The organism is Corynebacterium sp. HMSC064E10, from assembly GCF_001812505.1.
Lineage (GTDB): Bacteria > Actinomycetota > Actinomycetes > Mycobacteriales > Mycobacteriaceae > Corynebacterium > Corynebacterium amycolatum.
Genome location: NZ_KV809173.1, coordinates 256858 through 314528 on the forward strand (window position 1 = coordinate 256858; position 57671 = coordinate 314528).

49 protein-coding genes and 2 tRNA genes (1 of these 51 running past the window's edge) are annotated in these 57671 nt (G+C 56.6%); 29 read left to right on the forward strand and 22 right to left on the reverse strand.

Translation table 11 applies throughout. The annotated features are described in order from the left end of the window. The first annotated feature begins 93 nt into the window (after positions 1-93). Positions 94-168, forward strand: a tRNA-Val gene (locus tag HMPREF2860_RS02930). 27 nt (positions 169-195) lie between these two features. Then, a tRNA-Gly gene (locus tag HMPREF2860_RS02935) sits at positions 196-268 on the forward strand. 318 nt (positions 269-586) lie between these two features. Here the strand turns inward: HMPREF2860_RS02935 and HMPREF2860_RS02940 are convergent. After that, positions 587-1084: a ferritin gene (locus HMPREF2860_RS02940; protein WP_016422668.1), complete on the reverse strand. Its 498-nt coding sequence runs from the start codon at positions 1082-1084 to the stop codon at positions 587-589. A gap of 103 nt (positions 1085-1187) precedes the next feature. Here HMPREF2860_RS02940 and HMPREF2860_RS02945 point away from each other — a divergent pair, with 103 nt between their 5' ends. From HMPREF2860_RS02945 to msrB, 3 genes are read left to right on the forward strand one after another with little or no spacing between them, the layout of a single operon-like run. Continuing rightward, entirely contained in the window at positions 1188-2000 is an 813-nt protein-coding gene (locus HMPREF2860_RS02945) for a dihydrofolate reductase family protein (protein WP_038628857.1), read from the forward strand. An 11-nt stretch (positions 2001-2011) separates the two neighbouring features. Beyond that, positions 2012-3400: a glycosyltransferase family 87 protein gene (locus HMPREF2860_RS02950; protein ID WP_224792280.1), complete on the forward strand. Its 1389-nt coding sequence runs from the start codon at positions 2012-2014 to the stop codon at positions 3398-3400. After that, on the forward strand, positions 3393-3818 hold the full coding sequence (gene msrB, locus HMPREF2860_RS02955; protein ID WP_016422665.1) for a peptide-methionine (R)-S-oxide reductase MsrB: 426 nt from the start codon (positions 3393-3395) through the stop codon (positions 3816-3818). The genes HMPREF2860_RS02950 and msrB overlap by 8 nt, the downstream gene beginning before the upstream one ends. A gap of 91 nt (positions 3819-3909) precedes the next feature. Here msrB and hemQ read toward each other — a convergent pair whose 3' ends face one another. From hemQ to hemE, 3 genes are all read right to left on the reverse strand, one after another. Then, a complete protein-coding gene (hemQ, locus tag HMPREF2860_RS02960) occupies positions 3910-4608 on the reverse strand; it encodes a hydrogen peroxide-dependent heme synthase (protein ID WP_016422664.1) in 699 nt (232 codons plus the stop codon). 86 nt (positions 4609-4694) lie between these two features. Then, complete coding sequence (gene hemG, locus HMPREF2860_RS02965; RefSeq protein WP_052155607.1) at positions 4695-6173, reverse strand: protoporphyrinogen oxidase; 1479 nt, start codon at positions 6171-6173, stop codon at positions 4695-4697. A gap of 105 nt (positions 6174-6278) precedes the next feature. Further along, complete coding sequence (gene hemE / locus HMPREF2860_RS02970; protein ID WP_070560342.1) at positions 6279-7388, reverse strand: uroporphyrinogen decarboxylase; 1110 nt, start codon at positions 7386-7388, stop codon at positions 6279-6281. Between the two features lie 134 nt (positions 7389-7522). Here hemE and HMPREF2860_RS02975 point away from each other — a divergent pair, with 134 nt between their 5' ends. Together HMPREF2860_RS02975 and HMPREF2860_RS02980 are read left to right on the forward strand one after the other, a co-directional pair. After that, complete coding sequence (locus HMPREF2860_RS02975) at positions 7523-8113, forward strand: DUF3000 domain-containing protein (RefSeq protein ID WP_038628853.1); 591 nt, start codon at positions 7523-7525, stop codon at positions 8111-8113. Between the two features lie 40 nt (positions 8114-8153). Next, a complete protein-coding gene (locus tag HMPREF2860_RS02980) occupies positions 8154-9455 on the forward strand; it encodes an HRDC domain-containing protein (protein ID WP_049181522.1) in 1302 nt (433 codons plus the stop codon). On the opposite strand, the gene HMPREF2860_RS02985 is transcribed toward HMPREF2860_RS02980, so the two are convergent. The 3 genes from HMPREF2860_RS02985 to dut all read right to left on the reverse strand — a co-directional run bounded on the left by HMPREF2860_RS02985 (position 9456) and on the right by dut (position 12206). Then, entirely contained in the window at positions 9456-10721 is a 1266-nt protein-coding gene (locus HMPREF2860_RS02985; RefSeq protein ID WP_038628851.1) for a class I SAM-dependent RNA methyltransferase, read from the reverse strand. 134 nt (positions 10722-10855) lie between these two features. Next, positions 10856-11635, reverse strand: coding sequence for a DUF3710 domain-containing protein (locus HMPREF2860_RS02990; RefSeq protein WP_038628848.1), 780 nt, complete (start codon positions 11633-11635; stop codon positions 10856-10858). A gap of 118 nt (positions 11636-11753) precedes the next feature. Further along, the gene (dut, locus tag HMPREF2860_RS02995) at positions 11754-12206 is read right to left on the reverse strand and encodes a dUTP diphosphatase (protein WP_038628845.1); all 453 of its coding nucleotides are present in this window, start codon (positions 12204-12206) and stop codon (positions 11754-11756) included. 166 nt (positions 12207-12372) lie between these two features. Between dut and HMPREF2860_RS03000 the strand changes: the two genes are divergently transcribed. Further along, positions 12373-12849 (forward strand): DUF3093 domain-containing protein, encoded by a 477-nt coding sequence (locus HMPREF2860_RS03000; RefSeq protein WP_038629599.1) that lies wholly within the window; start codon positions 12373-12375, stop codon positions 12847-12849. 109 nt (positions 12850-12958) lie between these two features. On the opposite strand, the gene HMPREF2860_RS03005 is transcribed toward HMPREF2860_RS03000, so the two are convergent. After that, complete coding sequence (locus HMPREF2860_RS03005) at positions 12959-13255, reverse strand: DUF4193 family protein (RefSeq protein ID WP_038628842.1); 297 nt, start codon at positions 13253-13255, stop codon at positions 12959-12961. Between the two features lie 203 nt (positions 13256-13458). Here HMPREF2860_RS03005 and HMPREF2860_RS10845 point away from each other — a divergent pair, with 203 nt between their 5' ends. Next, on the forward strand, positions 13459-14067 hold the full coding sequence (locus HMPREF2860_RS10845) for a LytR C-terminal domain-containing protein (RefSeq protein WP_158407486.1): 609 nt from the start codon (positions 13459-13461) through the stop codon (positions 14065-14067). A gap of 10 nt (positions 14068-14077) precedes the next feature. Here HMPREF2860_RS10845 and HMPREF2860_RS03015 read toward each other — a convergent pair whose 3' ends face one another. Beyond that, positions 14078-15055 (reverse strand): inositol monophosphatase family protein, encoded by a 978-nt coding sequence (locus HMPREF2860_RS03015; RefSeq protein ID WP_083309499.1) that lies wholly within the window; start codon positions 15053-15055, stop codon positions 14078-14080. Positions 15056-15089: 34 nt separating this feature from the next. Between HMPREF2860_RS03015 and ppgK the strand changes: the two genes are divergently transcribed. Both ppgK and HMPREF2860_RS03030 read left to right on the forward strand, forming a co-directional pair. After that, entirely contained in the window at positions 15090-15845 is a 756-nt protein-coding gene (gene ppgK / locus HMPREF2860_RS03020) for a polyphosphate--glucose phosphotransferase (RefSeq protein WP_070560345.1), read from the forward strand. Between the two features lie 396 nt (positions 15846-16241). Beyond that, positions 16242-17828 (forward strand): RNA polymerase sigma factor, encoded by a 1587-nt coding sequence (locus HMPREF2860_RS03030; RefSeq protein ID WP_070560347.1) that lies wholly within the window; start codon positions 16242-16244, stop codon positions 17826-17828. A gap of 412 nt (positions 17829-18240) precedes the next feature. Here HMPREF2860_RS03030 and HMPREF2860_RS03035 read toward each other — a convergent pair whose 3' ends face one another. The 4 genes from HMPREF2860_RS03035 to HMPREF2860_RS03050 form a co-directional block, all read right to left on the reverse strand. Next, positions 18241-19848 carry an SLC13 family permease gene (locus tag HMPREF2860_RS03035; RefSeq protein ID WP_049181532.1) on the reverse strand — a complete coding sequence of 536 codons (1608 nt, stop codon included), beginning with the start codon at positions 19846-19848 and terminating at the stop codon, positions 18241-18243. A gap of 282 nt (positions 19849-20130) precedes the next feature. Beyond that, positions 20131-20571: a hypothetical protein gene (locus tag HMPREF2860_RS03040; RefSeq protein ID WP_049181533.1), complete on the reverse strand. Its 441-nt coding sequence runs from the start codon at positions 20569-20571 to the stop codon at positions 20131-20133. Positions 20572-20610: 39 nt separating this feature from the next. Continuing rightward, the gene (locus tag HMPREF2860_RS03045) at positions 20611-22356 is read right to left on the reverse strand and encodes a DEAD/DEAH box helicase (protein ID WP_038628822.1); all 1746 of its coding nucleotides are present in this window, start codon (positions 22354-22356) and stop codon (positions 20611-20613) included. Beyond that, positions 22353-22601 (reverse strand): DUF3039 domain-containing protein, encoded by a 249-nt coding sequence (locus tag HMPREF2860_RS03050; RefSeq protein ID WP_005509477.1) that lies wholly within the window; start codon positions 22599-22601, stop codon positions 22353-22355. Before HMPREF2860_RS03050 ends, HMPREF2860_RS03045 begins: the two co-directional genes overlap by 4 nt. Before the next feature lie 175 nt (positions 22602-22776). Here HMPREF2860_RS03050 and HMPREF2860_RS03055 point away from each other — a divergent pair, with 175 nt between their 5' ends. The 6 genes from HMPREF2860_RS03055 (at position 22777) to galE (ending at position 28446) form a co-directional block, all read left to right on the forward strand. Then, positions 22777-23316 carry a DUF3099 domain-containing protein gene (locus HMPREF2860_RS03055; RefSeq protein ID WP_049181535.1) on the forward strand — a complete coding sequence of 180 codons (540 nt, stop codon included), beginning with the start codon at positions 22777-22779 and terminating at the stop codon, positions 23314-23316. A 38-nt stretch (positions 23317-23354) separates the two neighbouring features. Beyond that, the gene (locus tag HMPREF2860_RS03060) at positions 23355-24920 is read left to right on the forward strand and encodes a DUF7782 domain-containing protein (protein ID WP_038628818.1); all 1566 of its coding nucleotides are present in this window, start codon (positions 23355-23357) and stop codon (positions 24918-24920) included. Further along, positions 24921-25355, forward strand: coding sequence for a D-aminoacyl-tRNA deacylase (dtd, locus tag HMPREF2860_RS03065; protein WP_038628816.1), 435 nt, complete (start codon positions 24921-24923; stop codon positions 25353-25355). 136 nt (positions 25356-25491) lie between these two features. Then, positions 25492-26481, forward strand: coding sequence for a sigma-70 family RNA polymerase sigma factor (locus HMPREF2860_RS03070; protein ID WP_038628815.1), 990 nt, complete (start codon positions 25492-25494; stop codon positions 26479-26481). A 304-nt stretch (positions 26482-26785) separates the two neighbouring features. After that, positions 26786-27466, forward strand: a complete 681-nt coding sequence (locus HMPREF2860_RS03075) for an iron-dependent transcriptional repressor DtxR (protein WP_038628813.1) — start codon at positions 26786-26788, stop codon at positions 27464-27466. Further along, positions 27463-28446, forward strand: coding sequence for a UDP-glucose 4-epimerase GalE (gene galE / locus HMPREF2860_RS03080; RefSeq protein ID WP_038628810.1), 984 nt, complete (start codon positions 27463-27465; stop codon positions 28444-28446). The genes HMPREF2860_RS03075 and galE overlap by 4 nt, the downstream gene beginning before the upstream one ends. A gap of 26 nt (positions 28447-28472) precedes the next feature. On the opposite strand, the gene HMPREF2860_RS03085 is transcribed toward galE, so the two are convergent. Continuing rightward, positions 28473-29585: a DUF4192 domain-containing protein gene (locus tag HMPREF2860_RS03085; RefSeq protein ID WP_224792282.1), complete on the reverse strand. Its 1113-nt coding sequence runs from the start codon at positions 29583-29585 to the stop codon at positions 28473-28475. Between the two features lie 229 nt (positions 29586-29814). Here HMPREF2860_RS03085 and HMPREF2860_RS03090 point away from each other — a divergent pair, with 229 nt between their 5' ends. Both HMPREF2860_RS03090 and HMPREF2860_RS03095 read left to right on the forward strand, forming a co-directional pair. Continuing rightward, positions 29815-31032 (forward strand): PAC2 family protein, encoded by a 1218-nt coding sequence (locus HMPREF2860_RS03090; protein WP_038628806.1) that lies wholly within the window; start codon positions 29815-29817, stop codon positions 31030-31032. Positions 31033-31074: 42 nt separating this feature from the next. Then, entirely contained in the window at positions 31075-33594 is a 2520-nt protein-coding gene (locus HMPREF2860_RS03095) for a DEAD/DEAH box helicase (RefSeq protein ID WP_141745471.1), read from the forward strand. A gap of 75 nt (positions 33595-33669) precedes the next feature. On the opposite strand, the gene HMPREF2860_RS03100 is transcribed toward HMPREF2860_RS03095, so the two are convergent. Next, positions 33670-34602: a hydrogen peroxide-inducible genes activator gene (locus HMPREF2860_RS03100; RefSeq protein ID WP_038628799.1), complete on the reverse strand. Its 933-nt coding sequence runs from the start codon at positions 34600-34602 to the stop codon at positions 33670-33672. Positions 34603-34707: 105 nt separating this feature from the next. Here HMPREF2860_RS03100 and HMPREF2860_RS03105 point away from each other — a divergent pair, with 105 nt between their 5' ends. Further along, complete coding sequence (locus tag HMPREF2860_RS03105) at positions 34708-35304, forward strand: peroxiredoxin (protein ID WP_016422637.1); 597 nt, start codon at positions 34708-34710, stop codon at positions 35302-35304. Positions 35305-35309: 5 nt separating this feature from the next. Beyond that, on the forward strand, positions 35310-35834 hold the full coding sequence (locus HMPREF2860_RS03110; RefSeq protein WP_038628796.1) for an alkylhydroperoxidase, AhpD family: 525 nt from the start codon (positions 35310-35312) through the stop codon (positions 35832-35834). A gap of 125 nt (positions 35835-35959) precedes the next feature. Here HMPREF2860_RS03110 and HMPREF2860_RS03115 read toward each other — a convergent pair whose 3' ends face one another. After that, entirely contained in the window at positions 35960-37177 is a 1218-nt protein-coding gene (locus HMPREF2860_RS03115) for an MFS transporter (protein WP_038628793.1), read from the reverse strand. Between the two features lie 143 nt (positions 37178-37320). Beyond that, positions 37321-39423, reverse strand: coding sequence for a neutral/alkaline non-lysosomal ceramidase N-terminal domain-containing protein (locus tag HMPREF2860_RS03120; protein ID WP_038628790.1), 2103 nt, complete (start codon positions 39421-39423; stop codon positions 37321-37323). 215 nt (positions 39424-39638) lie between these two features. Between HMPREF2860_RS03120 and HMPREF2860_RS03125 the strand changes: the two genes are divergently transcribed. The 3 genes from HMPREF2860_RS03125 to hrpA all read left to right on the forward strand — a co-directional run bounded on the left by HMPREF2860_RS03125 (position 39639) and on the right by hrpA (position 46284). Continuing rightward, the gene (locus HMPREF2860_RS03125) at positions 39639-41141 is read left to right on the forward strand and encodes a DUF1846 domain-containing protein (protein ID WP_038628787.1); all 1503 of its coding nucleotides are present in this window, start codon (positions 39639-39641) and stop codon (positions 41139-41141) included. Positions 41142-41202: 61 nt separating this feature from the next. Further along, positions 41203-42135: an oxygen-dependent tRNA uridine(34) hydroxylase TrhO gene (locus HMPREF2860_RS03130; RefSeq protein WP_038628784.1), complete on the forward strand. Its 933-nt coding sequence runs from the start codon at positions 41203-41205 to the stop codon at positions 42133-42135. A gap of 93 nt (positions 42136-42228) precedes the next feature. Further along, positions 42229-46284: an ATP-dependent RNA helicase HrpA gene (gene hrpA / locus HMPREF2860_RS03135; RefSeq protein WP_038628782.1), complete on the forward strand. Its 4056-nt coding sequence runs from the start codon at positions 42229-42231 to the stop codon at positions 46282-46284. Here the strand turns inward: hrpA and nrdR are convergent. Beyond that, complete coding sequence (gene nrdR / locus HMPREF2860_RS03140) at positions 46281-46763, reverse strand: transcriptional regulator NrdR (RefSeq protein WP_038628780.1); 483 nt, start codon at positions 46761-46763, stop codon at positions 46281-46283. The two genes, hrpA and nrdR, sit on opposite strands and share 4 nt — an antisense overlap. An 865-nt stretch (positions 46764-47628) precedes the next feature. On the opposite strand from nrdR, the gene lexA reads away from it, so the two are divergent. The 5 genes from lexA to HMPREF2860_RS03165 all read left to right on the forward strand — a co-directional run bounded on the left by lexA (position 47629) and on the right by HMPREF2860_RS03165 (position 52779). Further along, positions 47629-48330 carry a transcriptional repressor LexA gene (gene lexA, locus HMPREF2860_RS03145; RefSeq protein WP_038628778.1) on the forward strand — a complete coding sequence of 234 codons (702 nt, stop codon included), beginning with the start codon at positions 47629-47631 and terminating at the stop codon, positions 48328-48330. Between the two features lie 93 nt (positions 48331-48423). Next, a complete protein-coding gene (locus HMPREF2860_RS03150) occupies positions 48424-49203 on the forward strand; it encodes a DeoR/GlpR family DNA-binding transcription regulator (protein ID WP_016422628.1) in 780 nt (259 codons plus the stop codon). After that, a complete protein-coding gene (locus HMPREF2860_RS03155; protein ID WP_038628776.1) occupies positions 49200-50171 on the forward strand; it encodes a 1-phosphofructokinase family hexose kinase in 972 nt (323 codons plus the stop codon). Before HMPREF2860_RS03150 ends, HMPREF2860_RS03155 begins: the two co-directional genes overlap by 4 nt. Positions 50172-50206: 35 nt before the next feature. After that, entirely contained in the window at positions 50207-52366 is a 2160-nt protein-coding gene (locus HMPREF2860_RS03160) for a PTS fructose transporter subunit IIABC (RefSeq protein WP_052155605.1), read from the forward strand. A 140-nt stretch (positions 52367-52506) separates the two neighbouring features. Then, positions 52507-52779 (forward strand): HPr family phosphocarrier protein, encoded by a 273-nt coding sequence (locus tag HMPREF2860_RS03165; RefSeq protein ID WP_038628774.1) that lies wholly within the window; start codon positions 52507-52509, stop codon positions 52777-52779. 91 nt (positions 52780-52870) lie between these two features. Here the strand turns inward: HMPREF2860_RS03165 and HMPREF2860_RS03170 are convergent, their stop codons facing one another. From HMPREF2860_RS03170 to feoB, 4 genes are all read right to left on the reverse strand, one after another. Further along, the gene (locus HMPREF2860_RS03170; RefSeq protein WP_080972883.1) at positions 52871-54214 is read right to left on the reverse strand and encodes a uracil-xanthine permease family protein; all 1344 of its coding nucleotides are present in this window, start codon (positions 54212-54214) and stop codon (positions 52871-52873) included. 36 nt (positions 54215-54250) lie between these two features. Further along, entirely contained in the window at positions 54251-55804 is a 1554-nt protein-coding gene (hflX, locus tag HMPREF2860_RS03175; protein WP_224786652.1) for a GTPase HflX, read from the reverse strand. Between the two features lie 75 nt (positions 55805-55879). Beyond that, positions 55880-56197, reverse strand: coding sequence for a hypothetical protein (locus tag HMPREF2860_RS11015; RefSeq protein WP_141737497.1), 318 nt, complete (start codon positions 56195-56197; stop codon positions 55880-55882). Between the two features lie 102 nt (positions 56198-56299). Next, positions 56300-57671, reverse strand: partial view of a ferrous iron transport protein B gene (feoB, locus tag HMPREF2860_RS03180; protein WP_038628772.1) — the 3' portion only. Its footprint extends 614 nt past the window's final position; only the last 1372 of its 1986 coding nucleotides appear in the window; its start codon lies beyond the right edge, outside the window; its stop codon occupies positions 56300-56302.

Genomic DNA, 57671 nt, shown 5'->3' on the forward strand with positions numbered 1-57671 from the left:
TCGCGGGTTCGAGTCCCGTCATCCGCTCAGTGCAAAGCCCCCTTCTCTCAGAAGGGGGTTGCGCATGAAAGCTTTTATATAGCTTTTAACCCAGCGCGATTAGCTCAGTGGGAGAGCGCTTCCCTGACACGGAAGAGGTCACTAGTTCAATCCTAGTATCGCGCACCACGTAAGCCCTTATGGGCGAACGTATTTGCGGATGTAGCGCAGCTGGTAGCGCATAACCTTGCCAAGGTTAGGGTCGCGGGTTCGAGTCCCGTCATCCGCTCAGACTAACTCCCTCCCGGGTATCCGGGAGGGAGTTTTCGTTTAACCTCAGTCAAGCAACCAATTTTATTGAGCCTTACCCCCCCGTGTTAAGTAGCAAGACATGTCTTTCACCGGGCGTCTCGGCTGCCAAGTTTTCCAATTCGGCGGGCTTTGCTGAGCAGCTCACTCGCTTAGGACTATGAATGATCAGCCCATGGCAGCTCCACGAATTTAGGTTTGACTCATCGATTGAGGCTCCAGCTGAATAGAAATGACCGCCCCAGGCACTTAGCCCTGAAGCGGTCTTTTCTATCAAATTTGTGAACTGAACTCGAGGTTACGCTGCGTCGCGAGCGCCGAGCTCCTTGTCCAGGCGCAGCAGGCCAGCGCCATCGTCACCCAGAATCTCCAGGCGACCGATGATGCCGCGGACGGTGTCCTCTTCCTCAATCTGCTCAACTACGAAGCTATCCAGCAGCGGACGAGAGTCGATGTCACCTTCGCTGTCAGCAAGGTTGCGCAGGTTACGGATAGATGCCGAAACCTTCTCCTCGTGCTCGAGCGCAATGCGGAATGCATCGATAGCGGATGTGACCTTCACCTCCGGCGCCTCGACGGCGCCGATCTGCGGGCGATTGTCGCGAGCGTCAAGGTGGTTAATGAACTGGTTGGCGTGATCGATTTCTTCCTCCGCCTGTGCACGCATCCACTCTGCCATACCAGAAAGGTCCAGCAGGTCCAGCTCGATAGCGAGCTGACGGTAGACGTGCGAAGCGGTGAGCTCCATAGTGATCTGGTCGTTGAATGCCTTTTCAAGGGTATCTGTGAGTCGCATACCTCCACTATAGGCAAAACCCTCGTAAACAACAACGATTATGGCGCTGCCCTTATAAGCCAGGCCTTGCCTACTTTGCAATCGTGAGCTTAACCTCAGCGGTATGGCTACACTCACATCCGCAAACCCATCTACCGATGAACTTCTTCACTTTCTTTCCCGACCAGCACAAACGACACCTGCTTCAGCGCCGGAGCTCCCCGCCACTCCCACAGTCACCGCCATCGCCGTCACCAGTATGGACGGACGTGGCGCCATCGAAGGCACCTCAGGACAGCTTGGCAATGACACCGACGCCACAATTTTCAACACGCTTCGTGCGCTTGCCGACGTCGTTTTCGTCGGCACGGGCACCATTGTCGCAGAAGACTACGGCCCAGTTGAGATACCGGAGCACCTAGAGGCCGTTCGTCAAAAGCTTGGTCGCTCTGAGCATGTGGCAATGTCCACGCTCTCGCGTTCCTTGGACTTGGACGTAGAGTCCGACTTTTTTACAAACGCAGAAGCGAATCCTCCGATAATCTTCACCCCTACTGAGGACACTTTTAATAGCGAAGAGGAAACAGCCGCGCACGAGAACAAAGTTAAAAAGATAGAGTCAGCCGGGGCGCTCGTCGTTAAGCTCCCTAACCCCTCAGTAGGTGCGGCGATAACGTGGCTGGCCGAGCACGGCTACCGCGACATTGTCGTAGAGGGTGGTCCGACGATGTATCGAGAGGCGTTGCAGCAAGGGTGCGTTGACGAAGTGTTCCTGACGTTGTCGCCGACGTGGGTGGGTAACGGTCCCCTGACTTTCGGCGAGAACGACCCTGAAGAGGAATCGAACTCGACGAACCCGCAGGCTTTTGAAGTGCGGGGTATCCTACGTTCCGACTCACACATCTTCCTACGCTATTCCCGCAGCTTCACCCAGTAGGGTGGAGTATTGTGAGTAAACCAAAAATCGACGTGAGCGCAAGCGCAACGGCATTAACGCAAACGTCCAAGGACACGCCAGGAACACCTTCGGTGGCTCCACGCCCTCTGTCTCGGCAGGTGTCGCGAGGACTCAGCGCTTTCTTGTGGCCTATCGCAGCTGTGGTAATTTTTCACCGCACCTGGGTTTTGCCGAAAGACGTGTCTGGCACAGATGACTTTACGACGGTCTGGTCAGCAATTAATCGATTCGTGTCGCAGGTACCCGTTTATTCGGAAGACTACGTAACAGCCGATCCGCACTATCTGTATTCCCCAGGCGCTACCCTACTTTTAGCCCCGATTGATTTGTTCGGCTCGCTTGAATCGGGCCGAATCTGGTTTGCGGTATTTCAGTCAGCTGCAATCATTGCGGCAATTGTGTTGCTACTCAGGTGGCTTGGTATTGCGCGCTCTGGCCCCATCATTCCAGCGTCGATAGCACTGCTTTACCTCACGGAACCCGTTACCAACACGCTTGATTTTACGAACGTCAACGGTTCACTGTTCCTTGCATTAGTGCTGTTTTTTATTGCACTGACCGAGCGACGCAATATCCTGGCCGGCCTGATTATCGGTATCGCAATCACTATCAAGCCCGTATTCTTGCCAATGCTGTTCCTACCGTTCATGCGCAGGCAGTTCTCTACGATACTGACCAGTATCGGGGTGGTAATTGCAGCCAATGCCGTTGCGTGGCCGCTCATGGTCCAACCACGTGACTACCTAGATATCACTATCCCCTACCTGGGAGTTGTCCGTGACTTTGCGAATGCTTCACTGACTGGGCAGCTTGTTTGGCTGGGTGCCCACCCGACATTGATCTTGCTGTGGCAAATCTTTTTCGGCATTTTTGTCTTGGTATCTGTCGTTCTCCTTCTTCGCTGGCTCGAAAGGGATGAGAAATTCTGGATTGCTACAACTTCCGGAGTTCTCTTCACCGGCGCGTTCTTCCTTTCCAGCCTAGGACAGCAGTACTACTCGATGACGCTCTTGCCAATGGTTCTCACCGTGCTTCGCCCATTGGTTTTGGATTGCGACAATGAAGGAAATATTGGTTCGACTGTCATGTTGAATTGGGGCGCAGGACTCGGAGTCGTACTCTGTTTCTTCTACGCCAATTGGTGGATTGATGAGGATGACCTATTTTTCCCGTGGTTCACGGTTGCAATCGGCGGTATTGGATGGGCCGTTCTTATTCTCTCCATCACGGCAGCACTGATTCGAATGACGATTGTGGATGCCGTCAATGGGCGTAGCTTTGCATCCGGCTTCAGCTGGCTGGGTGACTGGAAGATCGCAGGCGGGAAGTTTAATCAGGAATCTGATCTCAAGTCTGAGGAGGCTATTCAGAATGGATAATTCGCATAGCGAAGACTGGAATCTAAGCGAAGAAGAATGGCGCGAACTCCTCAGTGTCGCAGAGTACCAGGTTTTGCGTCAGGCAGGTACTGAACGCGCCTTCACCGGTGAGTACACCGATACTAAAACTCAAGGTGTATACCGCTGCCGGGCTTGTGGTTACGAGCTGTTTCGCTCGAACGAGAAGTTCGACTCTCACTGCGGTTGGCCATCTTTCTTCTCTCCACTAGCAGGAGACCGCATTATTGAGCGACGAGATACGAGCCTCGGTATGGTCCGCACCGAAGTGCTGTGCAGTCGTTGCAAGTCTCACCTCGGCCACGTCTTTGAGGGAGAGGGATACAATACTCCAACCGACCTGCGTTATTGCATCAATTCAATTTCACTCACGCTGGAACCGGACAAGACGGCTGAATAACCGGATAAAGAAACAGCGCCGCTGGTCACAATCCCGTCAGTTAACGGGGCTTGACCAGCGGCGCTGCTGATTTTCTCGTAGATTGCACGGGCTACGGCAGAACGTTGATAATCTCCGCGATGTCATCGACGCGACGGCCCGTGTGGAACGGAATCTCTTCGCGGACGTGCAGACGAGCCTCGGTGTAACGCATCTTCCACATCAAGTCCACAATGCGGTCGAGCTCCGGCCCCTCGAATGCAAGGATCCACTCGTAGTCGCCGAGTGCGAACGCCGGGACAGTATTGGCGCGCACATCCGGGTAGTCACGACCGGCCATACCGTGTTCAGCAAGGATGCGGCGACGCTCGGTTGGCTCCAGCAGGTACCAGTCGTAGGAACGGACGAATGGGTAAACCGCAATCCATCGTCCTGGCTCTTCACCCATGATGAACGACGGCAGGTGCGACTTATTGAACTCAGCTGGACGGTGCAGCGCAGCGTTCGACCAGTGCGGGGTGGATGCCTGGCCCAGCGGAGTCTCGCGCAGGAAAGCGTTGTAGAACGCCTGCAGATCTTCCAGTTTCTCTGCGTGAATCCAGAACATGAAGTCAGCTTCAGCACGCATGGCCGAAACGTCGTAGAAACCACGGATGATCAGATCGGTGTCTTCGTAACGAGCCAGGAATTCCTTGGTCTTAGCCACTGCCTCTTCGCGGTTTTCTCCGAGTGCGCCCGGGGTCACCTTGAAGGTAGACCACATGGTGTAGCGGATGGTGTCGTTGAGCTTCTTGTAATCGAGCTTGGTCATCAGTTCTCTCCTAGTTCGGTTGAAAAGTCTGTTCAAAAATTCAATGGTTCGGCGCCAGTTTCGTACTCAGCACCAATCTCGCAGCTTTATCCCAGCTCCGCAGCAATCTTGTTAGCCGCAGCCTTGGCGTTGGAAATACACTCCGGAATGCCCGGGCCACTGAGCCATGCCCCTGTTGCTGCAAGCTTAGGCACCTCGTCCAACTCGTGGCGAGCAAAATCCATCAAACCTCCATGCCCCATATCGAAGCGTGGAATCCCTGCCCACCAACGCTGGACGAAAACCGCTGTCGGTTCAGCATCAAAGCCAGTCGCCTTAGCCAAATCCGCCTTTGCCCTGGCGATGAGGTCTTCGTCGCTGCGATGCACGTGCGAGTCATCATCAAAACGGCCGAAACTTGCCCTCACAACGGCACCGTAGCGCTCACCAATATGTGGCCACTTTCGGGACGACACTGTGAAAGCTTTCGCGGACAGGTCCGCACCAATCTCACACAACACGCCGTTGATCTCCGGCAGTCCGTCCGATGTGTCGAAACACATACCGACCACCGCCGAGTTCGACGTGTCTACCCCACCGATAAGCTCTGCCGCCTCTGGAGCAAGGCTGCTCAACAGCTCTGATGTGGTTGCAGAAGGTGCCGCCAGGACAACACCGTCGACGTCGATCGTGTTAACGCTCGTGCCGCTTTCCGACGGCGCTTCCACTGTCACCTCAAAGCCATTGTCATGCTGCCGCAAGCCAGCAGCCTTCGTCGACAAGAGGAGTTCGGCTCCCGATTCGTCGGCAAGCGTGTTGTAGAGGACCTCGAAGCCATCTCGGAACGTTTGGAAGACTACCGGTTGCTTCGTCTTCGCAGAGTCTGTCGCAGCCTCACTGCTCAGACGCGCCTGCTGCGCCTGCTTACGTGCTTCCAGAACGCGCTGGACAGCGCCGGTGAGGCTGACATGATCACCGACACTGGCAATTTCATCAAGCGCTGCCGCCAGCTGTGGGATGGTCGCACGCAGGCCCAGATTGTATGCGGTGGTTGAGTAGACGCCCCCGAGCAGCGGGGAGACGATGCGGTCAACCACTTCTTCACCGAGACGCGCCGCGACCAGCTGGCCGACATTCATGTCGTCGCCCAGTACCCAGTGCAAGGCTGGAGTGAGCTCGGGGTTCGACTCAGCATCAATCTTGGCGAGGGTGGCCTCGCTGAGGAGATAGCCCAACCCCTCTGAGCTTCCTGGAATACCGGTGACCGTATTGCGCGGAAGGTCCTTGAGCTCACCGCCAATGTAGAGCTTGGAAGGCAACCCCGAAGGGGCGACTAGCTGATCCGCCAAACCGAGTTCCTTGAAAAACTCGGTGGCATCGTGACGGAATGCCAGGTACGCCTCAGCGCCCGCTTCAAGAGGGCCGTTAGCTCCTGGTCGAGTCTTCAGCTTGCCGCCGACCTGTGCACTGGACTCGATGACAATAATTCTTGCGGCGGGTCCGAGCTTTTTACGCAACTCATACGCTGCGGTCAGGCCGGAGATACCGCCACCTACGACGGCAATGGTAGAAGGTTGTGCAACCACGGTATTTCGTACGCTTTCTCTATGCCCGCCCCTCGAGCGGGCACGGTCGATAAGACTTGTAGAAAATTAGCTAGTGCGTGTTTTACACGCCTGTTGCGTCGGCTATTACGTTGCGTGAATGATTTCAACGGCGCGCGTAATCGCGTCGGCATCGGTATTCGGTAGCACCCCGTGACCCAAGTTGAAGATATGTCCACGGGCATCACCACGCTTAATTGCACGGTCCGCTTCAGAACAGATGCGCTGGATCTCTTGGGTCATTGCAGCTTCACCGGCAAAGAGAATCGCCGGGTCAAGGTTACCCTGCAATGCAAGGCTGTTTTGCGCCGGGTCTGCGCCTCGGTGAACGTCGGAAAGCGTGGCACGAATGCGGTTGGCAGCAACGTCCAGTGGCACGCGCCAGTCGACACCCATGACTTCTGGGCTGGCTTCAGCCATCGCACCGAGAAGCTCGCCGGTCCCCACACCGAAGTGGATGCGCGGAATGCCGACGTCGGCGAAGGCCTGGAAGATTTGCTTCGAGTACGGCAACACAAAGCGGCGGTAATCACGCTCGGTAAGATAGCCAGCCCAGGAGTCGAAGAGCTGAATAGCGTCCACGCCAGCGCCAATCTGCGCGCGCAGGAAAGCAATCACCATCGGAGTGATTTTCTGCATCAGGTGACCCCACAATTCAGGGTCCGAGTGCATCAGCGCCTTAGTGCGCTCGTGATTGCGGGATGGACCGCCTTCAATCAGGTACGATGCCAAGGTGAATGGTGCACCGGCGAAACCAATGAGTGCCTGGGTATCAGTCAGCTCTTGCAGAATGAGGCCGATACCCTCGGCCACCGGAGCGAGTTGCTCTTCTGTGACTTCCGGTAGCGCCTTGATGTCTGATTCTGAGCGCACCGGAGTATCCAATACTGGACCGCGACCAGGAACAATATCCAGGTTGACACCCGCGGCCTTCAGCGGCACGACAATATCGGAAAAAAGAATCGCAGCATCAACGTCGTGCCTACGTACCGGCTGCATAGTAATCTCAGCGAGCAGTTCCGGACGGAAGCAGGAGTCCAACATACCGATGTCCTTGCGCACCTCACGGTACTCAGGCAGTGAACGACCGGCTTGCCGCATAAACCACACCGGGCGGCGCGAAGGAGTTCGACCGTAAGCTGCATCAAGAATCGGGGCATCAGTCAAAGTGCGACGATTGTTCATACCGACAATCATGCCCCACTTACCTTAGAAATTAATGTGTGGGGTACTAAGAACAGGGAAATCGCTCGCCCTGCTGTGCGTTTTCGGCGAAGCGTTTGGTCGCTTTCCGCTCTGTTCGGCGCGCCTCCCACTAACGCAAGCGTCATATGGCTAAGTTCAGGCACGTGAATGGAACCGATTCAACGCCACAGAACTTCCGCGCCGCGGTCGAGTCAATGCACTCTGCTGAACTGCGACCTGAGATTGCTCTGGGCACCGTTCGGCCACCGCAGAAGCTGGCACCGTTTAGCCACGCTGTCTCGCTTGAGGTCACGCAGCCCGAAGCTGATATTGTCCCCGAGTCCTCGGACGATGATGCCTTTGGTCGTTTAATTTTGCTCCATGACCCCCGCAGTGAGGAAACCTGGGACGGTGACATGCGCTTGGTTGCATACATCCAGGCAGATATGGATGCCTCCCTCGCGGAAGATCCGCTGCTTCCCCAGGTTGCCTGGCAATGGCTCACCGAGGCTCTGGCTGAGAACAACGCCGAACTGTCGAACTTGGGTGGCACGGTGACAACTACGAACTCTGTCCGCTACGGCGAGATTGGTGGCAAGCCACAGGCCTTTCAATTAGAAATGCGCGCATCGTGGACTGCTCGTGGTACCGACCTGCGCACTCACGTTGAATCCTTCGCTCAGGTACTAGCGAACGTCGCCGGTCTGCCACCCGTCGGCGTATCCCTGCTGGGCTGATACTGGCAACTGCTGATACCGACGACCGAAGAGGCGAGCGATGAGCTCCGACGTGGAAACTAGTCCCGACGTAGAGGTAAGACTTGCCCCCGCCGAGGGAACTCCACGCGTGCTTTCCGACATCGACGAAATTATTGACGCCGGTGAGCAGCTAGCCAAAGGACACGGTTGGCTCGCAGTCGATACTGAACGAGCTTCGGCATATCGCTACGATGACCGCGCCTTCCTGCTTCAATTTCGCCGCCGTGGAGCGGGCACCTTTCTCATCGATCCCGAAGACGGGCGCAAGGCGATGGCCGTTTTCGGTTCCTCAGTCAACGACCTGACCTGGATTATTCACGCAGCTCATTCTGACCTTCCCTGCCTCGCAGCCCTGGGCCTCTACCCCACCAAAGTCATTGACACTGAGCTGGCCGGTCGCCTTCTCGGACTCGAGCGAGTCAACTTAGCAGCTCTGACAGAACGACTCCTCGGAGTTGGACTTGCCAAGGGGCACGGTCGAGAGGATTGGTCTACTCGTCCACTGCCAGCGGATTGGCTGGACTACGCAGCCCTGGATGTCGAGCTGCTTATCGAACTCGCCGAGGTTCTTTGTCAGGCGCTAGCTGAGCTCGACCGTTTGGAATGGCTAGAGCAGGAATGCGAACGCGAACTCGCTACCAACCGTAAATACCTCGATGGTCTACACGTCGGACACTCGTGGCAAGGACTCAAAGGCATTGGGAAGCTGCGCACTTCCGAACAACTCCACGTCGCCCGTGCACTGTGGACTGAGCGTGACGAAATCGCGCAGCAACGTGATGTCTCCCCAACACACATCATGGGGCACAGCGTTCTACGTACAATCGCAGAACAACTCCCAGGTACGCAGCGTGAGCTGACTGCAATCCGTGGATTTCCACGTCGCCGTCGCGGTGCTGCGGATGCTTGGTTGAAGATCGTTAATGAAGCCCGTCAGGAACCCAGGTCATCATGGCCGAAGCCTCAAAAGCCGCCTCGCAACGAGATGCCACACTTTCGGCGTTGGGCTGAACATGCCCCACAAGCCGCCGAGATTTTCGAAACCACGCGAGACTGCATCGACAACGTCTGTGCCCAAATACACCTGCGCAAAGACACACTCATCACTTCCGCGCAGACACGTGAACTTGTTTGGTGGATTCACAGCCGCGCAGTCGGCTCATTCGTATTCCGCCACCACGACAACTACGCTGGCGGCCTGCCAGCCGTTACAGAAATCTCCGCCCACCTCAGCGAACAGGGTTTCCGCCCATGGCAGGCACATTTGCTTGCCGACGTAATCGGCGCCAACGTCCTTGCGCCCATGCGGCACCCACTCTAGCTACAGCTGCTCTAGCACCGCGATGGTTTCAAAGTGATGTGTTAGGCCAAATGCGTCTACGACCTCGAGGTGTTTGAACGCGTAGCCGTGGTCAGCCCAGTACCGGGCATCGCGCGCAAAAGTCGCCGGATCGCAACCGAAATGTACAACCGTGCGTGGCTTGGCCTCAGCAATAGCGGCAATGGCATCCTTACCGGCACCGGAGCGCGGAGGGTCGAGAACGACGACATCCGGATTTGGTGTTTTCTCATTAGCAACTTCGCGGCGCACAACCTTGGTGACATCCCCAGTAACGAACCGAACTGGTGCCGCAGGTGTCGCATTCCCACTGTGATCAGCTGCAGTGAAGGCCCTGCGCCCCGCCGTCGCTGCCGCGGCAAACCCCTCGACAGAGAGAATTGATCCCTCAGCGTCTACTAGCTTGCGCAGCGCCGCCGCCAGAACGCCTGCGCCGCCGTAGAGATCCCAAGCACAGGAGAAGGACTGACCGGCCAACAGGCTAATGATGCGCGAGCCATAGAACTCAGGAGCATAGCGATGAGCTTGCCAAAAACCGGTAGTCGGCACATCGAAAGTAATGCCGTGAACAGTGTGCTGTGTGGTTGGCTCGCCTTCAATCACTGTTTGCTTGCGATTCCGGCCACTGCCGGAGACGTACACAGCGCTTCGGTTACCCTCGGCATCCATTGCCACATGGAGTTCTCCCAGCTTCGGCTTCTTGCGACCTCGACCGCTAGCGGGCTTAGCAACGGGGATGGTTCCGGCCGTCGAAAAGCCAGCGATGAGATTGGGAACTGTTTGGACGCACTCGGAGCCGATGACGAGCTCGTGGGAACGGGAACGACGTAACCCCGCTCGTCCCTGGGAATCCACGCCCAGCCGCACGCGCGTGCGCCAACGGGAGGTGGGAGCCAGTGGAAGGACATCGATAGCTGGCAGTTCGTCGGCGGTGAAACGTCCAAGCCGGCGCAGGCAATCGGTCAGGACATCAACCTTGAGACGCGCCGCGTGCTCAGGATCAATAAAACCCCAGTCGCAACAACCCGCGCCCTGCCGAGCTGCTTCGCAACGCTGTGAAATTCGATGCTCTGAGGCATCCAGAACCTCAACGACATTGCCGCGCCACAGCTTGGCATCAGGTTTGGCAATTTCGACAACAACGCGTTCGCCGGGGATGCCGCCGGTGACGAAACCGATACGTCCGTCATAGCTGGCAATGAATTCTCCGCCGGCAGCGGGACGGTCAATAGTCACTTCGATGTTCACGCAGTGTGATACTACCCGCTGACAAGAGAAAAGCCGCCGTCGGGTGACGGCGGCGGGCAGCGCACAGTGGCGCCTGCAAATCCTTTTCTAACTGGACAAGCAGCTAGCTTCTCTGTGCTGGCGGGTTGACCAAACTAATTGGTGGAACCATCCGGGTTGATACCAGTAGCGCCTGGCACCTGCCCTGGTTCACCTTCAGCTTGAGCAGCCTGGGTCTGCTGCTGGTATGCCTGACGAATCTGCTCCGCCATCTGGGACGGCAGCGTAACCGGAAGCGGCTGACCTGCCGGCATCGGGTTCTCACCGCGAGAGACGAAGCTACGGGCAAGGAGACCGCGGGCGAGGTCCGCAAGTTCCTCCGCCCGATCAGCCGGACCGGAGGCCGTCATGCGAAGCATCCAACGCGGGCCGTCGGCGCCAATGATTCGCATCTCCATATCGGAGGTGCGGCCAACGACCTCAGAACCCCACGGCCCCTGCTCAACGTGGACATCGAGGCCATCGGACTCAAGACCGTCCTTGATTTCCTGAGCGGACTCCTCCCAGAGGCCACCCGACGTCGGAGCAGCGAATGCTACAGGAGTTACGCGACCATGCTCAGTGGCGACGTGCAGCATGGTTGGACCTGTCGGCCCCATCTCCACCTGAATATCACCAACGTGAGGAATAGGCAGCAGCATCGAACCGAGGTTCAGGCTGGCCTTAGCGAAGTCTGAAAAATCAAACTGCGTCGGGCTAGCGCTGCTGATATCGAAGGGGCCGTTTGCTGGTGCGTTCTCCGCGGCGGTTTCCGACGCGTCGTCATGCAGGGTTGCGGTAGCTTCCTCAGAAGCTGGCGCCGCAGAGTCGGTGGTAACGGCCTCTGCCTCAGCAGCTGGTTCTTCTGGCTGGTTCTTCTTTCCAAATGGCCACATGGTGGTTTATTGACACCTCGCTAAAAAGAAATTTTTGTATACACCTTTGTAAACGCTTTATTGAGCTCTTCACGCATTGAACCACACTTGGTGGGGTCCCCGCGCTGTCAGAGACGTTTTAAAGCGTCGTGGACACTCCGGTTGACCCGTGACCGCCCGCACCGCGTTCAGTTTCATCGAGTTCATCGACCTCCACCATCGGACTGAGCTCGACCTTCTGCACAACCAACTGTGCGATTCGATCACCTTTGGTGATCTCCACCGCATTGGTCGGATCCAAGTTGATCAGGCAGACTTTAAGCTCACCACGGTAACCGGCATCAATCGTGCCGGGAGCGTTGACGATGGATAGCCCCTTTTTGAAAGCCAATCCGGAGCGTGGATGAACCAATCCCACTGTGCCCGCCGGCAAGGCAATGGCAATTCCGGTTCCGACGAGTGCCCGTTGCCCTGGTGCTAGGACGACATCCTCCGCTGAGCTCAAATCCACACCGGCATCATCAGCATGCGCACGCTGGGGGATCACTGCGTCTTTAGTGAGCTTTTTCACTTGCACCGGAGCATAAGTCATCTCTTCGTATATCCTTCGCTGTCGCGTCTTTTAAGAACCGCACTTCGGCCTTGTCAGTACCGAGCATAGCCGTGCCCTAGAATGGATAACCGTGAGTGGAAAAGATAACCTGCAGCCTCGTCGCGACGACAGCTCAGCATCCGTCTCTGAAGGTGCGGCAATAACAATCAGCTCGAGCGGAGATTCATCGATTGTCTATTCCGAAAAGCTCTGGGTTCCCTGGTGGTTCTGGGTACTCGGCGGTGTTGCCGTTTTCGTATGCACGGCTCAGATTGGCTTTAACCGTTCACCGATTTGGCTTGTCATCGGCGGCATTATTTGTCTAGCCGTAGGCGTGTGGGTGCTGTTGACTATGTCGAAGACCACGGTGTCCGTGGAAGTGGACAGCACTGGTGAACGCTGGCTTCACGCTGGCACGGCAGTTTTGCCAGCATCGGTCGTTGCCAAATCCCTGGTGGTCCCGAAGTCCGCGCAGCGCAATGCGTTGGGCCGTCAGCTCGATCCAGCAGCATTCCTGGTTACGCACACGTGGATTCCCACGATGGTGCTGCTAGTCCTCGACGATCCAGACGACCCAACCCCCTATTGGCTGGTCTCCACCCGCCGCCCCGAGGCACTACTTGACAGTCTCTTCGACCGCTAGGTCACAATCTCTCACCGCCGCTACACGCTTGCCGACGACCCCAGCGCCGCCATAACCGTGGTAGTGGCGGTTTTCCTTTTCCTAGGAAGTTATCCCAGTTGTGCGGGGATTAGGCACAGTCCTGGCAGATGGGGAAACCATCGCCGTTATCGATTGCAATCATCGAGCGGTGCATGACCATGAAGCAGGAGCCACAGGTGAATTCATCGTCTCCCTTCGGGGCGACATCCATATCGAATTCTTCACCCGCGATGTCGGCGACCGGCAACTCGAACGGCTCGACAATTTCGCCGTCGTCGGTGTCGTCGATTTCCTTCTCAGCAGATGCAGCCTGAAGGCCCTCGAGGGAATCGGTCTCCAGCTCTTCGGTTTCACGAGTACGCGGGGCATCGTAGTTTACAGCCATGTCCCAAACCTTCTTTCTGGACCTTTGCTAGACATTGTGAACTGACTTTTTCTCGGAGAATACAACGCGTTGAGACGATTGACACCCTGTACTCTCCAGTGCCTTTCTCAGCGGATATTAAGGCAATTCACGCTATCTGTCATCTCTGCAGGTCAGAACAGATTTCTATGCCCATTAGTCGAGGAGAGGATAACATGATGGTCATGAGTTCAGGCCCCGCGAGCACTTCGAGCGCATCACATCGACGAAAAATTGTTCCCTACGTGGTGGTTTCCGTCGTAGCTGTAGTGATTGCCGCTACGTCGTGGGTATTGGCATTCCGCAGCCAACCGGCCAGTTATCCGGTCCCCTGTTCCCTCCCCGCAGCTGGCACCCCTGTTTCCTCCACCACGCTAATCGGAGAACACGTCGTTCCACCGTCGGATGTTCATGTGCGCGTCTATAACGCCAACGGCAAAGTCGGCCAGGCTACAACCGTCGCCGAACAATTGCGGCAACTCGATTTTGTTCTCGATGAGCAGGTTCCCTACGGCAACGACCCTATTGTGGAAAACCAAGACCTCGGCTGCTTCGGCCAGCTGCGTTATGGCGAGCAGTTCAATGGCCACGCCGCAGCGCTTCACGCTCTTTTCCCCTGTTTTGAGCTCATCCACGATGGTCGGCCGGATGCAACCGTCGATGTGTCGTTGGGTAAGGGGTTTAAGGACCTCGAAGTAGTCAGCCAGGTTGAGGAAACGTTGTCCGCATTGAACCGTGGAGAACAAGCCGATCTAGAGGGGTTAAGCTCATTAAGCTCGAGCACCTGTTCCTAGACAGACGCCCCTAATTCCTAGCCTTCGCGGTCGCACCATCCAATGCTTCGAAGAACGCATCGGCAACTTCAGGATTCGCCGCACCGACACCGAAGTCGAGCGGGTCTCCCTCCGGCCGGCCAGCAGCGTTGGCACACTGCGTGAATTCCGGGACCCTAATTCTTGCGCCTGCTTCAGCCGCAATCAGAGCACCTGCTGCATAGTCCCAAATCTTGATGTCGTGTTCGTAATACGCATCAACACGGCCGTGCGCCACCATGCACAAATCGAGCGCCGCCGATCCCATGCGCCGAATATCTCGACACTCCCCCAACAACTGCGACGCTATCCGCCCCTGCACCTGCCGGAGATTAGCGGAATAGCTGAATCCTGTTGCCACAAGTGTCTTTTCCAGCTCGGCCGTTGGGGAACAACTAAGCGTCTGCACAGTGCCGTCCCGCCGAGAAACCTGAGCGCCCTCTCCCTTTGCTGCACTGTAAATCTCTCCCGAGGACACATTTGCCACTGCACCCGCCACGACCTCATCGCCTACGGCGCAGGCGATACTCACAGCAAAGTTGGGCAATCCGTAAAGGAAATTCACTGTGCCATCGATGGGGTCTACGATCCAGGTCACCGCTTCGGCCGCGTCAGTAGCTTGCGCTTGAGAGCCCGGGCCGTCGTCAAGCCCGCCTTCTTCGCCCAAAATACGGTCGGAGCTGCTAAACGCCTTGATGAGCGAACGAATGAGCTCCTCAGATTCACGGTCGACGACGGTGACCGGGTCAACAGCTGAGGACTTCGTTTCGGAGCTTGCTAAAACGCCATCGGAGCCGAGTTCGACCCGACGACTGGCGATGTGCGCCGCGGCTGCGCGGGCAATAAATACCGCGCGATCGCGCAATTCCCTGACGCTGAGTCGCACAGATCCGGGGCTATTCGGTGCACTAAACCCCCTATTATCTGCCCTGCTAGCGAGTTGTTCGGTGCCACGCGAGTTAATGCTCATGCCCCCATTGTGTCTGTTTCGTACAATTTGAGCTATGGGACAACGAATTGGATTTGGCATCGACGTCGGAGGCTCTGGAATCAAGGGTGGCCGCGTGGACCTTGATACTGGGCAGCTTATTGGCGACCGCATTAAGATTTTCACGCCACAGCCGGCAACCCCGGAGGCGGTTGCGAAGACCATTGCGGAAATTGTGGACATTGCGCAGTGGGATTCCGATGTCGGCATCACGATTCCGTCCGTCGTACAGAATCAGATTGCCTTGCTGGCCGCCAATATTGACGGTTCTTGGGTTAATACGAACTGCCAAGAGCTCTTCGCTAAACATCTGCCCAACAACAAAGCGCACGTGCTTAACGACGCTGACGCTGCCGGCCTCGCTGAAGTCCAGTTTGGCGATCCGGGCAATAAAACTGGCGCCGTGTTGTTGCTAACTTTTGGTACCGGCATCGGCTCCGCGCTTATTCATGACGGATTGCTCTACCCCAATTCGGAGTTAGGCCATCTCGTCATCGATGGCACGGAGGCCGAACACTTTGCATCCGCGAGAATTAAAGATGTGGAGGGGCTCGGCTTCGAAGAGTGGGCTGAGCGCGTGAGCAAGGTGCTTAGGACCTACGAGGCGCTGTTTTGGCCGTCACGGATTATCGTCGGCGGCGGAATCAGCCGCGAACACGAAAAGTGGATTCCGCTGTTGACATGTAAGACTCCAGTTGTCCCGGCAAGTTTGGATAATAATGCGGGTATTGCTGGCGCCGCATTTGCAGCTGACCAGGGGCTTTACCCTTAAACAGTTTCATTTCTTGGGTGGGGATTGGTAGCTACGCGTCGGGCGTGACACGTGGTTGAAGCCATGCCCCGTGGCGGCGATTTTCAGAATTGGTTTACAATAAGAAGTTGACTCACGGCAAGGTTGAATAATCAACAGGCTCGAGGAGGATTGGGAAAATCGAATTCAAGCGCACTGCTTCGATGAGGATTTTCACCGATTGCTTCTTCGCTAGGAGCCAGAAAAGCAACACTGATGACCGTGGCACGAAAAGGTCAGCGCTGAATGTTCTCCATTCAGCTAGCTGGCTGCAGACGAAGTAAAGGCGCACCACTGGCGCGTTGAGCTTCTCTCTGACCGAGAGAAGCTGGCGGCGGCTTTGGCGGCGCACACAACGTACATCGTGAAAGGGCGTTCGTGGCAGGCAACGAACTGGGGCAAGCTCAGGACCAATCCACCGGGAGTGGCACCGGTTCAGCTACTCCTGCAAAGAAGGCTGTAAAGAAGGCCATCAAGAAAGCAGTGAAGAAGACCGTGGCAAAGAAGACTGCCGCGAAGAAAACTGCCGCCAAGAAGACGGCTGCCAAAAAGACAGCTGCTACCGAGACTGCGGCGAAAAAGGCGACCGCTAAGAAGGCAACGGCCAAGAAGACCGTGAAGAAGGCGGCTAAGAAGTCGGTCGCTAAGAAGACCACACGTAAGGCCGCCGCCAAGAAGGCAACTAAGCGGACAACGGCTGCGAAGGCCACTGCGGCCAAGGCTGCTGCAGCGAAGGCTGCTGCAGCGAAGGCGAAGGACGCGCAGGCTCTCGACGCAACTGAGAACGAAGAGCTCGAGGACGAGGAACTCGATCACGACTTGGAGCAGGAGCGGGACTACGACCCAGATCTGGATGATGATCTCGAAGACGATGATTTTCACGACGATCTGGATGATGACGACCTCGAAGATGATGAAGAAGAGGACGACGAGGACGACGAGGACGAAGACGAAGACGAGGATGAAGAGGACGAGGGCGACGAGGTCTGGAACGAGGACGAGTCCGCTCGTCTGCGTCAGGCCCGCAAGGATGCTGCCCTCACCGCCTCCGCTGACTCTGTCCGCGCCTACCTCAAGCAGATTGGTAAGGTCGCGCTGCTGACTGCCGAGGAAGAAGTCAGTCTGGCAAAGCGCATCGAGGCTGGTCTGTATGCGCAGTACAAGATTGACGAGGCCAAGGAAGCCGGCGAGCGCATCGCTTACGCTCAGAAGCGCGACTTGCGCGAGATTTCTCGCGACGGTCAGCGCGCCAAGAACCACCTGCTCGAGGCCAACCTCCGTCTCGTGGTATCCCTGGCAAAGCGCTACACCGGCCGTGGCATGGCTTTCCTCGACTTGATTCAGGAGGGCAACCTCGGCCTGATTCGCGCCGTCGAGAAGTTCGACTACACCAAGGGCTACAAGTTCTCCACGTACGCAACGTGGTGGATTCGCCAGGCCATTACTCGTGCAATGGCCGACCAGGCTCGAACCATTCGTATTCCGGTTCACATGGTCGAGGTCATTAATAAGCTCGGCCGTATCCAGCGTGAGCTGCTCCAGGATCTCGGCCGCGAGCCCACTCCGGAAGAGCTCGCTAAGGAAATGGATATCACCGAGGAAAAGGTTCTCGAGATTCAGCAGTACGCTCGTGAACCCATTTCGCTAGACCAGACCATCGGTGACGAGGGCGACTCCCAGCTCGGTGACTTCATTGAGGACTCCGAGGCAGTCATCGCCGTGGACGCCGTGAGCTTCACGCTCCTCCAAGATCAGCTTGGCGACGTTCTGGAGACTCTCTCCGAACGTGAAGCCGGTGTCGTCCGTCTGCGCTTCGGCCTTACCGACGGCATGCCACGTACTCTTGACGAGATTGGCCAGGTCTACGGTGTGACACGCGAGCGCATCCGTCAGATTGAGTCCAAAACGATGTCCAAGCTACGTCACCCATCGCGTTCGCAGGTTCTGCGTGACTACTTGGAGTAAAGCTTTAACCTGGAGTCGTAATTGGGCTAACTGCTAAGCCCAGAAAATTGGGCTTGGATAAGGTTGCGCCCCTTATTCGAGCCCGATTTTTTTCTTCGGGAGCTGGGCTAGCGAGTTAGCGACTGCGTTTATGACAAAATGGCCCACAAAAATGGCCTGAAAGTGTCATAAACTCCGACAGTTTCACATTTGCAGCGCGTAATATCTACGGTTGTCAATTTTGGGACTAGCTGCCATGTGCACAAATCTACTGCCGGACTGAACGGCGTAGGGCCAGCTGGAGGCAAAAGCAAAACCCCGAACCACCAAGGTGGAACGGGGCGAAGGAGCATCTAAACAACGCTAGGCGAAGCAGTCCGCTGGCGGTCCAGCAAACTGGACCACCATCCAATACCGGCTACTACATACCCAGCTAGTACACGACGCCGAATACCCACTGCAGCAGCGTCAGCGAAGCCACAGAAATCACAATCAGCGCAACGATGTTCAGCCAAACACCGGTCTTGACCATGTTGTCCATGCTGACGTAGCCGGAGCCGTAGGCGATGGCGTTCGGCGGTGTTGCAACCGGCATCATGAACGCCGAAGTAGCCGCCAGTGCAACTGGAACAGCGAAGATCATCTGGTCGTGGCCCAAGCCGATTGCCATCGCACCAACCAGCGGCAGGAAGGTCGCGGCCGTCGCGGTGTTAGACGTGAACTCGGTCAGGAACAGCACAACGGCGCCGACGACAACCACGAGTGCAGCCACTGGCATCCAGCCGAGGGTAGACAGCTGCTCGCCAATCCAGTCCGACAGCCCAGAGGCACCGAACTGCGAGGACAGCGCCAGGCCACCACCGAACAGCAGCAGCACACCCCACGGCAGCTCCAACGCATTTTCCCAGCGCATGAGCTTCACGCCATCAGGGCCACCCGGAATCAGGAACAGTGCAATACCTACCGTCATCGCGATTACCGCATCGGCAATCTTGGTGTCTGGCAGCAGCACCGGAACAAAGACCCACGCCAGCGCAGCCGCGATAAACACCATGAGCACGCGACGCTCACCCGCCGACATACGGCCGAGACGCTTCAGCTCGTCACGCATGAGTTCGCGTCCGCCTGGAATATGCGCAATCTCCGGCTTAAACAGAACACTTGTCAGCAGGAACCATGCACAGAGCATGAGCACAACCGCCACCGGGACACCCAGCAGCATCCACTGGCCAAACCCAATGTTGACACCCTGCTCCGCCATGTAGGCCGCCAGCATCGCGTTCGGCGGAGTACCAATAATCGTGCCCAACGAACCAATCGATGCCGCGTAAGCGATACCCAGCATCAGCGCGATACCGAAGTTCGACTTTGGCATCGGGTCGTAACTTGACGACGACTCCTCCGCCTCCTCCAGCGCATCCCCACCAGGGGTTTCGGCGACCGATTCACTCGCAGATCCCGCATCCTCTGCAGCAACTTTCTCATCGTGCAGCATTCGGACAATCAGGCTCAGCACGGACACACCGATTGGCAGCATCATCACGGCCGTGGCCGTGTTGGATACCCACATCGACAGGAAGCCAGTAGCCACCATGAAGCCTAGAATCAGCATCTTTGGTGACGACCCCATGAGCACCAGGACCCACAATGCGACACGCTTGTGTAGGTTCCAACGCTGCATCGCCAGTGCCAACAGGAAGCCGCCCATAAAGAGGAAGATGGTCGGGTCTGTGTACTTGCCCGAGAAATCCTTAATCTCCGCGAGGTTGAGAATCGGGAATAGCGCCAGCGGCAGCAGAGCCGTAACGGCAATCGGGATAGCCTCGGACATCCACCACACGGCCATAAGCACTGCTACACCTGCGGTTGCACGCAGGTTGTGATCGAGCTCAGCCGGCATAAAGAAGTACACGAGCAAGGACAGGATGATACCGAGTCCTAGACCGGTGCGCTTACGGAAAAGCTCCCGGCTGAGGTAACCACGGTCTTGTTGGCCAGGTGACAGTTCCGGGGAGTTGTCGCGCGTAGATGTCGCTGCCACGATTCACGCTCCTATTTAATAATCAGCAGACATCCTGTATTGCACGCATGTTCAAACGTTTACCGCATGTAGGGGATGCCAAATGTGGGTACTTTCTGACACCAATATCATTACCAACACTCGGCCAAATATGAGATTTCACTAAGAAACCCCCGGCCGAAACTGCAGGCAGTTGGACTTCGGGGGTGGATTACGGGGTTAGCTCATTTCCTCATTGCGCATCTGGCATTAACCGAAAACTCCGGGCACAAAGTAACACCGCCATTGACTTCGCGTCCGAACTCACTCCGATTGCTTCTTTGGCTGGTCAGTCCCCATCTGATTGGAGATGCACTCGGCATACTCTCCAGAGGTACGCTCGAATTTCTCGCACTTCGACATCGCGTCTGATGTCGACCAGTACAGCATCAGCGACACCACGGCGGCTGCAATACCCGTCACAATGCCGACAACGCCCAATCCGAACGAACCGCTGATGACCGCGTCTTCCCCAGCAGCCTGCACGCGCTTCTTCGCGCTCAACGCCTTCGCCATCGCGATGATGCCCAGAACAATGCCAAAGACACCGAGGATGCCACCAACGATTATCCAGGACATCAAGAGTCCGCCGACACCAAAGATCAGTGCCAGCACGCCAATAGTCCGACTGTCATTGCCTGGTACAGCCGACAAACCACCGCCGGTCAATTCCGACGGCCTCGACTTATCACTGCTTGCCGACATTCTTCTCTCCACCATAGATTGCTCAGTTCGCTTGAAACCCTACCAATTACGCAGGTAGCTAATGCGATCGCGCAACTGCTCCTCCGTACACAGCGCAGTCGGCGGGCCACCACAGGCGCGCCGAACCTCGTTATGCACCTGACCATGTGGCTTACCGGTTCGCGCCGCCGTCATCGACACCAGCGTATTGAGTTCCTTCCGCAACTTCGGCAACACCTCACTGGCCACCTTCTGCGGCCTCGGGTACGCCGATCCCTCAATGCGGTGGACCGCGCCGCCTTCGCCTCCGCTTGACGACGATTCCCTCGCCTCCTCGCGGGCTTCCTTCTCTCGGGCACTGGCGGCTTTAAGCTGTTCATCCTGCCGCTGACGCAGCAAGAGTCGCATTTGCTCAGCGTCGAGAAGCCCGGGCAAGCCAAGGTAGTCAGCTTCTTCAGCGGAACCGGCAACGGTTGCGGTGCCGTAGGAGGAACCGTCGTAGATCAGGTAGTCGAGTTCAGCATCCGCGCCAATGGATTCGTAGGCCGGCAGCAGTTCGTCGGGCTCATCCTTACGCCGGTTAGCTTCGGCGACCAAGTCATCTTCCCAGCCCTCCGAAGGCCGATCCGGTTTACCGAGCACGTGGTTGCGCTGCACCTCCATCTGCGAGGCCAAGTCGAGCAGCACAGGAATTGACGGCAAGAAGACGGACGCAGTCTCCCCCGGCATGCGGCTTCGCACGAATCGTCCGATAGCCTGCGCGAAGAATAGCGGAGTCGAGGAACTAGTCGCGTACACGCCGACCGCCAACCTTGGCACGTCCACGCCTTCGGAGACCATTCGCACAGCCACCATCCACTCGTCGGTGGACTCGGAGAAGGTCTTAATGCGTTCCGACGAGCCAGGCTCATCCGAAAGCACCAACGCCACCGGTGTGGAGGCAATCTGCTCGAGAATGCGCTTGTACGCACGGGCAGTTGCCGCATCGGAGGCGATAACCAGGCCACCGGCATCGGGAATATGCTGCCTCATCTGCGAGAGCCGGGTATGCGCTGCCCGCAGCACCGACGGCATCCACTCGCCCTTTGGGTCAAGCGCGGTGCGCCAAGCTCGAGTGGTCTCCTCTGGGCTCATCACGGTACCCAGACGCGCAGCGAACTCATCACCCGCGCTATCACGCCAGCGAGCTTCACCGGAGTAAGCCAAAAAGACCACTGGGCGCACGACGCCGTCGGCAAGCGCATTGGAATAGCCGTACGTGTAATCAGCGACGGAGCGCGAGTAACCATCGCCATCCGGCGAGTAGCGAACAAACGGAATTGCCGCGTCATCGGAGCGGAACGGCGTACCAGTTAAGCACAGGCGGCGTTCGACATCACCGTAGGCCTCAGAAATGCCGTCGCCCCAACTCTTGGCATCACCGCCGTGGTGTACCTCGTCCAGAATCACCAATGTCGGCCGAGCGGTGGCTACGGCATGGTGCTTAAACGGATGCACTGCGACTTGGGCGTAGGTCACAACAATTCCCTGGTAGGAAGGGTTTACCACACCCTTGGCGTTGGAGAACTTGGGATCCAACGCAATCCCCGAACGAGCAGCAGAGGCAGCCCACTGTACCTTCAGGTGCTCAGTAGGCACTACGACGATAATGCGCTCGACAATCCGCCGCGACAGCAACTCACTGGCGATACGCAGAGCGAAGGTCGTCTTACCTGCGCCCGGTGTCGCCACTGCAAGGAAGTCCTTGGGGTTAGTCGCCAGGTATTTGTCGAGGGCCTCCTGCTGCCATTTACGAAGCCCGCTCACTTGCGACGCAGGGACTTGTAAATCCGCTCGCAGTCAGGGCATACCGGTGAACCCGGCTTCGCCGACTTCTTCACTGGGAAGGTTTCACCGCACAGAGCAACGACGTAGGAGCCGTTGACCGCGGAGTTCACGATCTGGTCCTTCTTGACGTAATGGAAGAACTTCGGAGTGTCGTCCCTCGTCGACTCATCGACGCGGGTATCGGTGCGTTCAATCGTCTTTGTCGTCTTCAATGGAGTGCTCACAGATTCCAATTGTGCCCCATTGGTCAAATTATGCCTAGCGCCCCAGGTGCTTGCCGCTGCTGACTGCTTACCTTCCACAGCCATCCACAACACCGCTGCGACTACGCGAGCATGCAGCTGCAACGGGCATAGCTAGTTGAGACACCCCCACGCCACAGGCGTATGCTAGGCAACCATGGCGCGAATCAATGACCGTCGCGACTCCGCGCTGCCGAAACGCGGAAGTTCCCGGCGACGCAAGAAAGACGCGGCGTTGATTACCGACGCCCGCGGCTCAAGGATTCGCAACTACGACCACCGCCGCCACGTCTACGCGGCCCTGCAATGGTCTCGCATTCCATTGCTACTTCTTTCCGGCGCTTTTTACCTGTGGTGGGATGTGCCGTGGATTGCGGCGATTCTCATGGTCGTCTCCGTACCCATGCCGTGGATCGCGGTTGTCATCGCCAATGGCGTTGGCGAACCCGCTGACAAGCGCAACCCGCGCGTCTACAAGCCAGGAGTTGTACGCGAGCAAAACCGCAAATGGGAGGAACAACAGCGCCAGCGCGCCCTCAAGGAAGCGGAGATGCGCGCGCTCGGTTCTGCTGCCAGTACCGAAGACACCGACGCACCGCCGCGGTCCGGTAACGAGACCACCTCAAATCCCTTCGATGACGCAAATGTCATCGATATGCCGGAAGACGACGATCCGTCGTCAAGCTCCCCTAACTAGCCCCTCCGCCCCGCTTTACGACGAAGGTAGTGCCTACGATGACCTTTTCCCCCTCCACCTTCACCCCACCGACTGATCAGCAGCTTCGTGCTTTTGTCGACTGTGCAGAGGAATTCGCCACCGCACTTAGGCGCCTTGAGTTTTCCAGCGAGTCACTGCGTCGAGTCCTAGGAGCCGAGGGGTTAGCCGCGCTGGACCGCGGTGAGCCCGGCGTTGTCGATGCTCTGCTTACCGAGACGGACGGCGTTTCTGCGGATACTGTGACCGCGTTGCGTCTTCTCATCCTGGGCGATTTCGCCGACGCAGAGCAGCTATTTGGAGCTGAGCTGACAGTCAAGTTGCTGGACAGCGGCATACTTGCCGGCACCGCCAGCAACGCACAGGTGTGTATCGATGTGCGCCCGGTCGAGATTGCGGGAGTCGACCGTATTATCTTTTCCGACCGCGACGCCTCTATGAACGATCACGTTCCTGGACCCGATCATGTCCTAGGCGTAGGGCGGGCTTCCCGCTCTCTCCTCGATATTTCGTCGACCTCGGCGGTGGAATCCGTACTCGATCTCGGTGCCGGTTGTGGCATCCAGAGCCTTGCCCAACCTGATGCAAAGTCGATTGTCGCGACAGACATTCACCCCCGCGCGCTGTTTTTTGCCCGCGCTACTTTCGCAGCTAATGGCTTCGACCAAGCGCAGGCTCTCGAAGGTTCGTGGTTTGAACCGGTTGCAGGCCAGAAGTTTGACCGCATTGTGGCCAACCCGCCGTTCGTCGTAGGACTGCCAAGTGTGGAACATGTTTACCGTGACTCAGGACTGAATCTGGACGGTGCCACCGAGCTTATGATCCGCGGTCTGGCCGACCATCTCACCGACGGCGGCACGGCGCATCTACTCGGCGCTTGGGCCCATATCGAGGGCGAGAGTTGGCAACAGCGCATCGCTTCTTGGCTCCCTGCTGAGGGCCTCGAGGTGTGGGTAACGCAACGGGATCTCGCTACGCCGGCGGAATACATTGGCACCTGGCTTCGAGACGAGTCCATCGACCCCCGCAGCCCAGAGGGGTGCGAGCGCTCTCGTGCCTGGCTGGAGCACTTTCGCAACAGCGGCGTGACAGGCATCGGGTTCGGCTACATCACAGTCCAACGCATCAACGGCCCGACTTCCGCCGTGTGCGAGGAAATGCCGCAGCCTTTGGCCGCTCCCTTCGCCGCCGAAGCCGAGGAGTATCTCGGCCGCGCCGAATGGCTTCGTGCACAAACTGCCGACACCATCCTCGAAGCTTCCTTTACCGTGCGCCCCGGTGTCGCCATCGAACGCGTTTCGCTTGCCGACGTCGAAAGCGGCCAGGGCTTCACTGAGTTCGATACGCGCCTCTCACGCACCGATGGCCCCGCCTGGACACACTCAATCGATGAGTCCGTGGCAACCATTCTGGGTGCGCTGCATCCCGAAGCTGCTCTGGGCTCAGTCATCGACATCATGGCAATGTTTGGAGCCTTCGATGAGTCCGACGTACCTGCCATCAAAGACGCCCTAGTTCCCATTGTCGTTGACCTGGTTCGCCATGGTCTGATTCTCCCCACCGAGCTCTTGGAGGATAAACAGTAAATGAAAGCCGTTCTCACCCGAGTTAAATCCGCGTCAGTCACTGTCGACGGTTCCGTTGTTGGGCACGTTGACGGAGGCGATACTGGTGCCATTTTGGCGCTCGTAGGCGTTGGCCGCGAGGACTCTGCTGATGCTTGGGAAACGATGGCCCGCAAGATCGCGGAGCTGCGCATCCTGGATGGCGAACTCAGCGCTGTCGATGCTGGCGCCCAGGTGCTCGTCGTTAGCCAATTCACGTTGATGGGGGCGACAAAGAAGGGACGGCGGCCGTCGTGGGTAGACGCGGCTCCGGGCCCAGAGGCCGAACCCGTCATTGAAAAAATTGTCGAGAACTTGCGCAATCGTGGCTTGACGGTCGAAACAGGACAATTTGGGGCAATGATGGAGGTGACATCAGTCAACGATGGCCCCTTTACAGTTCTTGTGGAATGCTAGTGACGGTAGTTTTTCTTAACATTATATTTGCATGGCAAAATTACCCTATTGACATTCATCACCTTTCACGGGAACATTTTCGTAACTCCGTGCGTTGTAGTTATTGAGTCCACTTAAAAATCCAGGAGGCAGATTCATGAAGAGTGCCGATATTCAAAATGACGAACTGGAAGGTCAGACAAGGGACAAGGGGCGCCGCACCGGCAATAACTCCAACCCGTCCGCCGATTTGGTTCGTGTGTATTTGAACGGCATCGGAAAGACTGCTCTTCTCAGCGCTGAAGAAGAGGTGGAACTTTCTAAGCGCATTGAAGCCGGTGTATACGCCGAGCATTTGCTGCAGACCGGCGCAAAAATGACCCGTGCAAAGAAGCGTGATGTCAAGATTTTGGCGAAGGAAGGTAAGGCCGCACGCGCCCACCTACTCGAAGCCAATCTCCGTCTTGTGGTCTCGCTGGCGAAGCGCTACACCAACCGCGGTATGCCGCTGCTGGATCTAATCCAGGAGGGCAACTTGGGCCTCATCCGCGCCATGGAAAAGTTCGACTACACCAAGGGCTTCAAGTTCTCCACATACGCAACGTGGTGGATTCGCCAGGCTATTACCCGCGGTATGGCTGATCAGTCGCGTACTATTCGCCTCCCTGTCCATTTGGTTGAGCAGGTCAACAAGATTTCTCGTATCAAGCGTGAGCTCTACCAGCAGCTCGGCCGTGAGGCTACGAATGAGGAATTGGCAGAGGAATCCGGCATTCCAGAAGCCAAGATTGAAATGCTGCTGCGTCAGTCCCGCGATCCGGTGAGCTTGGACATGCCAGTGGGCACTGACGAGGAAGCTCCCCTGGGAGACTTCATCGAGGACTCAGAGGCAACTGATGCTGAGGAAGCAGTTGTCGCTTCCCTGCGTCACCACGATGTCCGCAAGGTTCTGTCCACTCTCGAGATTCGAGAGCAGGAAGTTATTAAGCTCCGCTACGGTCTCGACGATGGCCTACCCCGCACGCTGGATCAGATTGGCCGCCACTTCGGCCTGTCTCGCGAGCGCGTCCGCCAGATTGAGCGGGAAGTTATGTCCAAGCTGCGCGAGGGAGACCGTGCTGACAAGCTGCGTGAGTACGCAAACTAACGCCACATGGCGGTGACATCGATAGGGTTCCCAATTTCAGCCCTGAGATAGAGCTGGACTGCAATGCCGACCCCCGTGCGGGAGTTTCATCCACACTGGCGGTCGGCGTTTTCGACTGCAAGTCGAACTTTCGACATCGCGTACGCTCCCTTACATCTCAGCAGCGCCCACCGAACCAAGCTTTTCGCTGCCTAATCAGCACCACAGCCACTGGATTTGCGAGCCCTAACATCTTTCTTACGCAAATGTGGTTATCCTAATACTTGAGTGAAAACTTTTAAGACTGCGTTATCGGAGGAAAACCGTGAGGGATTTGGTTGACACCACGGAAATGTACTTACGTACGATTTTCGAACTCGAAGAAGAGGGCATCATTCCTTTGCGTGCTCGCATTGCCGAACGCCTTGAGCAGTCGGGGCCGACCGTTAGCCAAACCGTTGCGCGCATGGAGCGCGATGGCCTTCTTGTAGTTGCCCCAGATCGCAGCTTGCAGCTTTCCGACGAGGGCCGCAGGCTGGCCACAGCTGTCATGCGTAAGCACCGCCTAGCTGAGCGCCTACTTACGGATGTCATTGGCCTCGAATGGGACAAGGTTCACGATGAAGCCTGCCGCTGGGAGCACGTAATGAGTGACGAGGTCGAGCGCAAACTTCTCGACGTGCTCGACTCTTACACACGCTCCCCATTCGGCAACCCGATCCCCGGTTTGGAAGACCTCGGTGGAACTCAGTCACCAAAGCCGTTAGAGAACGTTCGCCGGCTCTCCGACCTAAACCCCGGTGAGTACACGATTGAAATCGTCCAGATTAACGAAATCCTGCAGGTCGAGCAGAGCTACATGAAGCGTCTCCACAAGGCCGGAATTATGCCGGGTACTGAAGCACTTGCCGAGGTTGCCGCTGGCCGCGTGACTCTTGCCCGCGGTGATCATTCTCTCGACATTCCAGATACTCTGTCTCACGCGATCATGGTGATTACCAAATGAAACTCCTAGTCACTGGTGGCGCCGGCTACGTCGGTAGCGTTTGCTCGGCAGTATTGATTTCTCTTGGCCACGACGTCACCATTCTGGACAACTTCTCTGTTGGCAACCGTGATGCGGTACCGGAGGGCGCAACCCTAGTCGAAGGTGATGTGGCGGACAAGGCTTACGAGGTTCTGTCCTCCGACAGCTTCGACGGTGTCGTTCATTTCGCTGCGAAATCGCTTGTTGGCGAGTCCGTCGAAGTTCCTTCCGACTACTGGCACAACAATGTGGGCCAAACCCTGAAGCTACTCGACGCGATGCGTGATACCGGTACGAATAGCTTGGTGTTCTCTTCGACAGCCGCAACCTACGGTGAGCCAGAGAAGACACCAATTACCGAAGACATGCCAACCGCACCGACTAACCCTTACGGTGCCACTAAGCTGGCCATGGACTACGCCATCGCGTCTTACGCCAAGGCATACAACATCGGCGCTACCAGCTTGCGTTACTTCAATGTGGCGGGTGCCTGGGACGGTTTTGGCGAAAACCGTGAGGTAGAAACTCACCTCATTCCACTGGTACTCCAGGTTGCGCTTGGTCATCGCGACAAGATTATGGTCTTTGGCAATGACTGGCCGACTCCGGACGGCACCGCGGTTCGTGACTACATCCACATCAAAGACCTCGCGGATGCGCACGTATTGGCACTGGAGTCCAACGCGCCGGGTACGCACCGTATCTTTAACCTCGGTTCTGGCGACGGCTTTTCGGTTCGCCAGGTCATCGAGACCTGCCGTAAGGTCACCGGTCACCCGATTCCCGCTGAGGATGCACCGCGCAGAGCCGGTGATCCGGCAACTCTTATTGCCTCTTCCCAGCGTGCCATGGACGAGCTCGGATGGAAGCCCAATCACACGGAGCTGGAAACCATCGTCGCCGATGCATGGGAGTACACCAAGACCCTCGGCGACCGAGCCCACTCGGCGCACCGCTAGGTACGGCAGCACAGCTTGCAGGGTCGCTATTCAATTCGCGGCATTTTCACCTTGTATACCCTGCGCAGTACCTCTTGTGCTGCCCCAAGAATTGTGCCGACGCACCTCGGCACAATTTGATTGGCGACCGCAATTTCCAGCAACTGAGTCAGTGAATGATTCGGTTGCTCCCCCGCTGCCTCATCGAGGGCTGTTTGCGCATAGTTCTCCAGTCCAGCCGCGAACTTTGCGATGGCAAAACACGCTAAAGCGTTTGCACGCAGGCTGCCGCGGTGGACAATTGCGGCCTCGCGCCAGATTTCTCCCATTGCTTGCGCCAACTGCGTAGTGATGAAAATCATGGACATATCGCGCAAGGTAACGTTGGTCAGTGCTGCAGCAATGGCATATCCTGCGTTTTCATCGCGCACAGCCTCATGTGCTTCCATCACACCATCGGCCACGTTTTCGACGGCGGTTTTTAGCATGTCGAAGTGCTCAATGAGCGCGGGATTGTCCGAACCAATTTTGAGCTTCCTCGGCTGCTCAACGGCTATCGCTCGTTCCCGGAGGCGTTCAATCAGAGCCCTATCTTTACTGTCGCGGAATTGACCACCTCGAAAATAACTGCGGTACTCCTCATAGTTTTTGAAAATCTGTTCTCCCTGCCGAGAGATTAGATTTGCATTCTCGGTCATCAGACTGTCACCGACAATGCCGACAATCTCTCCCTGCTCGTCCGTGACAACTTCCCCCGCAGCAATAGTGGCAACGCCCGCCAAACGCACCTCATGCAGACCGCCTTCTCGCAGCCAGCCTGTAATAGGTGTCGAGTCCTTTTCAATCCCCCAGGATTCGTCGATGATAAACACATCTGCGTGAGTGCAGCCTTCATCGAGCAAGAAGTCCGCAGCTGCCCGCACCAAGTCAGGATTGCTCTCCATCGAGGCCACATCCTTGATCAGCATCGGGCCAGCATGCGCTGTCGGGTCAAACTCGACCTTGCCGTCGATGAAATCTTCGACCTGCTGACGGTACAACGCCGCAATCACTACCTGCCCCCGCGGATAGAATCCAACGATTCCTGGCAGGTTCGTCAGAAAGACACTCGGCTCAATTTCAGGCATCTTTCCTGCACCGAAATTCTTTTTGTTTCCCATTGATTCCTTACCCCTTTTCCCCCATTGGGATAGCTCGACAGCGGACAATCCTCTCGCCATCTGGTGGCTCTCATTGTTATCGAATCCGCAACAGCCTTGCTTGTGCGCGACCGGAAGAATCGGCGCATCTGTGGACTACTTTCGACTTGTGGATAACTGGAATATTTTCTGCGGTATCCTGGTTGCTTACTTCAAATGACGAAAAATGTGATGCAGGAGGTAGTCGTACGTGAGTGATCCGACCGACAAGCCTCAGGGCAATATGTACGAGGTAGTTTTCCCGGTTCCTGACGTAACGGGAAGCGAGGGGCATCTGACCCTGGTCATTGCGCTTAGCGGTTATGCGGATGCCGGTAATGCAGTCTCGGAATCAGCTAGTTTCCTCTTGGATGCTCTCGAGCACCGTCCATTGGTGAACTTTTCTATCGACGAGCTGATTGATTATCGTTCCCGCCGTCCCGCTGTGACGATGAACCGCGACCAGATCGTGGATGTATCCGATTTGAACCTGTCGCTCAATGTGGTTCGCGACAACGTCGGCAAGCCGTTCTTACTGCTGTCTGGCCCCGAGCCAGACATGCGGTGGGAGGCTTTCTCGACTGCGGTCGCAGATTTGGCTAAGCGCTACGATGTCGGTCGGACCGTGTCACTGTACTCGGCGCCGATGACGGTTCCGCACACCCGACCGCTGGGCATCATCGCCCATGGCACAGATAAGCGGAAACTCAGTGATATGCATACCTGGGGCAACCGCGTCACGGTTCCGGGTGCTGCGAGCCTGAACATTGAGTACGAGCTCGCAAGCCGCGGTTGTGATGCCTTTGGTTTCACCGCGCAGGTACCACACTATGTCGCGGCCTCTGAGTATCCGCTGGCATCACTGCGGCTGTTGCAGGAGGTAGCAAAGCTAGCCAAGCTCAAGCTCCCGCTTGAGGCGTTGGAGAAGGAATCCGCGCGGGTGGCGGAGCTGCTCAATACGCAGACGAATGATTCCGGCGAGGTCTCTCAGCTGGTCAATCTTCTCGAGGAACAGTACGACCAGGAAGTTCAACGTCGTCAAGAGCTGGAGACGTCTCCCCTGCTTGGGCCTAACGGCGAGATGCCTTCGGCCGACGAGATTGGCGCTGAGTTCGAGAAGTTTCTCGCTTCCCAACCGCTGCGTCCAGTAGAGGACTCTTCCTCGCTTGACACCGAGGCGGAAACCCCGGCCAACGCGGATTCCTCGGCAACTACATCAGAGGACGCTGACGCACAGTCGGAAGAACCCGAGTCGACCTCGGCGGATGATAAGTCTGCGGAGTTTTCTGCAGACGAAACTGCCGAACAGCCTGAGTCTGAACAGCCCCGGGAAGAGCAGCCTCGGGAAGAGCAGGCAGAAAGCGAAGAATCCGGTGAACCGGAAAAGCCTCGTCGTCGGCGTGGCTGGAAGCCCTGGTTCCGCTTCTAATCCGGGGTTACCGCTAGGGTGGGAAGCGTGTCACTATCTGAAATGCTTCCCGACCTAGCTGAGGTTCCTGAGTCCCTTTTCGACGATGCGATTATGGACTCATTCATTGCCTGGACCAGGGACCAGGGCATCACGCTCTACCCGGCGCAGGAAGAGGCCGCTATCGGTTTGGCTGGTGGCGACCATGTCATCCTTGCCACTCCAACGGGGTCGGGCAAGTCGATGGTAGCTATAGCCGCCCATTTCTGCGCGCTTGCCCGTGGTCAGCGCAGCTTTTACACAGCGCCTATTAAGGCCTTGGTCAGCGAGAAGTTTTTTGCCCTCTGCGAGGTCTTTGGCGCTGAAAATGTCGGTATGATGACCGGCGATGCCACCGTCAACGGCGGCGCCCCCATCATCTGCGCAACTGCGGAAATTGTCGCCAATATCGCCCTGCGCGACGGGGCCGACGCCGATATTGACCAGGTGGTAATGGATGAATTCCACTTCTATGCGGATCCCGACCGCGGCTGGGCATGGCAGGTGCCACTGCTCGAGCTTTCCCGTTGCCAATTCTTGTTGATGTCCGCCACTCTCGGCGATACTCAAAAGTTTGAGACGGATCTGAAGGAACGCACGGGCCTCGACGTCAACCTCGTTACAGGTACGACGCGCCCGGTGCCGTTGGATTTCCACTATGTCTACACGCCAGTTCATGACACGCTGGCGGAGTTGCTGAAATCCGGAAAAGCCCCAATCTACATCGTCTTTTTCTCCCAGCGCCAAGCAGCTGAACAGGCTCAAGCACTGACCGGTCTGAAGCTGCTGACGAAGGAGGAAAAGGAGCGGATTCGCGAGGAGATTGGCGATTTCCGGTTTACCACGGCCTTTGGTCGAGTTCTTTCCAAGTTGGTGCGCCAGGGCATTGGCGTCCACCATGCGGGAATGCTGCCGAAGTACCGTCGTTTGGTTGAGCGTCTCTCTCAGACTGGTCTGCTGAAGGTTATCTGTGGCACGGATACCCTCGGCGTCGGCATCAACGTGCCTATTCGTACGGTGCTAATTACCGGTTTGGCCAAATTCGATGGCCGCCGTAGCCGTATTCTCAAGTCACGCGAGTTCCACCAGATTGCTGGACGCGCCGGCCGTGCTGGCTACGACACCGAGGGCACCGTAGTTGTCGAAGCACCTGAACACGAAATCGAAAATGCCAAGCTGCGTCGCCGTGCCGGCCAGGATGAGGCCAAACTGAAGAAGTTGCGGCTGAAGTCCGTTCCCAAGGGCGAAGTGACATGGTCGGAGAAGACCTTCGACAAAATCGTTTCTCAGCCACCAGAGCCGCTGACCAGTCGCTTTGCAGTTACCAACGGTATGTTGCTCAACGTCATTGCACGTGGGGGCGATACCTACGAACACATGCGTCATCTGCTGCGCACCAATCACGACACCCGCCACCAGCAAAACGAGGCTATTCTGACCGCAATTGAGCTCTACCGCGGTTTGGTCAACGCGGGAATCGTCGTCACGCATGGCGAGGGCGATGACTGCCGCCCCGAGCTGACAATGGAGCTGCAGCGTGACTTCGCGCTCAACCAACCACTGTCGCCTTTCGCCATCGCCGCGCTCGAACTGCTGGATAAGGACAGCCCGAACTACGCACTCGATGTCATCAGTGTGTTTGAGTCAATTCTGGAAGACCCTCGCCCGCTGCTCATCGCGCAGCAGAAAAAGGCACGCGGTGAAGAAATTGCCGCGCTCAAGGCCGAAGGCGTTGATTACACCGAACGTATGAACATCGTCGAAGACATCACATGGCCGATGCCGCTTGCCGACAAGCTGGAGGGCGCATTCGACACCTATGCCCAAGGTCACCCGTGGGTGCGTGAGTTTTCGCTGTCGCCCAAATCTGTGGTGCGCGAGATGGTGGAAAAGGCCATGACTTTTTCGGATGTGGTATCTGAGTACGGAATCGCCCGCTCCGAAGGTATTTTCTTGCGCTACCTCACCGATGCCTGGCGCACTTTGCGACACACTCTCCCACCGGAAGCTGCTAACGAGGAGCTCCGGGACATTGTGGAATGGCTCGGCGAGCTCGTTGTGCAGGTGGATAACTCCCTGGTAGATGAATGGGCGCAGATGGCCGATCCGGACAAGCCATTGGACGAAGAAACTCTCAAGGAAGCGGCTTTTGGCACCGACGAGTCGCGGCCTCTTACCGGCAATGAGCGTGCATTTACCCGTATGGTGCGCAATCTCATGTTCCGCCACGTGCAGCTCTTTGCCTTTGAAAAGGAGGAGGAGCTGGCCGACCTGGACAACTACCTCGACGACGCACCAGATTGGCCTGCCGCGATGGATGACTACTTCGATGAATACGATGACCTAGGCATCGATGCTAAGGCTCGCGGCGGCGATATGATTTCGATTGACCGCAAGGCTGGTGAGGGCCTATGGCATGTGATCCAGATACTCGATGATCCTGAGGGTGACCACGGTTGGCGCTTTGAAGCGAACGTTGACTTGGCTGCATCTGATGAATGCGGCGAAGTCAGGTTGGCATCACTGCGAATTATTCAGGGATAAACGCTAAACCGGGCTGGAACTGCCAGCCCGGTTTGGCTTACTTCGTACGCTACTGCAACATGCGCCAAGAGAGCTTTAGGCAATAGCGTCTATGTATGCCTGCCGTACCAGTTCGGCAATTCGATTGAACTCGCCGCCGCGTACCGATGATGCCCGGTGAACCAGCCCAATGGTGCGTCCCGGCCGTGCCGGACCCTCGAATCGCGCAACAGCCAGACCGGGACGGTCCGCCTCAATCTTGACAGCCGATTCCGGCACAAGCGACTGCCCCAACCCACCGGCAACACACTGCACGACGGTCGATAGAGAAGCCGCCCGTGTTTCCAAGCCGGAGGTCTCGCCGTGAACAGCATCGACCTTGCGACAGATATCCAACACCTGGTCACGCAGGCAATGACCGTCGTCAAGTAGGAGCAAGTCCAAGTCCCTGATTGCCTCAAGCTTTACGTCTTCCTTACCTGCCAGCGGATGATCGTCTGGCACGACGATGTAGAACTCTTCGTCGTAGAGGTAAATTTCTTCAAAGGAAGGCACATCGGACGGCAGTGCCATGATGGCTGCATCAATGGTGCCGGAACGAAGTGATTCGATGAGGCGCTCGGTCGGCTCCTCGACGATCCTAGGCCTTAGATCTGGCAGCTCGTCACGAACTAACTGGAGGAAGTTGGGCAGCACGTATGGAGCAACCGTAGGGATAACACCAATGGATAGTGGTCCGGACAAATCATCTGTACGGCCAGATGCGCGAGCAACAATCTCGTCAACAATTTCAGATGCTTGGCGTGCATAAGGAATCAGACCGCGACCGAGTGGCGTCACCAGCACTCGGCGAGTCGAACGCTCTACAAGCTGCACCCCCAGTCCCTGCTCAAGGGTGGAAAGCGCTTGTGACAGGCTGGGCTGTGAAATGCCGAGACGGGCAGCGGCTTGACCGAAGTGACCGGTATCGGCAATCGCGACAAAGGCACGTAACTGAGGCAAAGTGGGCCGATAATCTCTATTACGCATACCTATAAGCTTACACGAGCTTATTAACTTTTTCCTCTTGACGGTTTGGGAATCCATAGGCATAATGGCGTGTGACCCCAGAAGGAATACATTCAGGAGGATTCCATGGCAATTTTGACTGTTGGCGACAAGTTCCCCGAGTTTTCTCTAACCGCTCTCAAGGGCGGCAACCTGCGTGATGCAAACGCTTCTTCTCCGGATGACTACTTCGAGCAGGTAACCAATGAGTCCTACGAGGGTAAGTGGAAAGTCGTCTTCTTCTACCCGAAGGACTTCACCTTTGTCTGCCCGACGGAGATTGCTGCATTCGGCAAGCTGAACGAGGAATTCGAAGACCGCGACACCGTTATTCTCGGTGGCTCTGGCGACAACGAGTTCTCCCACTTCAACTGGCGTGCAACCCACGAGGAACTACTGGACATCCCGTTCCCGATGTTCTCCGACATCCGCCACGACCTGATGCGTGCACTCGGCGTCGAGAACGCTGACGGTGTTGCAGATCGCGCAACCTTCATCATTGACCCGGACGGCATCATTCAGTTCGTCTCCGTTACCCCGGACGCTGTCGGTCGTAACGTTGACGAGGTTCTGCGTGTTCTCGACGCTCTTCAGTCTGAAGAGGTCTGCGCATGTAACTGGCAGAAGAATGACCCGACCAAGAACATCGACAAGATGGATGTTCTGAAGCAGGAGCTGAAGTAACTCATATGAGCATCGATAACCTTCGTTCCGGCCTACCGGAGTACGCCAAGGACATGAAGCTGAACCTTGGCACTCTCACCCGTTCTACGGAACTCTCCGAGCAGCAGCTGTGGGGTACCCTGCTTGCATCTGCTGCTGCCACCCGCAACGAGACCGTCTTCTCCGAGATTGCTGAGGAAGCCAAGGAGCACCTGTCTGACGAGGCTTTCGAGTCTGCGCTTGGTGCGGCTACCGTTATGGGCATGAACAACGTCGCTTACCGCACTCGCCACATGCTCGGTGATGACTACGCACAGGTCAAGTTCGGTCTGCGCATGAACATCATCTCCAATCCGGGTGCCGAGAAGGAAGACTTCGAGCTGTGGTCTCTGGCAGTTTCTGCCATCAACGGCTGTGAAGCATGCGTGACCTCCCACGCAAAGGTCGTCCGCGATGCTGGTCTGACCAAGGAGCAGGTCTGGGAAGCTGTGAAGATTGCAGGCACCGTCTCTGGTATTGCACAGGCTGTCTTCGCTGAGGCTACCCGCTAAATATTAGGAGGATACGTTCGGCTTTGATAGTCGAACGCTCCCCCGCAGGATTTCCTGCTGATCAAATAGCGCCCAAGGAACCAATTTGTACCGGTTCCTTGGGCGCTTTTTCTTATTCGTTTCGGCTACTGCTGCGGAGGGTAATAGCCCGGATTTTCCTGCGCTTCATTAATAACTCGACGGCCACCGATGAGCTGGCGGTAGATGTGCACCTGAACCAGCATAGCCAGCGGCATTGTGTACAAGATGCCAATATAGAAGAGCATCGCACCTGCGGAAGAAACAATCGACGTCAGTATGAATGCAACAAGCATCGTCCAATATTGGGGCTTTACCAGGCGCCAAGCGACAACCGGCGCCTCAAGCGCAGTTGCTCGACCATCGAAAACAAGTAGTGGCATAGTCGCTGTAATTGGCATGATGAAAATCGACGTCAACAACAAAACCAAGTAGCCCAGTGGAATCATCGCCGCGGCAGCTTCACTGCCATTGGCGGACAGGGATACTCCAGCGATGAAGAGCACCATCCCCGGCAGCATGGCGAGCAGTCCCACCAGGAACGTGACAATGTAGACACCGATAAGAGATCCCCACCTGTTTACACGGAAGAAAGTACCGTAGTTCGGCACTCTCCCATCGACAGCTTCGAATGCACCGCGCAGCATAAATGCCTGCATCGCGAACATGCCCACGGCAAATAGGAGTGCCATCGCGCCGACAGTCGCGAACATTGACCCTAGATCCTCAAACGGAACATCGCCTGGATAGTTCGGCTCAAATTCCGGATCGAAGTCACCAGAGGCAAAGAGAATTGCCGCTGCGCCAACAATCAGGGCGACTAGTACGGCGAAGAACGTCAGCATGACGCCAAGCCAAGAAGCAAAATTGCTATTTAGACTACGAAACGCTGCGGAAAAGGCACTTCCAATGTCGACCTTCGTCGGCCCTTGTGCCACAGGCTTCACCGGTGGCTCATTGCCACCTGGCATGTTGACTCCGGGAGCAAGTGCACCGGCTGCAGGATTCCCCCCTGCCGGTTGCTGCCAGTAGCTTGATCCCGCACCATAGGGCTGGCCACCATAGTTCTCGCTTGGCTCGCCAGTTCCGTAGGACGGAATATCGCCATAGGCCTGTTCCCTACCGTGAGCCTGATTCCACTGTGGCGAATCCTCTGGTCCACGCGAGCCATGTTGTGCGTCCGAATCGACCCCGTAAGGGTTGTAGTCCTGCGAACCATTGTTGGGAAAACCGTGGCTCTGGGAGTCATAGTTACTGGACTCATTGTCCCGGCTGCCGTCACCGTAAGGATCGTTGTTGCTGTATGGATTGTTTGGGGTATTCATGAAGCAGACTGCTCCTGCCAAATTGACGGATACATACAAATAATGCGCACAACGGACTATACGTGAGACAAGCCCTTGATGAGATTTTAATGGGCCAAAGTATAAGTCACGTTGTGCGCATTAATGTATTTAATTGGACGTTCTTACACGAGCTCCACCGAAGCGACTCCCTCGAATTCGTTCAATGAATCACCAACACCCAACGCGCTACCACGCACGATGATGTCATACTTGCCCGGCGCGACTCCTCCGGTCTCCCAAGAGACCTTGGCGGTGGTATAAATACCGTCCTTGGCAAATTCAATGACAGTTGCCTGGTCCCAGTCGTCGGAAACAATCTCACCGCGGTCATTCTTGATAAGTAGGTAGCCGTCTTCCAGTCGCAAGTCGTTATTCGGATTTGCCGCGACGAATTGGGCAACGGCTTTCTGCCCTACCGTGACGCTTGCCGTGGATTCAAGCACGTCACCAAAATTCTTGCCCATTGGAGCGGAATCGATAACCTTTCCTCCTGCTGGCGACGGCGGGATGATGCCAGTGAGATCGCCTGCCGCACGGCCTGGCTCGACCGCAATGCCGTCGGCAAGCGCGTGAGCGAGATTGTGATAAATGGAAATCATCGCACTGAGCGTGTACTTGCCGAAAGCCGTTGCGCCGCCCTCGTAGTCCTGCTGATCGTATTCCTCTGGGGTAGCGACGTAGTGGCCATAGCTGTTGGTGTAGCCCTGGCAGATGACAGTATCGATTGGAACACCGAGGACTTCAGCGACGTGCTGACGCATGCGGTAGCCCGACATTGTGGTGGGTTCAAGGCCATTGGTGATCAAGGTGAAGCCACCGATGCGGGTGATGGAGAACATGTGGGTCTGCTGGAGAAGACCATCGATGTAGCCGACTGGCAGCAGGCACTCTTTGTTGCCCTGAATCTCCCCGATGTTTTTCGGGAGTACGACGTTATTGAGCTGGTGCACCCACGGCGTACCGCCGCGCTCGCCTTCGTTGAACCCGAGGGCTGGTTCTCCACCGCCATCCTCCTGGCTACTGGCTGCGAAGGCCGCACCGAGGATTGCAGGTCCAGTGCGGTGCGGCTGGCCGTCGGGCGTGAATTGGCCGTCGATGTCGACATCGCCAAGGTTGACCCACTTGTGGACAGTGGAGATACCGCCTCCTGGCAGTGCAATGGTCTGTCCCTGGGTAGCGTCAATCTGACGCTGACCGAGAATGCGGGCGGACTCTGCTTCGTCTCCGTTGCCTGGGCCCGAATTTGGCACGAGCCCCATGTTCGGGCTGATGTCACCCGGGCACGACATGGTAAATGCGGCGACAAAGGGGGCATCGGCCGGCTCACGGTGGGTAACCCCGCGGTCGACCTCGACCTTCCATGCTGCGTAGCCCTTGTTGTCGCCGTCGATGATGGTGTGCTCGGGACCGAAGGTGGTCGGATGAATTCCATACCAGTTAATGAATCCGACTTCGCGGCCACCGCGACTCACGTGCAGTGTATGGCTTTCCGGGTTGACTCCGTCGGGGAAGCGACGCAGCTCTTCTTCAGGGTTACGCTTAAATGCCTGCAGGGAGCGGTTGACACCCGCATCCTTGGCAATCCCCTTGGTCAGGTGGATAGTCGACGGCTGGTAATCAGCGTGTGCACGTTCAATAGCCTTGACCACACCGACGACTACAGCTTCGAAAGTGACGGGACGGAATCCGAGGGTAGTCAGGTCAACCATGAGATGGCCCGACGTACCTCCCGGCGCAACATGCGTGTGAGATGCGCAGATAAGCACGTTGCCCTCATGGTAGAGGTCTCCGAAAAGAGCTCGGAGACGCCGCAGAACTTCCATCTGGATGGACTGGAACATGAGCCCCATGTCTGCGGTGACGTGGACGACACGGTTGTCGTTGTCATCGCCGAAGATGAATGCACGCGCCATCTGGCGAAGACGCAGACCCGAGGTGATCTGATCCATGACCGCATACCCGTTCATGCCAGCGCCGAGTGGCTCGCCTGTCATATCGGCCATTCCTCGACCGACATTCAAATTGGTGGTCGAATTCCCCGCGGCGGCAGAAGCCCCGTTTGCAGGAGCGGCGTTTGCCTTAGGTGCACCACTTACGGCAGGCATCATACTCGCAGCTGACACGGCAGTTGCTCCGACGAGGAAGCCTCGCCTGCCCACTTGGTACGGGGCGCGTGCGGTTGGTTCTGCCGAATTCGACGATGATGCCATCTGGGGATCGAGCATGTCACATCCTCTTCATATTTCTTTTTGAATATCAATATGCTGGACTTTAATCAGACAATCCCCTACGCGTGGCCTAATTCACCAAAGTTTCCAAAATCCCCCCGCGACAGCAGTAACCGATACGACATTCGCAAGGCGGTATCACTACCATGGGCACAGTAGAATTTCGCAATATTTAGCGCGCTCCCCGCAGACACAACTTCAGAAAGGGCACCATGGGTCAGGCTGTCGGTTTTAACCGCGAGAAGTACATCGAAATGCAATCCGCTCATATTAAGAAGCGGCGCGCAGACATCGCAGGTGAAGGCGGCAAGCTCTACCTCGAAATGGGCGGCAAGCTATTTGATGATATGCATGCCTCGCGTGTTCTCCCAGGCTTCACACCTGACAATAAAATCGCTATGCTCGATCGCCTCAAGGACGATCTGGAAATCATGGTGTGCATCAATGCCAAGGATTTGGAGCGCCACAAGGTCCGCGCTGACCTCGACATCACTTACGAAGACGATGTGCTGCGTCTCGTCGATGTTTTTCGTGAACGCGGGTTTGTTGTCGGCAGCGTCGTCGTCACACAGCTTTCCGACGACAACACCCTGGCAAAGAACTTCATTGAGCGCCTGCAGCGACTCGGATTGAGCGTAATCCGCCATCGCAATATCGAGGGCTACCCAACAAACACCGAGAAAATTGTCAGTGAAGCCGGCTTCGGACTGAATGAATGGGCGCAAACGACGCGGGACTTGGTCGTTGTCACAGCGCCGGGCCCGGGCTCCGGAAAGCTGGCGACCTGTCTATCGCAGATTTACCACGACCACAAACACGGGATTCGTTCCGGTTACGCAAAGTTTGAGACCTTCCCTATCTGGAACCTGGCGCTCGAACACCCGGTAAATCTGGCCTACGAGGCGGCAACGGCTGATCTCGATGACATCAATCTCATCGACCCTTTTCATTTGGCCGCCTATGACACCAAGGTCACCAGCTATAACCGCGATGTCGAGGTCTTCCCACTGCTGCGCACCCTGCTGGAGAAGCTCGCGGGCGAGTCGCCGTACAAGTCACCGACCGACATGGGCGTCAATATGGCCGGTTACTGTATCGACGATGACGAAGTGTGCCGAGAGGCATCCAACCAAGAAATCGTTCGCCGTTACTACAAGGCTCTTGTCGACGAACACAAGAACAGCGCAGACGACGAAGTTTCGCAGCGCATTGCCATGATTATGAGCAAGGCCAACGTGTCGACAGCTGCCCGCCGAGTCGTCGCACCAGCACTTGAAGTTGAGAAATCTACCGGGGCGCCGGGCAGTGCAATCGAATTGCACGATGGCACAATCATCACGGGCAAGACCTCTGAGCTGCTCGGATGCTCAGCAGCAATGCTGCTCAACGCTCTCAAGAAGCTCGCCAATATCGACCCGGACTTACACTTGCTCTCCCCTGCTGCTATCGAGCCAATTCAAACGCTTAAGACGCATCACCTGGGCAGCCGCAACCCCCGCTTGCATACCGACGAGGTCCTTATCGCCCTTTCCGTGTCGGCGGCCACCAGCGACGACGCCCGCGCAGCCCTCGCCGAGCTGAAGAACCTTCGAAACTGCGATGTCCACACCACCACTATTCTCGGCAGCGTGGACGAAACAATTTTCCGCAACCTCGGTGTCCTAGTTACTTCCGAGCCCAAGTACCAGAAAAAGGCACTCTATCAGAAGCACTAAACCAGACCACCAGCTCACGTCGAAAATAGGATAACTGGGAGAGCAGACTAGAATAGTCCCCGTGAGCATCAGCAAGATTCTTCTGTACTACCAGTTCGCCCCGCTGTCCGATCCGCGTGCCATTATGCTGTGGCAGCGCGATCTTTGCGAATCGTTAGGGCTTAAAGGTCGCATTCTGGTGTCCGAGCACGGCATCAACGGCACCGTCGGAGGTGATCTCGATGCCTGTAAGAAGTACATCAAGAAAACCAAGCAGTACCCCGCTTTTCACTCCATGCAGTTCAAGTGGAGCGAAGGCGGCGCTGATGACTTTCCGAAACTCTCCGTCAAGGTTCGCGACGAAATCGTCGCTTTCGGTGCTCCGGGCGAGCTTAAAGTCGATACCGAAGGTGTCATTGGCGGCGGCACACATTTGAAGCCAGAAGAGGTCAATAAACTGGTCGAAGAACGCGGCGACGATGTCATCTTCTTCGATGGCCGCAACGCAATGGAAGCCGAGATTGGCAAGTTTAAAAACGCCGTCGTCCCGGACGTAAAGACCACGCACGACTTCATCGACGAACTGGAATCCGGCAAGTACGACTGGATGAAGGACAAGCCGATTATTTCCTACTGCACCGGCGGCATCCGCTGCGAGATCCTCTCCGCGCTTATGAAGAACCGCGGGTTCGAAGAGGTCTACCAAATCGACGGCGGTATTGTCCGCTACGGCGAAAAGTTTGGCAATAAGGGGCTGTGGGAAGGCTCTCTCTATGTCTTCGACAAGCGCATGCATATGGAGTTTGGCGATGGCATCGAAGATGAGGACTACGTACAACTCGGACACTGCGTCCACTGCGGCAAGCCCACAAACACCTTCCAAAACTGCATCAACGAAGACACCTGCCGTCGACAGGTGCTTATCTGCGATGACTGCTGGGAGGATACCGAGACACAGCACTGTGGGCGCGAGGACTGCAAGGAAGTTGCCGAAGAGCTAGCAGCCGCAAAGTAGGACGCTTCCTGCTGCCATCGGACCATCTTGAGCGTCTCCAATCAGCACAGATGTGGGTTGTCTACCAAGACACGGCTAATCTAGTAGGCAACCATGACTACTCCTAGCCGTTCTGATAAACCAGCTCCACGTGTCCAGTCGGGAAACCACCACTCCCGCCATCGCAATTCCGCCAGGCCGCAGCGCTCTGACAAGCCTGCTAAGGACACGCGTAAAAAGGAGCTCTACCAGCTCGCTGATCAATTACCTATTCGGGAGGCCCAGTCCTTCCGACGTCGGCTAAAGCGAGCATCCGCGCCGAAGGCGCTGTCTGCAATCTCTGCAGACCTCGACTTTGCGCTGGAGCGGTTAGAAGATCGTCGTAATGCGATTCCTCGCATCACCTACCCGGCGCAGTTGCCGGTGTCCGCCCGCCGCGACGATATTGCAGAGGCGATTGAGAACAATCAGGTCGTCATTATTGCTGGTGAGACTGGCTCTGGTAAAACTACCCAAATCCCGAAGATATGCCTAGAACTGGGACGCGGGGTGCGGGGCAAGATTGGCCATACGCAGCCACGTCGTATTGCGGCGCGTTCGGTGGCGGAGCGAATTGCCCATGAGCTGGGCGAGAAGATTGGACAGCACGTCGGTTATGCGGTGCGTTTTGATGACCGCGTGGGCAAGGATACCTGCATTAAACTGATGACCGACGGTATCCTGCTGGCCGAAATTGGCCGCGACCGACTGTTGCGTGAGTACGACACCATCATCATCGATGAGGCGCACGAACGCAGCCTCAACATCGACTTCCTGCTGGGATATTTAAAGCATATTCTGCCGCAGCGCCCAGATCTGAAGATCATTATCACTTCGGCGACGATTGATCCGGAACGGTTCGCCCGTCATTTCGCGCCTGACGACGAGCACACTGCGCCCATCATCGAGGTGTCAGGGCGCACCTACCCGGTGGAAATCCGCTATCGCCCTCTGGTGCGGACTGTTGTTGCGAAAAATGGGCAAGAAAAGGAAGTCGCCATCGAGCAGATCGATGGTGTTATCGCTGCGTGCGAGGAGCTCATGCGGCTTGGCGACGGCGATATCCTGGTGTTCTTTTCGGGTGAGCGCGAGATCCGAGAAGCAGCCGAAGCCATCGAGGGCAGGCGCTGGAAGGGTGTAGAAGCCGTTCCACTGTTCGGTCGGCTATCTAATGCAGAGCAGCACCGAATCTTCACCCCGCACTCCGGGCGCCGCATTGTGCTGGCGACCAATATCGCGGAGACGTCGCTGACGGTGCCGGGTATTGAGTACGTCGTCGATACTGGTACCGCACGCATTTCCCGGTACTCCACCCGCACGAAGGTGCAGCGCCTGCCAGTCGAGGACATCAGCCAGGCATCCGCGAATCAGCGCTCTGGACGCTGTGGTCGTGTAGCTGATGGCGTGGCGATTCGTCTCTACAGCGAGGAGGAATTTCTCTCTCGCCCCGAGTTTACGGATCCGGAGATTCTGCGCACCAATCTCGCTTCGGTTGTACTGCAAATGATTTCGTTGCGGCTTGGCGCGATTGAGGCCTTCCCCTTTGTCCAGCCACCAGAGCACAAGGCAGTGCGCGATGGCATTAACCTGCTCACAGAGCTTCAGGCTATTACCACCACGTCGGCGTCTGGGAGAGGCCGTGAATCTGACTCCGGCGCCAGTGCCGACGCCCCCGAGCTGACGGACATCGGCCGACAGATTGCCCGTATACCTGTCGACCCGCGCCTTGCCCGCATGCTGGTCGAAGGGTACGAAAACACCACTCTTGGGGCTGTGACCGTCATTGTCGCCGCGTTGTCTTTGCAGGATGTTCGCGAACGTCCGCTGGAGTTCCAAGCTCAGGCAGATCAGCTACATGCCCGTTTTAAGGACACCACCAGCGACTTCAACTCCCTGCTGAAGCTCTGGGAATACCTGGAGGAAAAGCGCCGCGAGCTTAGCGGTAACCAGTTCCGCAAGATGTGCAAACGCGAGTACCTCCACTATCTGCGCGTTCGCGAGTGGCAGGACTTGGTGCGTCAGCTCCACCAGGCAACGGCTGAGCTGGGCTGGAGTCTTTCGGCCCGCAGCTTAACCAGCGGTGTCGACGATCCCGACGAGGTGGCAAAGTCGCTGTTACCGGGTCTGTTATCGATGATTGGTACGCGCGAGGGCGAGGGCAAGGAATTTACTGGCACCCGAAACACGAAGTTCCTCATTCACCCCTCGTCCGCGCTGGCGAAGAAGCCACCCCGCTGGGTGATGGCTGCGGAGATCGTCGAGACTTCTCGAACTTTCGCTCGAAACGTTGGCACCATTCAGCCTCAATGGGTCGAAAAGGTGGCTCCTCACCTGCTGAAACATCAGTACTCGGAACCGCACTGGTCGGCTAAACGCGGTGCGGCTATGGCTTACCAGAAGTCGACGCTCTACGGCGTGCCCGTAGTCGTTGACCGACTGGTGCCTTATCACCGTGTTGATGCGGATGCCGCACGCTCTATGTTCATCCGCTGCGCACTTGTCGACGGCGAGTGGAACACTCATCATGAGTTCTTCAAGAACAACCAAGACAAGCTGGCCGAAGCTGCGAAGATCGAGGAAAAGCAGCGGTCCCGCGGGATTGTCGTCGACGACGATGTTCTTTACGCGTTCTACGACTCCAAGTTGCCTGCTTCCATTACCACTGCAGCCAATTTTGACCGCTGGTGGAAAAAGACCAAACCCAAGCAGCCGAATCTCCTCGATTTCGATCCGAACAAGCTGCTCAATCCGGATGCCGGCGATATCGATGACAATGCCTTCCCCGAAATGTGGCAGCAGGGCTCCGTCGATTTCTCGCTGTCCTATAAGTTCGAACCGGGAGCTCCTGATGACGGCGTAACCCTTCGCGTCCCGGTTCCTCTCCTGGCGGGTCTGCGTGAAGATGGCTTCGACTGGCAGGTTCCCGGTCTGCGCGCCGAGCTCGCAGAAGCCTATATTCGCACTCTCCCGAAGGCTCTGCGTAAGTCAGTTGTCCCCGCGCCGGATTTCGCACGCCGCGCGCTGGAGACAATGACGCCGTATTCAGGGCGCTTCGTTGATGTTTTCGCCGATGCTTTACGACGGCTCGGAGGCTCCGGCATCAATGGAGCCGATTTTGACCCGTCCAAGCTGCCAGCGCACCTGCGCTTTAACTATGCGGTTATCGACCGACACGGCAATATTGTCGATCAGAGCCGTGATCTCGCCCCCTTGCGCGCTAAGCACGCGGCAACTGTCTCGACTGCCGTTTCGAAGCGTGCAAAGTCTGCAGCCCACGAAGCCGTGAAAAAATGGACTTCGGACAATCTCGGCACTGTGGCAGAGACAGTCAAAAGTACTGTCGACGGTCAATCGGTCACCATGTATCCGACGCTTGTGACCACTAAGGATGGCGTGGCCGTCGAAGTCAAACCAACTAAGGCCCAGGCCGAGGCCACATTGGCAACTACCAACCTGACTATGTTGTTGCGCGAATGCCCCGTCAACGCTGCACAAATGACTAAGGGACTTCCACTTCAGCAACGCGTTGGTGTGGATGCGTGGCCGCATGGCGGCGCAGATGGACTCGTCGAAGACTGCCGCGTCGCAGTAATCCGCGATTGCATGATAGCTGCTGGTGGCCCGGTACGATCCCCCGAAGAATTCAACAAGCTACTTGAACAGGTTCGCTCCGGTGTCGCCTCGGAGGTACGCCAGTTGGTTGTCGGCATTGCTCAGGCCATGCCGGCCTATGTCTCGGTGACTAATCAGCTGGATAAGTGGGAAGGCGATGCTATTGACGATATGCGTCGCCAGCTGGAGTTCATGTTCCCCAAGGGAGCGGTGGCCAAGCACGGATGGCAGCACCTGCGTCATTTGCCACGCTATCTACAAGCGATGGAGATTCGCCTTGAGGAAATGAACCGCGATCCCGGCCGTGATGCGGACCGTGAAGATGAGGTTACTGAGGCTCGTGAATATTTAGCTGCGAAACTCGAGCGGCTGCCCAAGGGGCGAGCGCATTCTGCGGAAGTTCGGGATATTCAGTGGCTTATCGAAGAGCTACGCGTCAGCCTCTTTGCCCAGCGTTTGGGAACAGCCCACAGTGTTTCCCTGACCCGAATAAAAAAACGTGTGGATAAGCTGCGCTAAGGCATCTCCGCTTCCTTGCCATGCGCCTGTGGTTTCTTTCCTTTGCGCATGCTGGAGATTTCCTGGATGAAGTCATCCGCCGAAGAAAATGACTTGTAGACGGAAGCGAACCGGAGGTAACCCACCTCATCCAATTCTTTCAATGGTTCAAGGATGGCGAGACCGATATCATTTGAGTCCACCCGAGGCGTGCCTTTCTCGCGGAGGCTCTCCTCCACTTTTTGTGCAAGCTTCTTCAGCTGAGACTCTGATACTTCACGCCCCTGGCACGCACGTCGAACACCCTGGATAACCTTTTCACGGTTGAACTCCTCAGGGATTCCATCCCGTTTAACAACCATCAGCTGCGAGCGTTCAATCGTAGAAAAACGTTTACCGCAATTCAGGCATTCTCTCCGGCGACGAATCCCCATACCGTTATCTATTAACCGTGAGTCCAAGACTCGTGTCTGATCATGGTGACAAAACTGGCAATACACAGCCTCCAGTCTACGTCCAACCCCAACGCCGGAAACCGGAATGATTATTGCGCGGAGTAGGAAGCGTACGTAGACGTAAAGGTGCTTTCGACTGTCTCACTTTCCCCTTGTTCAAAGACCACGCTGCCGAAAACTCCGAAGAAAACACCAAGCCCTAGAGCCCATACCGCCATCAAACGAGTCAGGTTAGTGCCTGAGGATACATCACTACGATTGGACTGCTGCGCCCTGCTAACAGGTAGAGACGGGCGCCCGTAGTTGACCGAGACATGACTAGGCCGCGACCTGTCCCTCCGCATTCGCGCCGATGAAGCCCCATCGCGATTGCGCTGTGCAATACGTGCACGCTGACCGGGCCGAACGATGTGCTGCGTGCAAGACGCACTACGTTCACCCCACACCAACGGGGCTTTCCGTGTCGTCCGAGCAGAGGGCTCGGAAACTTGAGAAAAGTCAATATCAGATGCGCTGCTAACACCTAGTGCGGTTGAAACCGTAGACATCATGTTTTCTCCCTTTCCAACGTTGACTCTCCCACCGTTGCCGGCCTGGAGAGAATAAGAGTTGTACGACCGTTTCCCGACGCTCTGGAGACTATGTCCAAGGGCGGATGCAGAGAATCCGTCTAGACCTTTTCATCAAACGACTGTTCGAGTAACTTGTCATGTTCGATTTATAACACCATGTTCGAACGTTGTCTACTGCTATCCGGTTTTATTTTCGATTTTCGGAACCGCCACGGCCTCCGAGCACGGATTACGCAGACTTTTTCCAAAGAATCCAAGGACGTGCGGTGTTCGATGCTCGACGATTCGAACAGTTTTGAGCTATCATTCATTCGAAAGAGTTTGAGAAGGGATGTTCCATGGCTCAAAAGAAGAAAGCGAACCCTAAAACACTCACCGATCGGCAGCGTCGCATTCTTGATGTCATTTCGGATGCCGTCGTACTTCGCGGATACCCACCGAGCATTCGAGAAATTGGAGATGCCGTGGGCTTGAATTCCACCTCGTCGGTGGCATACCAACTCAAGGAGTTGGAAAAGAAGGGCTTTCTCCGCCGCGACCCACACAAACCCCGTGCGGTAAACGTAAGGGATTCGAAATCCTCAGCTGGCACTTTCACTCCGGTAAAGCCTGGGCCAAAGGCCACTGGCAGCACCCAAACTCCCGAGATACCAGAGGACATGCCAGAGCCAATCTTCGTTCCTATCGTTGGACAGATTGCGGCTGGCAACCCCATTTTGGCGGAACAGCATGTGGAAAGTCATATGGCACTTCCGATGGAGATTACGGGCTCTGGTCAGCTGTACCTACTCAAGGTCGTGGGTGATTCCATGGTTGACGCAGGCATTCTCGACGGAGACTGGGTGGTAGTCCGTTCCCAAGACGTGGTCGAACAGGGCGACTTTGTTGCAGCCCTGTTTGAAGATGAAGCAACAGTCAAGGAATGGCACGAAGACGCTGCTGGCAAGTGGCTAATGCCCCATAATCGCGCATTTGACCCGCTCCCCGCAGAGCACGCCAAGATCCTCGGCAAGATTGTCAGCGTCCTACGCAGTCTCTAATTTCCCACATTTTCGTTGCCCGAAACAGACACAAACGGGCATACTGGAAACAGGTAGTAAAGCTGAGAATTCTTAACAGCTAAGGAGCGGGGAATGTACGCAGAGGAACGCCGCCGGAAGATTGCGTCTTTGACAGCAGTCGAAGGGCGCGTGACGGTCGCTGATCTTGCGGAAGCTTTCGATGTCACAGCAGAGACGATTCGCCGTGACCTAGCTCAGTTGGATGCAGAGGGCGCAGTTCACCGTGTACACGGTGGCGCTGTAGCTACTCGTTCTTTTCAGACTGTTGAGTTTTCAGTTGCCGCTCGAAAGAACGCGCAGAAAGACGCGAAGCTCTCTATTGCCCGCTGTGCTGCCGATTTTCTACCTGACTCTGGTGGTGGAATTTTTCTCGATGCCGGAACTACCACCGAGGCTCTTGCAGAGCTGATGGTCCACTCCCCTGATAACCGCCGTTGGTCGGTTGTCACAAACTCTCTTCCCAACGCCATCACACTCGCAGGATCGAACCGCATTGAGCTTCAACTCCTTGGCGGCCAAGTCCGCGTCATTACTCAGGCGGTTGCTGGCGATACCGCACTCCGTACTCTTGCGGTTATGCGTGCCGATGTCGCTTTCATTGGTTCTAATGCCTTGACAATTGACCACGGTCTTTCTACTGCTGATCCGCAGGAAGCAGCGGTAAAGCGCGCGATGATCACGAATGCGCGCAAGGTCATCGTTATGGCGGACTCGACGAAACTCGGCCGTGACTTCCTTGTCAGTTTTGCGGCATTGGAAGATATCGACGTCGTGATTACAGATTCCTCTGCCCCGGAGCAATTCGTGAACGATCTCAGGGAGCAAGGTGTCGAGGTCGTGGTTGCTTCATGATCCTGACCTTGACTGTAAATCCGTCAATCGATCGACTTGCTCGCCTCGATACGGAGCTCAAGCGAGGTGGAGTGTTCCGCCTACCAATGGCTGAGGACATGGCTGGCGGCAAGGGAATTAATGTGTCCAAGGCGTTGCACTACGCGGGAGAAAAGACGCTCGCGCTCTACCCGGCATCAGACTCCGGAAAATTCACACGTCTGTTGGAAGTCTCTGGCATCCCCCACGAAGCCATCAACACGACTAACGAAGCCCGCGTTAATCTCACACTCGCAGAGCCAGATGGGACGACCACCAAGCTCAATTCCCCTGGCATGACATTGACAAAAGCGCACCGTAGACGTGTCCTGGAGAAGCTTATCCACCATGCTAAACGCGCCACGTGGGTAGTTTTCGCAGGTTCACTGCCCCCTGGCGTCCCCCGGGATTTTTACGTTCAATGCACCGAAGCGGTGTATTCGGTCAACCCGAATATTCGTGTTGCTATGGACACTAGCGACGGCCCACTGACTGAGGTCGTTCGCGCATTTCCGAAGGTGCGGCCTTTTTTGATGAAGCCAAACGCCTACGAACTTGGCCAAATCATTGATCAGGACGGCGAAGAACTTGAGGCCGCTGCAGCCGAAGGGAACTATCTTCCCGTAGCGCAAGCTGCTCGTGCACTGAACGAACTTGGTGTTTCCGAAGTCCTTGCCACTCTCGGCGAGGCAGGGGCGGTACTTTCAGTGAAGTCAGGCGGTTGTTTCGCTGCTACCTCACCCTCGATAGTCGCTCAGTCCACGGTCGGTGCTGGAGACTGTGCTTTGGCCGGCTACGTTATGTCCCGCGAACGCGGTGATAGTCACCAAGATTCACTAACCACCGCCGTGGCTTATGGGGCGGCGGCAACCAGTCTTCCCGGTACGACCATCCCCTATCCAGAACAGGTTCGCCCCGAGGCTGGCCGGTTATGGCAGCTCGACGCTTAGCTTTTCGATGCCTAGATAAGGAACATTAGAAAACCATGTCTTCTTCGGCAGATTCTTCCGCTATTGCATCAGACCTGGCCGATGAGTCGACAGTGTACCTTGACCTAGATGTCGGTCCACAAAAGGAGAAGATCCTTAACTACCTCATCGCTAAAGCCGTAGAGACCGGCCGCGCCACCGACAGCAACGGCATCGTCGCGGCAGCCCTCAAACGCGAAGAGAAGGCCCCGACAGGTCTGCCGGGCGGAATAGCCATCCCCCACTGCCGCCATGAGGACTGGTCGACGCCGACCCTGATGTTTGTCCGCTTAACAAGCGCTACGGAATTCACCACACCAGATGGGCCGGCGGACCTGCTTTTTTTCATTGGTGTCCCAGCCAGCAACAGCGATGTCCACGTCGATATTCTGGCTGCACTCGCAAAAGCACTTCGCGATAAGGGGTTTCGAGCAGCTCTTCGCGGTGCTGAAAGCGATGAAGAGGCCGCCCGGATTATTAGCGAGCACATCACCAAGGCGCCTCGTCGGAAAGCGAAAAAACCTCCGGCGAAGACCAATATTGTCGCCATTACGGCCTGCCCCACGGGCATCGCTCACACTTATTTGGCAGCCGAAGCGCTTACTGGCGCGGCAGAAAGCATGGCTGATGTCACGCTAACTGTAGAGACTCAGGGCTCGGCAGGAACCCAGGAAGCCCCCGCAGAAGCAATTGACCGGGCCGACGTGCTAGTAATCGCAGCCGATATTGGAGTTACGGGGCTTAAGCGCTTCAGCGATAAACCACAGGTCAAAGTGCCAATTCGTAAGGCAGTCAATGAGCCCACTGCGGTTATTGAACAAGCGAAGGCGGTAGCAGAACAATCACGTGTTCGCGCCTACGACCGAAAGGCGCCGCAACCTAAGAATGACCACGACAAAGAGGCCGCTTCGCAAACCGGTAATGCAGGTGCAGGCCCTACATCTGAGAGGGTACGAGCAACTACGAAGGTGGGGGCGCGTAAATCGTCGTTAAGCGGCGATAAAGCCTTCGGACACTGGGTTCGTGACGCCATTATGACCGGTGTCAGCTATATGGTGCCGTTCGTAGCCGCTTCGGGGTTGTTGATTGCGCTGGGATTCCTCGTCGGCGGTCATCAGGTTGGTCTAGTAGCTGACGCCGTGACTAGGGATTTGCGGCTGCCGGAGGTTATCGGACTCGATGCTCCGATTACTGTGCCGACAGAAAATCTCGGCACCGTGCTAGTTGACCGTAGTGGGCTGTGGCTGTATCTCGGCTCGACGCTTTTTGCAATCGGTAACCACGGCATGCAGGTCATTGTGGCTGTAATGAGTGCTTATATCGCCTTTGGCATGGCTGGCAGAGCCGGTATTGCACCCGGCTTCATTGGCGGTGCCATCGCGGTCACGGTTGGCGCCGGCTTCCTTGGGGGCCTGGTGACAGGCATTCTGGCGGGACTAGTTGTAGCCCTACTGTTGAGGATGAAGGTCCCGGACTGGCTGCGACCGCTGATGCCGGTTGTCGTGATTCCTATGCTCGGGGCTATGGCCGTTGGGCTCACCATGTACCTGCTTCTCGGGATGCCGCTGGCATGGCTGATGACGGCCCTGCAGCAGTGGCTGCAATCACTGGATACGACAGCGGCGTTCCTGTTCGGTGGTCTTCTCGGCGCAATGATGTGCGTAGATATGGGCGGAATGATCAACAAGGCTGCTTATCTTTTTGCCGTCGCAAACATCGCCTCGGAAGATCCAGCATCATGGAAGATTATGGCCGCTGTGATGGCGGCGGGCATGGTACCTCCGTTGGCGACATCGCTGGCAGTTGTACTCCGACCAAAGCTGTTCAGTTCAGCTGAGCGTCAAAACGGCAAAGCGGGCTGGGTGCTCGGTGCGGCCTTCATTTCAGAGGGAGTGATTCCCTTCGCCGCCGCAGATCCGCTGCGAGTGATTCCGTCGATTGTGATTGGCGGTGCCGTCACCGGTGGCACTTCAATGGTTTTAGGAGCCGCCACACGCGTTCCACACGGAGGTATTTTCGTGCTGTTTGCAATCGACAATCCTGTCGCATGGCTTGCTGCAATCGTCTTGGGCAGCATAGTGGCAGCAATTCTCGTTGTGGCAGCTAAAAGCCTGTGTCCGCGGCAAGTCAGTACCGATAATCAAAACCTAGAAGCAGACATTTCAGCGGACGCCTAAATTCTTTCGCTAAACCCAGCTGCGTCCGCAGAAGCATTCCTGCAAACTTCACCAAACATGCCCCATCCCAACCTGCCAAGCGATTAAGCTCTGAACAGGTGTCGAGGAAATCGAGAAGCAGAAAGGCAAGGTGCCGCCCCATGGCTACGCAACACGTCCACGTCGGCTCCAAGGTGGGTATTCACGCCCGCCCCGCGTCGGTAATCGCTGAGCGTGCCTCCCGATTTCAGGAAGAAATACTGATCGAACTCATTGATTCACCCGAACCCGACAACGAACCGGCTGATGCTTCCTCAACGTTGATGCTGATGGCACTCGGCGCAGGATATGGCGATGAAGTCACAATCACCAGTACAAACGCGGTTGCGGTGGAGCAGATTGCACAGCTGATCGCCCAAGATTTGAGCGATTAAAAGCAATATGCTTAACGACGGAACATCGTGGCAACGGTCACGGGGTTCCGTCGTAAAGCATTCGTACAAGATCCTGCTCTGGACGGGTGGCCTACGAGCGGTTCTCGCCGATGCGGTTATAGAGCCAGTTTAAAATTGGATAGCCGATAATAATGCCGACCGAACCCCAAGCAATGCCCTCCAGCGTCAGCGAACCGATGTCGAGGGTGAGGTTGCCGATACCCGCAATCAGCGCGGTGGCGGCAGCGGTGAGATTGACCGGGTTGTTGAAGTCGACCTTTTCGTCCATCCAGATGCGCACACCGAGCAGACCAATCAGGCCGTAGAGCACCATCGTTGCCCCACCGAGCACGCCGGTAGGAATGGTCAAAATGAGTGCGCCGAACTTTGGAATGAAAGCCAGTGCAATGGCCGTGAAAGCTGCCACCCAGTAAGCGGCAGTCGAATAGACACGGGTAGCGGCCATAACCCCGATATTCTCAGCGTAGGTAGTGGTACCAGAACCACCAGCTGAACCGGCGATGGTGGTGGCTAGACCGTCTGCAATAAGAGCATCGCCAGCGATGTCATCGAGGTTTCGGCCGGTCATGGCAGCAACAGCCTTGACGTGACCGACATTCTCGGCGATGAGCACTACGATGACGGGCAGACCAATCAGCATCGCATTGAAGTGGAACTCCGGCGCGTGGAATGCGGGCAGACCAATCCAGGCGGCATTGCCGACGGTTTCTGTAGCCTCGGGCGAGAGATTTCCGGTGGCAGCGGCGAAGACCCAGCCGATTAGTACGCCGATGAGAACACCCAGACGGCTGACCATACCGCGGCCAGCGACGGTTGCAAAGACAATGGATACCATCGTGACAAATGCGACCAACGGCTGAGTGGCGAAGTTCTCCGTGGCAGCAGGCGCCAGGTTAAGTCCGATGAGAGCGACGATGCTTCCTGTTACTGCAGGTGGCATCACTGCATCGAGGACACGCTTGCCGGCGAACTTTACTACGAAGCCAACGAGCATGAGCGCGATGCCGGCGCAGAGCACGACACCGAGCTGAACACTAATGCCCTGCGCCTGTGTCGCGGTCAGTGGCGCGATGAAGGCAAACGACGAGCCCAGGTAAGAGGGCAAGCGATTTCGGGTTATCAGCAGGAAGACAATCGTGCCGATACCCGAGAACAGCAGTGTGGTGTTGACTGGAAAGCCGGTCAACAGCGGCACCAGAAGAGTTGCACCGAACATGGCAATGACGTGCTGTGCGCCAATGCCAATCGTGCGAGGCCAATCGAGGCGTTCGTTGGGAGCCACCACGGCTCCCGGTGCAATCTTTCGACCGTCACCGTGAATATCCCAACCGAAAAGACGGCCACGTTCGGCATTTTCAGCAGGCGGATTTGCGGAGGTTCCCTGTTGGGTCTCCGCGTCAGAAGTAGAATTCATGGTTGTAATGCTAGTGGATGCCCACCGCAGTTCCCGCTACGGTTCGATGTGGTATGCCGACAGTTCATCCGCGAGGCTAGTGGGCAAACGCACGTCCATCTGGGTGCCTTGCTCCGTCCATGTTTCCGACAGCACGGTCGCATCTTCGTGGAGCATGGAGACAATATTGCCCTTGTCATAGGGGATCAACATGTGAACGTGAGACTCCAGCTCATTGAGAGCAAGCTCGAGTCGGGTCTCCAGTTCACCAATCCCCTCACCCGTTCGCGCAGAGACAAAGACCGCATCATCGAGCTGGTGGCGTAGCTGGGCCAGAGTGATGCCATCGGCCTTGTCAACCTTGTTGACTACCAACAGTTCGGGCGGAATCTCGGCGTTTTCTTCCTCCGCGATTTCGTTGATGACTTTGTTGACAGCCTTAATCTGCTCCAGCGGGAATGGGTCAGAGGAGTCTACGACGTGCATGATGACGTCGGCTTCGAGTACCTCTTCCAAGGTCGAGCGAAAAGCTTCAATGAGCTGCGTCGGCAAGTGACGCACAAATCCGACCGTATCGGTCATAATCACCGTGCGACCGTCGCGAAGCTTGGTGCGACGAGTCGTCGGATCTAGCGTTGCAAACAGCGCGTCCTCCACCAGCACACCAGCGCCTGTCAGTGCGTTGAGCAACGAAGACTTCCCCGCGTTGGTGTAGCCGACAATTGCCACGCGCGGCAGGTGACCAGCCTTACGACGTGCGCGCTTAATCTCACGCGCAGTTTTCATACCAGCCAATTCCTTGCGAATCCGCGCCATATCTTGGCGTAGTCGCTGACGATCGGTTTCGATCTTAGTTTCACCTGGACCACGCAGACCCACGCCGCCGTTGGAGCCCGCGCGACCACCAGCCTGACGCGACAGGTTGCCACCCCAACCGCGCAGACGCGTGTAGAGGTACTGCATCTGTGCCAGCGAAACCTGCGCCTTGCCCTCCTTGGACTTCGCGTGCTGAGCGAAGATGTCCAGAATCAGCATGGTGCGGTCAATAACCTTGGCGTCAAGCCGGTCCTCCAGCGCCACCAATTGGCCAGGAGACAGCTCACCGTCGCAAATAACTGTATCTGCGCCGGTAGAGGCGACAATATCGCGAAGCTCGTTAAGCTTGCCGGATCCCACGTAAGTACCAGGGTCTGGCTTATCGCGGCGCTGCAGCACCATCTCTAGAACTTCCGAACCTGCAGTCTCCGCCAGCGCAGCGAGCTCCTCCATCGCCACTTCGGCTTCCTGTAGGGTCCCGGATGTCCAGACACCGAGCAGCACAACGCGTTCCAGTCGGAGCTGACGGTACTCGACCATCACCTCTTCAGACTCAGTATGCGCTACTGACCTGGTCAGCCGGCGCAGAGAGGATCGCGCCTCCAGATCCAAGTCACCGACGGTAGGTTCCCTTTGCGTGCCGACGTTCGTCGCGAACGCATCCCCGGAGGCACTATCGGCGTTTTTGTCAGCATCATTAGCGTCGATGAAAAAATCGTCCATCTCGTGCGAGGTGCTGGCTTGCTGCGACATTGCGTCGCTGACCTCATCAAAGTTGTTGGAAAAATTCGTCATACTAGCTGCTATTGTCGCATGACAAGCCAAATTCTCCGCATTGTGCGCGGAGAATACCGAGCCGAAGCTCAAGACTTAGGCTGCAGAAGGTGGCCTGCGAGTCAGAACCAGTGCGACCGGACCACTATTAGAACTACCGCCAGCACACGTACCACTGTCGGACATTCCGCAGTTGGAGCAGCCTCCGCCTGGGCACATGCCGCCGAGGGATTCCCTTCGCAGTTGTCCGGTGTATTCCATTCGGTCAAGGATGAGGTCTACCGTTGTTCGCTGCAGGCCGGTGATTTCGCAGATTTTGCGTCGGGAGCTAATACCCTGCGCAATTGCATCTTGGACAGCTTCTGAAGGCCGACGAGTGACCGTCGTATTCTTCTTGGCTCTAAAGAGTCCCACGGCGATAGCTCCTTTCCGTATCGGGATTCTTGTTGGACCTGATTTCTAGTTCGCAAGTGTGACTTAGTAGCTTGGCCGAAGCTACTAGGAATCTACGAGGCTTTACAGGAACAGTTTCAACCCTTGAAAAACAATCACGGCCAGTGCCCATGCTACGACCAGCTGCGCTAGCAAACCGAAGCCCGTCCACTTCCAGCCGATCTCGCGACGTTGTGCCGCGAGCGTAGCCACGCATGGTGTGTAAGCCAGCAGGAAGATCATGTATGCCCAGACTGCTGCCAATCCGTGTCCATCGGATGCATTGTCAAAATCACGTCGAATATTGTCCGCGAGTGGACTGGAGGCCTGTTCGGTCGAATCCGAGTCGGTGACGTCCTCTACTGCATAGGTCTGTGCCCAGGTAGAAATGACGGCTTCCTTGGCCACAAAGCCCGTCACCAACGGACCTGTCAGGGACCATGTGCCGAAACCTGCCGGGTTAAACACAGGAGCAATAGTTGCGCTGACTGCACCGTATGCGGAGTCCTGCGGTGCCAGATCTTCATCGGCAAAGGAGTGCCCGGAGACAACCGGGATAGACATCAGTAGCCAAACGACGATGACAGTGCTGACGATGATTCCACTAGCGGTCTGCAGGAAGCCCTTCAGGCGCATCCACATCACAGATAGTGCCAGTCGTGCGGTCGGTAACTGATAGGTTGGCAGATCAATGACCAGCGGTTCCGACGGCATGGTGCGCCACAAGGTATTACGCAGTGCAAGGCCGGTCAGAACGATCAACAGAATCGAGATCACGTACATAGCGAAGACAACTGTGCCCGCGTGTTCCGGGAAGAACACCGCACCCAACATGACATAAACGGTTAGGCGCGCCGAGCAGGAGGTAAACGGAACCAGTAGTGCCGTCAATATGCGGTGGCGCGGATTACTCAGCACACGTGTCGCCGAAATCGCTGGCACGTTACAACCAAAGCCGACGATGAGCGGAATAAATGCCTTCCCCGGAAGACCAATTGCTCGCATGACACGATCGGCCACCACGGCTGCACGCGCCATATACCCTGAATCCTCGAGCACCGCAAGGCACAGGAACATGAGTGCCATCAGAGGAACGAAGGTCAGCACCATGCCGACACCGCCGATGATGCCGTTCACAAGCAGCCCCGTGACAATCGGATGGTCCCATCCCATTGCTTCCAATCCACGGGTAACCAGATCTGCGAAATTACCGGTAATAAGGGTTTCCAAACCGTCCTGCAACGGTGCTGCAACCGTCGTCGTGATCTGGAAGACTGTCCACATAACTGCCAGGAACACAATCGGTCCGAGCACCGGATGGAGAACCACGTTATCAATACGGTCGGAGAAAGTCTGGCGATCTTCTACCCCGCCCGTAGATGCCGCAACCGCCGCATCAATCGCGGCAAAGCGTGCGTCGTCCAGGCGTTCAATCGATTCACCATCGGCCTGGCGA

What these genes read in the sequence shown, in the direction of transcription:
- HMPREF2860_RS02940 (WP_016422668.1), bottom strand. Translation starts at nt 1,084, where the DNA reads ATGCGACTCACAGATACCCTTGAAAAGGCATTCAACGACCAGATCACT.
- HMPREF2860_RS02945 (WP_038628857.1), top strand. Translation starts at nt 1,188, where the DNA reads ATGGCTACACTCACATCCGCAAACCCATCTACCGATGAACTTCTTCAC.
- msrB (WP_016422665.1), top strand. Translation starts at nt 3,393, where the DNA reads ATGGATAATTCGCATAGCGAAGACTGGAATCTAAGCGAAGAAGAATGG.
- hemQ (WP_016422664.1), bottom strand. Translation starts at nt 4,608, where the DNA reads ATGACCAAGCTCGATTACAAGAAGCTCAACGACACCATCCGCTACACC.
- hemE (WP_070560342.1), bottom strand. Translation starts at nt 7,388, where the DNA reads ATGATTGTCGGTATGAACAATCGTCGCACTTTGACTGATGCCCCGATT.
- HMPREF2860_RS02975 (WP_038628853.1), top strand. Translation starts at nt 7,523, where the DNA reads ATGGCTAAGTTCAGGCACGTGAATGGAACCGATTCAACGCCACAGAAC.
- HMPREF2860_RS02980 (WP_049181522.1), top strand. Translation starts at nt 8,154, where the DNA reads ATGAGCTCCGACGTGGAAACTAGTCCCGACGTAGAGGTAAGACTTGCC.
- HMPREF2860_RS02990 (WP_038628848.1), bottom strand. Translation starts at nt 11,635, where the DNA reads ATGTGGCCATTTGGAAAGAAGAACCAGCCAGAAGAACCAGCTGCTGAG.
- dut (WP_038628845.1), bottom strand. Translation starts at nt 12,206, where the DNA reads ATGACTTATGCTCCGGTGCAAGTGAAAAAGCTCACTAAAGACGCAGTG.
- HMPREF2860_RS03005 (WP_038628842.1), bottom strand. Translation starts at nt 13,255, where the DNA reads ATGGCTGTAAACTACGATGCCCCGCGTACTCGTGAAACCGAAGAGCTG.
- HMPREF2860_RS10845 (WP_158407486.1), top strand. Translation starts at nt 13,459, where the DNA reads ATGAGTTCAGGCCCCGCGAGCACTTCGAGCGCATCACATCGACGAAAA.
- HMPREF2860_RS03015 (WP_083309499.1), bottom strand. Translation starts at nt 15,055, where the DNA reads ATGAGCATTAACTCGCGTGGCACCGAACAACTCGCTAGCAGGGCAGAT.
- ppgK (WP_070560345.1), top strand. Translation starts at nt 15,090, where the DNA reads ATGGGACAACGAATTGGATTTGGCATCGACGTCGGAGGCTCTGGAATC.
- HMPREF2860_RS03040 (WP_049181533.1), bottom strand. Translation starts at nt 20,571, where the DNA reads ATGTCGGCAAGCAGTGATAAGTCGAGGCCGTCGGAATTGACCGGCGGT.
- HMPREF2860_RS03055 (WP_049181535.1), top strand. Translation starts at nt 22,777, where the DNA reads ATGGCGCGAATCAATGACCGTCGCGACTCCGCGCTGCCGAAACGCGGA.
- HMPREF2860_RS03060 (WP_038628818.1), top strand. Translation starts at nt 23,355, where the DNA reads ATGACCTTTTCCCCCTCCACCTTCACCCCACCGACTGATCAGCAGCTT.
- dtd (WP_038628816.1), top strand. Translation starts at nt 24,921, where the DNA reads ATGAAAGCCGTTCTCACCCGAGTTAAATCCGCGTCAGTCACTGTCGAC.
- HMPREF2860_RS03070 (WP_038628815.1), top strand. Translation starts at nt 25,492, where the DNA reads ATGAAGAGTGCCGATATTCAAAATGACGAACTGGAAGGTCAGACAAGG.
- galE (WP_038628810.1), top strand. Translation starts at nt 27,463, where the DNA reads ATGAAACTCCTAGTCACTGGTGGCGCCGGCTACGTCGGTAGCGTTTGC.
- HMPREF2860_RS03085 (WP_224792282.1), bottom strand. Translation starts at nt 29,585, where the DNA reads ATGGGAAACAAAAAGAATTTCGGTGCAGGAAAGATGCCTGAAATTGAG.
- HMPREF2860_RS03095 (WP_141745471.1), top strand. Translation starts at nt 31,075, where the DNA reads ATGCTTCCCGACCTAGCTGAGGTTCCTGAGTCCCTTTTCGACGATGCG.
- HMPREF2860_RS03100 (WP_038628799.1), bottom strand. Translation starts at nt 34,602, where the DNA reads ATGCGTAATAGAGATTATCGGCCCACTTTGCCTCAGTTACGTGCCTTT.
- HMPREF2860_RS03105 (WP_016422637.1), top strand. Translation starts at nt 34,708, where the DNA reads ATGGCAATTTTGACTGTTGGCGACAAGTTCCCCGAGTTTTCTCTAACC.
- HMPREF2860_RS03110 (WP_038628796.1), top strand. Translation starts at nt 35,310, where the DNA reads ATGAGCATCGATAACCTTCGTTCCGGCCTACCGGAGTACGCCAAGGAC.
- HMPREF2860_RS03115 (WP_038628793.1), bottom strand. Translation starts at nt 37,177, where the DNA reads ATGAATACCCCAAACAATCCATACAGCAACAACGATCCTTACGGTGAC.
- HMPREF2860_RS03120 (WP_038628790.1), bottom strand. Translation starts at nt 39,423, where the DNA reads ATGCTCGATCCCCAGATGGCATCATCGTCGAATTCGGCAGAACCAACC.
- HMPREF2860_RS03125 (WP_038628787.1), top strand. Translation starts at nt 39,639, where the DNA reads ATGGGTCAGGCTGTCGGTTTTAACCGCGAGAAGTACATCGAAATGCAA.
- hrpA (WP_038628782.1), top strand. Translation starts at nt 42,229, where the DNA reads ATGACTACTCCTAGCCGTTCTGATAAACCAGCTCCACGTGTCCAGTCG.
- lexA (WP_038628778.1), top strand. Translation starts at nt 47,629, where the DNA reads ATGGCTCAAAAGAAGAAAGCGAACCCTAAAACACTCACCGATCGGCAG.
- HMPREF2860_RS03150 (WP_016422628.1), top strand. Translation starts at nt 48,424, where the DNA reads ATGTACGCAGAGGAACGCCGCCGGAAGATTGCGTCTTTGACAGCAGTC.
- HMPREF2860_RS03155 (WP_038628776.1), top strand. Translation starts at nt 49,200, where the DNA reads ATGATCCTGACCTTGACTGTAAATCCGTCAATCGATCGACTTGCTCGC.
- HMPREF2860_RS03160 (WP_052155605.1), top strand. Translation starts at nt 50,207, where the DNA reads ATGTCTTCTTCGGCAGATTCTTCCGCTATTGCATCAGACCTGGCCGAT.
- HMPREF2860_RS03165 (WP_038628774.1), top strand. Translation starts at nt 52,507, where the DNA reads ATGGCTACGCAACACGTCCACGTCGGCTCCAAGGTGGGTATTCACGCC.
- HMPREF2860_RS03170 (WP_080972883.1), bottom strand. Translation starts at nt 54,214, where the DNA reads ATGAATTCTACTTCTGACGCGGAGACCCAACAGGGAACCTCCGCAAAT.
- hflX (WP_224786652.1), bottom strand. Translation starts at nt 55,804, where the DNA reads ATGACGAATTTTTCCAACAACTTTGATGAGGTCAGCGACGCAATGTCG.